This is a genomic window from Metabacillus niabensis, from assembly GCF_020524345.1.
Taxonomy (GTDB): domain Bacteria; phylum Bacillota; class Bacilli; order Bacillales; family Bacillaceae; genus Metabacillus; species Metabacillus niabensis_B.
This window is the reverse complement of the sequence record NZ_JAIVLH010000007.1, coordinates 1-57,671: the sequence shown is the minus strand read 5'-3', so window position 1 is coordinate 57,671 and position 57,671 is coordinate 1. Positions and strand designations below refer to the sequence as shown.

Here is a 57,671-nt window from a genome sequence, read left to right as displayed (position 1 = left end):
ACTTCCGGGTTTACCGTATGAATAATGTTTGCCAGGCCAATCGCAAGATAGTTGATGGCTTCGTCAACAATTTCCTGTGCTTGCTGGTTCCCTTGCTCTGCAAGGTGAAATACACCTTGTGCACCGTTTGTGATGTTTAGTCGTTCTTTTCCGATTCGACCGATCGCGGTTCCGGATGCCAATCCTTCCAGTGCGCCTTTGTTTAACCCCGGACCATGGTAAGCATCAGGACTTGGATTCACGATCATGTTGCCGATTTCCCCACAGTTTCCCTGCGCACCTGAGACAAGCTGGCCGCCTAAAACATAGCCTCCTCCGATTCCTGTGCTGACGGTGACAAAGAAGACACTGCTTGCGCCCTTGCCCGCTCCAAGTGTAGCTTCAGCAAGAGCTGCTGCGTTGGCGTCGTTTTCTAACTTGACTGTCAGTCCTATTTTCTCCTCCAATATGTCCACGATTGGGACGTTTACCCAGCCTGGGAGATTTGGCGGCTCAATGATGATACCTGTGTTCGGGAATAATGGGCCGGGTGAGCCGATCCCCACTGCTTTGATGTCGTATTGCGTTTTAAGATCATTGATGGCTTCTGCCATGTTGTTGATGGTGTATTCCGGGCCTTTTTCCGCTTCTGTTGGACGGCTTTGTTCGTTGATGATTTCTCCTTTTTCGTTGAACAAGCCGATGCGCAGGTTTGTCCCTCCTAAGTCAATGCCGATTGTGTACATGTTTTCACTCTCCTAAACTTTTACCATAGTTATAGTTTACCAAGTTGGAGCGATAATGAAAGCGTATTTTTTATTTTTGATTCTTAGGTTCTTCATTAAATGAGAAGAGATCCTCGAAGTCAAATTCATCATCATCTTCGTCTATTTCATAATCGTCGAAGAAAATATTCTCCTCGTCCTCATCTTCCATTTGTTCCATAAAGTCATATAGTTTATCCAGCTCATCTTCTAATCCCTTTTCAAGATGCTTATAAGCTTTTGCTAGTGAGCCCTTACTTACTTCATACATTTCTGCAACATCTGCTTGTGTAAGGAAGTTGAGAATTGGCAGCTTATGATCGATATAATAATGAAGTGCTGCCGCATAGTTTTTAAATTTTCGAATTGTTGGTTGTTCTTTTTTACAGAAGATATACCATAGAGTTACACCCAGATCTTGAATTTGCTCTGGAAGATCGAAATGTTCGATATGTTGCTTATAAACCTGTGCAACCGCATGATAGATGGGGTTCTCCCAATCTAATTGATCTACATCAAGCCTCTCATCAAATCCTTCTGTCAACATGCTTACCATGATGCTAGGAAAGTTCACTCTCATCAATATGGAGGAATCTTTTACATCACTTGCATCATACATTGCTTGAAATTCATTTTTTAAGATTACTGCTTCATTCTCTGGAAAGTCGAGATACATTGTGTAATAGGAATCATAGGATCCATATGGAAGTAAAAATCCTACTAACCCGACACCTTCTTGTATCCCTGGGTCTTCTTCCTGAAGCTTGACGATTTTCTTTTCTTCTGTGAAGATGTCCTCTACTTCGATATGCAGATCTTCCATGATCTTAGTGACGATAGTAAAGGATGCAGTAGCACCTATCCATTTTTCTAACTGCTCAAGGGTTGAGGCACGAAGTTTATTTTCTTTCTTTTTTTTATTTATAAACTGCTCAACAATTGTTTGATCGGTATCGTCTAAAATGCTAAAGAGGGACCAGGTAGTAAAGAGGAATAAAACCAATTCTTCCTCATCTTCATCAAGGTCAATTTCCTGAATAAATTCTTCATAACTTACTGCTAATAGTTCTTCATGCTGAGTCAATGCATATGTGAGTAACTCACCTTGAAGCTCTGTTAATTCTCTGTCACGAATGGAGTGGAGGGAGATAACTGTATCGTTCATACAACATTTTTTGTGTTTTTTTCCACTGCCGCACGGACATGGATCATTTCTGGAAATATCCATGCTTTCACCACTTTCTTGTCATTATCCTCATGCTCATTTATCTAATTGCAAGGGACGATCTCTATTCACAGAGGGGAATGTGACGGTAATCGTCGTCCCTTCATTTTGATCACTTTTTATATCAAGAGTACCATTCATCATTTGGATGGTTCGAATAGCGACCATTGAACCGAGTCCAGTTCCTTTTTCTTTACTACTGTAATATGGTTCACCAAAACGGTTGATTTGCTCCTTGGTCATTCCTACACCGTTATCACTTATTTTAATCAGCATTTTTCCCTTGTCAGCCTGCATGAGAATGTTAAGCTCTCCACCGTTAGGCATTGCCTCTACTCCATTTTTCATCAAGTTTAAAAAGCATTGCTTAAAGTACTGAGAATTTCCACGAATTGTCGCTGGTTCAATTGATTCTGATATCTCAACTGAGCTCATGCTCGCTAATGGCTTGATCATCTCAATGATACTTCTTATTTCGCGATCGACAAAGATGTCCTCAACTTTTTCTATTGCCGGCTTTGCAAAGGCTAAATAATCACTAATAATCGTCTCGGCACGATCAAGCTCACTAGTGACATGCTGAAAATATCCATTCCTTACTCCCTGAGATAGGTTGGGGTCTTTTAACAAGTGGATAAATCCTTTTACAACGGTTAATGGATTTCTCACTTCATGTGATATGCTCGCTGCAAGCTGACTAACCACCTCCATCTTTTCCAGCTTGATAATTTTTGTCTTTAAATGAATAGCATCTCTTAATACCTCGATAATATAGACAGCAAAAAACATAATAAAGGGAGGAATCAACATAAAATAAAAAACATATGCCTCCGTGACTCTAAAAGAGTCTGACATCAATAGAGCGATCGCAGTTGACATACCCCCAAGTAAAATAGAAAAAAGCGCAGCACTTCCTAATTTATACTTTCTATTAAACTTATTGAATTTTTTTGAAAAGAGGGCTGCTGTAATAAAAAGGAAAAGATAAATAACTAGCGTGATTAGGTTAAAGCCATATATAGCAAATCTGGCCATTAATAAAATGAACAGAAGAGCTGCACCAACAGGCCACCCCCCATAAAGAATCCCAAGAAGAAAAGGGATTTGCCTTAAATCATGAATACAATAATCATCAATATAAATCGGAAACTTCATACACAAAATAATTGGCACACTAGCACATGCGGTAAGAAGCGTTTTTTTATATAATCTGAGCACATTCATATTTTCGTATAAAACAAAAAAGATAAGTAGACTAACTAGTATATAAAATAAATTATCTAGTACATGTTGATTGAAATAAATAAAGTTCATTGTTTTGCTCCTATACTATACAGGGACCGGCTCCACTTTTACCGTGTTCTCCCTATTACTTTGAAACTCCATCAGAATAAGTCGCCATTTACTCCATGAGTTCTATCCCGGATTAATTAAAATGATAGCACATTGCTCTTCATCCGGCATTTCACACCGCTATGTCTAACACTATTGCAGTTTAACTGATAATAGAGGGGAAGAAAAGAGTTGAAAGGAGGACTGTTCCCACTAAGAAATGATATGATAGATGTTATGTGAAAAAAGCCTCTTGAACTGAATCGACAGAAGGACCTACTTTTCTCTTCCATATACTGACAGACTTTTTTTGTCCTTTTGTCTAATCTAGTTATATAGAGTACGAGAATGATGGAGGTCTTGTTGATGAAACTTGAAAGAATTATTCTAGTGATACTAGTTATCCTAGTATTAGTAGGATTTACATATGGAGGTCATTCCTCCAGGTATGAGATTGCAGCGTCGATCAAAAATTATGGTGATGGGTGGAAAGTTGTTGAGGATGATCGACATGCTCCTCTGAATGTTGAGAAAGTCGTCACTGAACAAACGAGAGTTCTAATTTATTATAAAAGCTGCACAGAGAAGATTCACTCCTTTATTGTCACTCCAGATGAAACAATGATCGCTAGTGGATATCGAGTAGGAGTATCTGCTGCAAATGGGGTGGCTTCTATTTATATTTATGATAAAGATGGAAATCCAATAAACCCACAAGAGTATGTCTCTGATAAAGGGAATATTTGGGTCTATGGTGTGTTTAGTTTGAATTAAGGATTTTAAATAGCGATTTTCTTCTATAGCAACAGGCAGTCTCCTTCTCGGAGACTGCCTACACTCTTACCCTTTCACAGATCCAGCCAACAACCCTTTTACAAAATACTTCCCTAATAGAATATAAACTAATAATGTAGGCAATGCCGCTAATAGTGCCCCAGCCATCTGCACATTCCAATGCACAATTTGACTTCCAGATAAGTTCTGCAGCGCCACCATAATCGGCTGTTGATCAGATGTTGTGATCGTGACGGCGAACAAAAATTCATTCCAAATGTTCGTAAACTGCCAGATCGCTACAACAACAAAGCTTGTAATCGAAAGTGGAATCATAATATGGCGAAAGATTCCGATGAAGCCTGCACCGTCAATCTGTGCTGACTCGATCATTTCATCCGGGATATTCGCGTAGAAGTTACGGAACATGAGTGTTGTGATCGGTAAGCCGTACACAACGTGAACGAAGACAAGGCCCGGGATTGTGTTGTAAAGACCGATTTCTCTTAGAAATTGAATTAACGGAATTAAAATACTTTGGTATGGAATAAACATTCCGAACAGGATGATTGTAAATAAGATATCTGCACCTTTGAATTTCCATTTGGCTAATACATAGCCGTTCATGGCACCTAGTAATGCTGATAGAAGTGTGGCCGGGATCACAAGGTAGAATGAATTCAATAAGTTTGGTGCCAGCTTTTCAAATGCTTCTGAATAACCACTGAAGTCCAATGTCTTCGGCAGCTCCCACATCGTTGCAAGTGTAACTTGGTCAAACGGTTTTAAGCTTGTAATCAACATGACGTAGACCGGCATGAGGAAGAAGAGGCTCATGGCGATTAGGATAAGATAGATTATCGGTTTGCTGATTCGTTGTAGCACCATGTTATGCTTCCGCCTTTCTGCTGTGGATTAGGTATGGCACGATGAAGATCGCCACTGAGACAAGCATGATGATCGCAATCGCCGCCCCGTTTGCGTAGTAGTTGCCACGGAATGTGGTTTCAAACATGTACACACCTGGTACGTCTGTGACGAAGTTTGCGCCGGGACCTGTCATGGCATAGATTAAGTCAAAGATTTTCAGTGAGATGTGAGCCATGATGATGATGACACTCACGGTGATTGGACGCAATAATGGTAGAATGATTTTTCGATAGATTAAGAATTCTGATGCACCGTCCATACGTGCCGCTTCTCTGACTTCATCAGGAATACCGCGTAACCCCGCTAAATACATCGCGAGTGAGAATCCTGTCATTTGCCAAACGGCTGCGATAACGACGGCCAGAAGTGCTGCCGGAATTCCAAATTCAATTTTTCCCCATTGAAAGCCTGCGAGAATATTTGTGTCTGTGTACCATTTTGGATTTAGACCTAGTTTATTTAAAAACAAGTTCACACCTGTTGATGGGTTTAGAAGCCATTGCCACACAACACCTGTGACAACGAATGATAATGCCATCGGGAAAAAGAACAGGTTTCGGAAGATCGGTTCTCCTTTGATTTTTTGATCTAGTAGTATGGCAAGTCCCATTCCGCTTATGATGACAAAGCCGATGAATAGAACCGTGAAAAAGATTGTGTTCCGCAGGTCAGCTTGGAAGCGGAAGTCTTGGAACAGGTAGATATAGTTTTTTAAGCCTGCGAATGAAAAGTCTGGGACGAGTGAGTTCCAGTTACTGAATGAGACATATCCGGTCCAGCCGATAAAGCCATATACAAAAATTAAGATAAGAATGAATGATGGCAGGATAAAGCCGATTGCCATGAGATGATCACTTGATAGTTTTTTCTTTTTTGGCAGGGATGTGACCATCCGTTCTGCTGCATGTGTTGGTTTGACTGTTTCCATCTGCGTTTCTCCTCCTTTATGAGAGGTCATTCAGGAATCGTTCCCCTATTATGGTGGACGTTTCCTGAATGACCTCTTTTAGAGGGATACTTTACTAAAAATTGGAGCTATAGTATTTAAGACAGGTTACGTAAGAACAAGACCGTTCCATTACGCTGCAGACACAAGATTCGCCGGGGAGGAAGCTAAGCCTCCTCAGCTTCGCTTGCGGGGTCTTAGCCTTTCCTCTATCTCCCGCAGGAGTCAAGTGTCTTCCGCTCCATTCCACTATTGTGTTTTATAAATAGTATTTAATAGCAAGAATTCATACGAAAACAGTCTTCAAGCTATAACTATTTAGGGTGATTGGAGCGGAAGGTGCGAGACTCCTGTGGGAGTAGCGTTGCAGGTGAGACCCCACAGACGCAGAGCGGCGAGGAGGCTCACCGCACGCCCCACGGAAAGCGAGCATCCTGGAGCGGAAATCGCCCAGCTCTAATACTCATTACATAGCACCAAAGTTTGAGAAAAAGTATCCATTTTCTAATCGTTTTAAAAAAGGGGAAGAGACAATGCTCATCCCCTTGATCATTACTTGAGTTCTGCAGCTGCAGCAACTAAGGAATCTGTGAATTGACCTACATCTTGTTGTGTAACGAAGATGTTCACGTTTTGATTTACTTTTGTTAAGAAGCCTTCAGATGCAGCTGAGCCGTGTGCTAAGCTTGGTGCAAGTGTTGCTTCTTTGAAGTCTTCGATTGTGTCTTTTCCGTATTGGTCATATTTTTCCACGTCTGCATCAATACGTGCCGGGATGGATCCTTTTAGCGGGTTGAATGCGTCCTGCCCTTCAACAGATGCTAATACACTTAAGAATTGTTTCACACCTTCCGGATTTTCAACACCTGTTGGTAAACCAAATGTATCGGTAATAACCATGAATTGACCGTCTGTACCTGGTGTTGGCACATAGCCAAAGTCTTCGTTCACAGCTTGTTTTAAGTCATTGACAAGATATCCTTTTGCCCAGTCACCCATCACATTCATTGCCGCTTCACCGTTTGCTACTAATTGTGTGGCATCCTGCCAGTTGCGTGATGCATGGTCTTCGTTTACATAGGAAAGCATCTTTTTAAAGATTTCTGCTGCTTTGGTTACCTTTGGATCGTCAAATGATAGTTCACCAGTCCAAAGCTTGCCATAGTCCTCTGTTCCTAATACCCCTAGTAGAACCGTTTCATAAAGATGTGTTGCAGTCCAAGGCTCTTTGTCACCAAGTGCTAACGGTGTGATGCCTTTTGCTTTTAATGCATCTGCTACTTCAAAAAACTCATCAAATGTTGTTGGTGCTTGTAAGCCATTTTCATCGAGTAATTTTTTGTTGTACCAAAGAACATTTCCGCGGTGGATGTTCACCGGTACAGAGTAGATGTTGCCATCTTTACTTACCATGTCAATTAAATCTTGTGGGAATTTATCGCTTAAGCCTTCTTCTTGGTAAAAGTCATTAAGTGGTTCCATTTTTCCAGCTGCTACCCAGCCTTCGTTTAGCTCAGCCCCACCATGAACCTGGAATGTTGCCGGAGGATCGTCCCCTTGCATACGGCTTGCCAGCACAGCTTTTGCATTTGTTCCTGCTCCACCTGCTACCGCTGCGTTTTCGATCGGAATATCCGGGTGTTTTTCTTCAAATAGTGCGAGAAGTGCTTTTAAGCCATCTTCTTCACCAGCGCCAGTCCACCAGCTGAAAATATCTAATGGTGCGGATGTGTCACCGCCACCTTCACTGCTGCCACCTTCTGATGATGCTTCATCTGATGAGCCGCCAGAGCTACACGCTGAAACAATCAATGAGAAGACTAAAAATAAAGATAGTAAGAACGTCTTTTTCATTTGCTACATCCCCCTTGTTTCTGTTGTTGTAATCGCTTACTAACATTAGTATAAAGGAGGATGGAAGCGTTTCACTCATCCATCTTCTGCACTATTTTATTTATTTCTGTATTATTTTAAGGTCGATCTAAATTGTTTTGGTGATATATTTGTCCACTTTTTAAAGACTCGGCTGTAGTAGTTAGGATCTTTGTAGCCAACTTCATAGGCAATTTCCTTTAAGCTGAGATTTGTTTGGCGCAGCAGCTCCTTTGATTTTTCGATCCGGTAGTCTGTGACATAGTCAATGAAGGTTTGCTGTGTTTGATCTTTGAATAACTTTGTGAAATAGGTCGGTGTTAGTTCGACGTAGTCAGCAACATCTTCAAGGCTGAAGGATTCTCTGTAGTGATCATGGATATAGGTTTTTGCCTTTGAGATTGGATCATTTCCTTCGCCTTGGAGAATTATTTTTTCGGTAAAATAGCGGATGAGTTCGAGAAAATCAGTCTTCGTTTCTGCTTCCAGCACATTTGTTTCACGAAGGCTCACTCCCTTATCTTCTAATGCATGCTTTACTTGGAGTGCCCATTCTCTTAAATTTCGTACTGTTTTTTCTTGTTTTGTGAGATGCTCGTAATACAGGGTGAAATAATCTGTTGCCTGTTCAATTCGTCCATTTGTAATTGCCTCAAGTATCGCCTTTTCTAGCTTTCGGACAGTGTTATCTTCATGTTCCTGTAATAACGGAAAGCCGTATGATACCCTTCCTTCCGCTGTTAACTGTGTTGAAGCAAGGAGTGCCTGTTGATAAGAGATCGAGAGCTTCGTTAATTCAGAGTTTGGTAGGCCGATCCCGATTGTTGCTTCTGGCTGGGATTGACATAGGTATCTCGCAAGCGTGAGTGCATCGGCTTTTACATGGTGCAGGGATTTTTTGTCTGATAGAAGCATGACAATGAGCTTGTCTCCCTGTTCTTTTGCGAGATAAGTTTTCTCTGCCAATAAATCTGATATTGTTTTATGATCACTGCCTGTTATGACGAAAAAGTAAGCTGTTTGTGCATCGCGGAATAACTTTTGGTACATAGCTTTGATGTCCGCGGTGACTTCATTTTGCAAGATGGCAGTTAGAATTTGCTGTTTGGCGAGTTTTTCTGTTTGTTCGACCTGCATTCTCTCCTTCGTAATTTCTTTTTCCAGTCTTAGCAAAGATTCGAGTGTTTCCTGCTTATTGCTAGGTTTTAGGATGTATTCTTTGACTCCTTGCTTCATCGCTTGTTTGGCGTATTCAAAAGAATCATAGGCTGATACCATGATGAATTTGGTTTGCGGAAGCTCGGCTGAGATGTGTCGGATCGCTTCAAGGCCGTCGATGCCAGGCATATGGATATCCATGAACATGATGTCCGGCTGATGCTTTTTTGCTTCTTCGATGGCGATTCTTCCGTTTGCCGCTTCTGCGACGACTTCTATATGGGTGAAGCTGTCTGAAATCAATTTTCTCATCGCTTTACGTTCAATGATTTCATCATCTACAATGATTACCTTCATTGTTGTTCCTCCTCTTGCATTGGAAGCTGAATTTTGATCGTTGTTCCTTTGTTTTTATGTGATGTGATTGTTAATATGTTCGGCTGTTTGTAAACGAGTTCTAGTCGTTTAATCACATTTCGAAGTCCAATTCCGGTTGAATGACCGCTGTGCTCTTCATGCAGGTCTATTTGTTCTCTTGAGAAAATTTTCTGCTTTGTTTCTTCATCCATTCCTTTGCCATTGTCGGTGACTTCGATCATTACTTGATTGGTATTTTGATAGATATTGAGACTGATGATGCCGCCTTCTTCCAACCCTTCGACACCGTGTATAAAGGCATTTTCCACTAATGGCTGGAGGGTAAGAACAGGAATTTTCACATCTAAGCATGAATCATCGATACTTGTTTGAAATGTAATTCGTTCTGCAAATCTTGTTTTTTGGATGTAAAAATACTCTTTGACAACGTGCACTTCTTCTCTTAATGTGACGGTTTTATTAATGTCTCCAAGGCTTGATCGTAGCAAGGTTGATACGGATTCAATCAGTCTTGACGTGACAGCTGCATCCTCGAGATAGGCCATTCGTGAAATTGTGTTTAATGTATTAAATAGAAAATGCGGATTGATTTGGTTTTGCAAATGCTTTAGTTCAAGCTCTTTTAAGAGTTGATCCAGTTCTGATTTTTCTTTTATCTCTTCGATTAATTGCTTGATGTTGCCACGCATTTGTTGAAAAGAATCACTTAGTACTTTTACTTCGTCATTTGTTTTCACCTTAATTGGCGGACCATCAAAGTTACCTTCTGACACTTCTTTTGCCGCTTTTGATAGGCTTCTAAGTGGATTTGTTAGCCCTCTTGAAAACCAAACGGCTGCGATGAGCGCAAAAATGAGCGTGGAGGCGAATAGATTGATTGAAAACCACTTGAATGCGTGGTTGCGATTTTCCATCTCCTGATAAAACATCTGATATTCCGCTAGCTCAAGATTCAGAAGCTGCAGTGTTGATTCTAATATATAGGAAGAAATATTTCGGACTTCCTTTGCATGTGTTGTGTATTGATCAACATTGTCATAGCCGACTGCTGCGATCGTGACATCACTTTCAAACAGAAGGTTTTTTATCATCCGCCGGTATTTTTCAAGTTCTTCTTTATTCATCCCTGTGATCGCATCTTCCTCGAGTCTGACGTTGTTTTCCAGAAGACGCTTTTTAACATCTTGATATTCGTTTAAATACGCTTCATCCTTTTCCACGACATATGCGTTGATTTTTTCATATATTTGTGTGGACTGCTGGGTGATTTCATTAAAAAGCAGAAACCGCTCAAAGCTGCCATGGTACTCGGACACGATTTGGGAGCTGCTTAAATAGATCGAATAGGACACAATATTAAATAGAAACACAAACGCTAGAAAATAAACTAACAGCTTGGTTCGGATGCTTGTCATGGCTGCATTCCTCCGTTCATTGCAGCTGGTGAAATCGGTAGATCTTCCTTGTGAATCACCTTTGTATCGGTATGTTGAAGTGGCTCAAGCTTTTCTCCATTGTTCAGAAGAATCAGCTTTTCCACGGCTTCATAGCCCATTTGATACGGAAATTGCACAACCGTTGCTTCAATTGTCCCTTCTTCTATGTATTGCAGGGTTTCAGGTAAGATATCGAAACCGATAATGTACAGATCTTCCTCTGCTTTTTGATTTTTGACAACCTTCGCAATGCCGATGCCATCGAGGGCACTTGTTCCGTAAAAAGCAGTAAGCTTTGGGTGCTGCTGTAAAAGTTGATGGGCAGCCTCGACTGCTCCGATTTCGGTGATGTTGGATTCTTCCACCGCGACAATTTCAATGCGTTCTTCCGTTGCGACTGCGTCCTTGAATCCTTGCACACGGAGTTTTTGATGTGGTGCTTCATGACGGCCTGTGATGATGGCCACCTTTTGCTCACCCTTTGTATCGTTGAGCAGTGCTTTTCCTGCTAGAAAGCCAGAATAGTAGTTATCTGTGCCCACATAGGCGGCCCGATCACTTTCAGGCGCATCGGTATCGATCGTCACAATCGGGATGAGCTTTTCCTTTGCTTTTGTGATGAGCGTGTTAAATTCAGGATCTGCTACACCCTGTGTGATCACTCCATCCACAAGTCCCGCGATGGCCATATCAATTGTTTTCAGGTGTTCATCATTGTTGGCCTGCTTTGGTCCAAGATATTCGAGGTAAACATTATGAAACTTCGCCGCATCTCTTGCTCCTTGCTCGACAAGGCGCCAATAGTCATTATCGAGTTCTTCGGGAATGAGGACGAAGTGAAGCTTTTGTTCGGTTTTTGTGGTTTGCGCGTCAGTAGATTCTTCCGGTTCGAAGTGGAAGGTTTCTTTTCCATAATAGAGTGTGAGCGTGCCTGTTAGAAGGAATAGGAAAAAGGTCATGATGTATAGGGATAATTTGATGTAGCGCATGTTGTGGACCCACCTTTAGTAGTAAGCGTTTTCTTACTATTTTAGATGATCACCGATATTTATGGTATAACTAAATTTATAGATTAGGGTAAAAACTCCTTCTATCCAACGACCTAATAATGTGTAATACTACTTATCATCTATATAAATTAGGAGAAGGTTATGAAAAAAAGAAACCTCTTATTGTCATTCATCATCCTCATTCTTTTATTCTTCATTGGGAAAGGAATATTTAATATGCTTTGGTATGGTCCAATCTATAACATGAAATCATTTAGTATTTTTTACGGAAAACCTGATCAAGAAAAACTAGACAAGCTCGCTGATTATGATGCTGTTATTATTGAACCAACTGCATTTACAACTGAGCAGGTCAACCTCTTAAAGGCATCAGATGTAAAAGTTTTTGGTTATGTCAGTCTTATGCAATTGGAAAATTGGAATATTGAATTAAAGGAGCATATCGCGGCTTCAGATTATGCAACATTAAACGGGAAAAAAATTTATATAAAAGAATGGGACACCTATGTGATGGACCTTCGGGAATCCCATTATCGCGAGGCATTAATGTGGAAGATCAACCATTATATTGCAGACAAAGGACTTGATGGCATCTTCTTTGATACTGTAGACGATCTTGACTACTATTTTCATGATGATATCGACATCCAAACGTATATGAGGGAAGGGTATGTCCAGTTGCTGAAGGACATAAAGTCAGACTATCCAAATATGCTCATTATTCAAAACCGTGGCTTCGATACCATTAAAACAGCCTCTCATACCTATATAGACGGGATGCTGTGGGAAGGATTTGAAGCAAAAGATATAACGGAAAGTGAGTGGGCAAAAAACTGGTTAACTTATTTTAAAAAGGAGCAACGATGGGGACGTATCCAGGTGTGGACTGTTGTGACAGATGAAGAAAGTCTTGCGTTAAGTAAGAAGCACCGTTTCCCGGCTTTTATGCGAGTGGGAGATACTTATCAGGAATGAAGAATAGTAGTGAAACTTCGTGAATTTTCACAGTCTTGTTTTCTATTTATCATAATGTCCCGCTTAAAAAGGAAGATTTATTTACGATTTTTGATTTGATATTTTCGATTTTGATAACTTATTTTCGATTATAGAAATTTATTTACGATTTTTAGCAACATATTTACTATTAGACAATTTCCGCCAAATTTCTTCCTTCTCTCCTCCCCTATCCACAATTATAAATTGAAACAACGCATCCTGTCGTAAAGACTGCATATGCACATCCATTGATTCGGAGAGTACATCAACTTTCATATCTTATAATATAAAAAGGCACGTAAAATACTTATCTTACGCGCCTTCTCTATTTAATCTATACCGCATAGTCTCCATTATATTGTACTAAGGATACGTCCTGTACACCTTCTAAATCACCCAATCGATTCATAAATGCTGTGTTATCAATTTTTAAACGGATTTCAGCCGTTAATTCTGTGAGTTGTTTTCGTACAACCTTTGATTTCAAGGTGTAATCTAATTTTTGCAGCTCCCGTTTTACTTCATCATTTGCTTGCTCTGTAAAATGGATGACAAGCAAGTACATGGTGTCTGTATGCTTTTTCCGCGATAGGATGACAATGACCGCACCGATAATAATGGCACCAATAAGGGTTAAGAAATATAGTCCTGCACCGCTCGATATTCCTGCTGCGATCGCCCAGAACATAAATACCACATCCAGTGGATCTTTAATAGCAGTCCGAAAACGCACAATACTTAGAGCACCGACCATCCCTAAAGAAAGAACAACATTCGTGCTGATTGTCATAATGACTAAAGCTGTAATCATTGTCATGACAAGCAGGGTCATATTGAAACTGGGACTGTAGAGTACTCCCTTGTACGTGTATCGATACACCCCATAAATGAAAGCTCCTGCCATAAAGGCTGTTAATAAACCTAGTAAAATATCAATTGCAGATAAACTTCCAAACATCGACTGATTAAGAAAACTATTTTTTATAATATCGTTAAAATTTGTTACTTCGTTTCCCATTGAGTTCTCCTCTTTATAGACCGTGATATTCAATTGATTTCATTCGGCATAATACATACTTTGAAATGGCTGACCTATTATGTGCGTCAAGCTGAAGCAATACGCGAATATATTCAGGTAAAAATTCATCGTATTTTACTTCCAAAATCATTTTTGGATGTTCAATCACTTCCTGTGAACTGTTGTTAGGATCAAATAAATTAAGTGAATTTGTTACAACACTTAGTTCTTTATCAAAGGTGATCCGCACATTGCTAATGTGACCAATATAAGCTTCCCGGACATAGTCAACAATCACACGCGGCCTCATATAATCACTATTCAGGTAATGGTAAAACTCTTTATAGAGGGGATTTTCTTTCCCCTTTTCTTTTAAAAACTGATAATCCCACTCTAACAGCTTTTCATATTCATCCTTTGTGATGCTGGCTGATGTCTTTAAAATGTATTCACCCTGTCTGCTTTTCTTTTCAAGCTTGATCACTTGATCTGAGTGGTTATAAATTCGGATTCGGAATTTTTTCCGGCGAAGAATTCCATTGTTTTTATGAATTAAATCATGATCATGGACATTATCAAAGTAAAGGCTTCTGATCAAATATCCTTTTTCATTTATCGAGTTTTGATCCTGCTTTAACACAAGTCCAATTCGATGACGCAGTGCAAAATAATCTTTTTCAGATATATAGTATTTTAATTCATGACGGAATTTTTTCATTTTTTTGCCCCTTTTGGAACGATGATTTCCTGTACACCCCAGTGGACAATTTTAGAAGGGTCTTTATAATAATCAAATGGAATCTGAGTATAGCCTTTTTCATCCTTTACAAGGACTCGCCAATAATATCGTCCTGGTGATAATTTATCGGTTTCATAAGTGAATTTTTTTGCATCTTTGATCGATATTATCGATGATTGAAAGGTTGGATCTGTGCCTAATTGAAAATGATAGGTCAGCTTTTCCTCCTGTAAATCATGTGAAGTTTCCCATTTGAAAATATCCTGATTTCCCTTTCGTTCATGATTCAAAAAGATTGGCATTGGGTATTCAAGAGATTCTTCGTATAACTTTTTATACCTCGTTGTTACGGTCTCAAGGTTGTTATAATAGTGATCAAATTCGGATGCTTCTATGCTTAAAAAGCGAAGATCCGGATTTCTTACAGCAAACGGTTTAACAATCGGGTAATAGGAATCGATCTTTTCCTTTGTTGCTTCCTCATTAATGATGTCAGAAAGCTCCTCTATTTTTGCATTTAATTTTTCAATATTTTTCGGATCTCTTAGATAACGTTTATGAATGACAGTTCCCCAGTACCGTTGAATACCATTTTGCCAATCTGGAAAGGCATCGGTTCTTTCAGCATCCCGCCCTAATGCTTTATCAAAATCCCAAGGAATGAAATACCATTTTTCCGAGTTAAGCGGGCTATAAAGATAATAGTTTGTTGACATTGTGTCATAGTTACCGAACAGGATATTTGTAGCTAGCCATGTTAGGTAATTATCTTCTTGGAAGTATTTCGTAAATACCTCATCAAAGGGTTTTGAAAAGTCATTAACATCATCCAGCATCGTTAGCAGCTCTTCATGATTTTCGCTGCCGTTTATTTTCAAGACCGATTCAAATATTTTTTTATCATAGTCCGGATCATTTGAAAGCTTAAGTTTGTCTGGATAACGATAAAATTCAAAGTTTTCCGCTTTGTATAAATGTCCATCTGGGTTAAGTCCTCTTGCAGCTAATGCTTCCTCATTTAACTGCTCGATGTGTGTATATAAGCCGTAATCCTCAAATGTGCCATCGTTTTTAGGGTCTGTGAGATCCTTAACATGCAGTTGAACGAAATCTGTTCTTAAGCTTATAAGATCAGGGATTTCTTCAAAATAATCGAAGGCAAGCTTATTTCTTACTCTTGTTTTATCATCTGCATGTTTATTGAGATTGAGTACAGATTGCCCGAACCATAAACCACCGTTGTCATTCAATCGGACCTTATACGATTTTTGTGCTTCAAGTCGACTAGATCTCCCCCTCAGTTCAATGGTTGCATTTGCCGACTGATCTGTTTTAAGAAACCCATTTTTCTCTGGCCCCTCTGCCGTTCCTGTCTGAAATAAAATCTGAAGTTTTGGACCATCATCTAAGTTGCTATATTCCTTATAGGATTCATTTAATTCGTAAAACGTTAGATCATTATCAGGCACAGCCTTTTGATCAAAAACCGTTACATACACATGCTTCACTTGATTTCCATCATGTCCTTCATATACTCGCTTATCCTCTACAAGAGGTTCATCTCCTGCATTTCTCTCTACCTGAATCTCCTCTGTTGGCTCAACGACTTGTACGTTCCCGGTTGAGATAGACAGATTTTTCAAGAGTATCAAAATAAAGAAGACAGCCAATAAAATGAGAGTTGTTTTTACGTATGGAATTTTTTTCATTTGGAAATCTCCTCTTCCTCATGAACACCCAATTTTTTTAATAGCTTTTCTATTTTTGTCACAGTTTCCTTATAAATAATAGGCTGAGAGCAAAAGGTTGTATAATCAATATCATTTAATCTTGACATGAGAATTCGACAGCCGTAGATTAAACTGATCAAGGCAGCAAGAAACATTCCGGCTCCATATTGACCAAACAGCTTCATGCTAATAAATGTTAAGGTAAAGCTAAGCACCGTATAGCTTCCGATCAGCATGCAAGCCGCTTTCTGTTCATCAAAGTATAGGAGAATCAAAAAGAATGTAATTAGTAATCCTAAAAACCATGTTCCTAAAACGACAATCATAAAGATATCAATTTGATCCTGTGTCATTCCTAAAAATGGAAGAAAACGCACTCCTAAAAATAGGAAGGCAAAGCAAACAAGGAGTTGTACCTGTGACATAAAAAGGATTTCATGCTTTAGAACTCTATACATCTCCTGTTTCGCATTTTCAATGTCCTGAATTGGAAAGCCATTAAGAATGCGCCCATAATATTTTTTATACGTTTCATAGAAAGTAGTCTCTAATGTCACCATAAACAAAATGAGTGCTGGCAAGATGCTCAAATATGCATAAAACACTGGTGTATCATAATAAGGTGCCATCACATATGTGTCTTCTACTACTATTTTCCTTTCTCCTAACCAAACTGCCAGATTATGACCATATAGACCGACATAATAAAGGATTCCTATGATGAACAAATAGGGATGCTTTTCGAAATAAATCAGAAACTGAAAATATTGCTTATTATTAATCTGAAAGTATTTGGCTATATCATGTAATAACTTCGCTAAAATATAGAAAAATCCAATCACAAGTCCAATAAAAACAGCAGTTGCTGTTAAGATGTGAAATACATAAGTAAAGACCCAAATTAAAACTGCTGAGATCAGCACACCAACTATATAGCTTTTCACGATCTTTTTATAATCCTTAAGCGCCGAAACATACATAGATAGAACCCAAATAATGCTTAGCTCTGTAAAAAAGAGGTATGTGACGAGTTTAAAGGAAAAAGGCAAAGGTGATGTCCAATAAAAGAAAACTGTACTCATAAACCCTAAGAACACAACAATTCCGATTGCCCCATACATCGAGGATAATACATTCTCTTCCTTCTCAATAAACGTTTGATCAGCAACATACCGAGAGATCACGAAGACAAATCCGCCTGTGATGAGCTGTGAGAACACAAATGCATATTCGATAGCAGCCATAAACAGGTGAACTTCTCTTGCAGAGGTCTGTAAAAACAACAGCCACTCTCTTGAGCAAGTAATTAATATTACGGTTAACAGCATAGGGCCTACTGCTGTAACGGCTGAATAACCATAGGCACGAATCTGATTAAAAAAATTCGATTGATCATATAAGGCTTTAAGCTGAAATCCAATTCCCGCCATTTAGCTTCCCCACCTTTCATAGCAAGCATTATATCTCTCTATCATAAGGGGAAGGGAATAATATTCTCTTACTCTTTTCATGCCATTTTGACCATATTCCCATCGTTTATCTTGATCCATGAGTAATGCAATAATTTCTTGTGCTAAAAGGTGAAAATGCATAACAGGAACAATACTGCCGGCATGTCCAAATGAGTCATTTGGTCCATATAATAATTCCGAGCAACTTCCGACGTCTGTTGTGACATACGGGATTCCCATTGCCAGACCTTCGAGTATGACTAGAGGCTGCCCTTCACTTATACTTGATAACACAAGGAGATCCAAAAATGCCAAATACTCCTTCACATTCACTTCCCCGGTAAATACAACATTTTTCAATTCCAAGCTTTCAAGGAGATCTATACATTCCTCGTAATAATCTGCATCTTCATCAGTTGGACCTATGATATAAAAATACGCATTCGGCAACGTCTCCTGAACAATAGCAAAGCTTTGCAGCATCGTTTTAATATCTTTTATTGGCACAATCCTTACAACGGCTCCGACATGAAGTCCTTCTTTTTTCCTTCGACTTGCCACATCAAAACGTGTCAAATCAATACCATTGGAAATCACAGATGTTTTTGACTGTTGACAGCCCAGCTCCATCTGAATTTCGCGGTTTTTTTCAAAAAGAGATGTTACTTCATTTGCATACTCGTAGGCACAATTTGATAAATTGTAGAAGTAATCTATCCATATATCTTTAAAATAGCCTTTAATCCAATCTGCCTTAATAATTTCCTCTTCACGCTCACGTGTATAAATACCATGCTCTGTCAGGATGTATGGCTTATTGTATTGATGCTTTGCTAATGCACCCAACACACCTGCATAACCTGTTGAAACACTATGATAAAGGTCAGCTATAGGCAGCTTTTGATTCAAACAAATAAACAAAGGCAGTACCATTGAGCGAAGCGCCCAAAACATGTCTGTAAACGGAACATGCATAAACCTTTCTTTACACAGCTGATAAACAATATCAAAGAAGTCCTTGCTGGCCAGGAAATTGATGATGCTATCAATTCGATCGCTAACAAGCAAATCAAATAAGACCGGCCAATTGATGTCTTTTCCACCAATTAACGAGAAAAAAGCTTGCTTTTCCTCATCTGAAATAAGGTATCGCTTCCCCTGCACGATATCCTCGGTAATGAGTGTATCGAGGTAAATATCATATATGGCTAATAGGTTGGAAGGAGAGCTATAACGCCTTACTAACGTATTTTCCTTTTTTGCAGAGATAGAGATGATCAAAAACTCGTGTTGCGGCATCTGTGTCATGAGTGATTGAATCCAACTTGAGACTCCCCCTGTTACATATGGATAAGATCCTTCTGTAATTAAACAAATTTTCATAGACTACCCTTCCCATCCTATATGAAACGTTAATTCATTTGCTTCAATTAAATAAAGATTTGGCCCAATTGATGTGACCTTGCAATTTTCATAAGAGCTCACAGGACGGTCAGATGCGAAGAAAAAATAAGCTGGTGCCCGGAGCTTATTCACCTGAAAGTTAACCCCCTCTTTTGTCCGTTCTTCATACACAATCATTTCCTCATAATTTTGAACACTGCTCCAAGTATCAGACAATGTTTTCCTTCTTAGCCACGGGGCATCTGCTTTTAATTGCTGCTGATAGGATACCAGATCCTGTAACGCAGTTTCAGCATTCATTTGATGCAGTAACGCCTGTGGTTCTAAAGATTGTGAGATAAATCCAGTTGAAAACAGTCCGTTAAAAGCGATCCATTCCGCATAATCATCCATCGGGAAATCTATGATCTGCTGAGGTAAAACAGCAATCCCTTCCTCATCTATAAAAGGCTGCTCAACCATCGCTAAAACAGCTTGAAGATCAGGGAAAACCTCCTTAACTGTTTTTAAATTGGATAAAGCATTCTCTTGACTCGCAGGAATATAGGATCGTATTTGATAACCAGGCAAAGCCCGTTCCATTAATGAGTAAGTCGATTCAAACATTGACTGTACGTCTGTTTTATTCATCCCGCTTGTCGGTAGCTGGTTATAGCCTCTCAAGCCGAAATCTCCACCCATACGAAGGAGCTCCCGCCCATAAATGACTGCATTTTCCTGTGTTTTAGCAAGATCTAAAGAAGTTGATTGTACACTATCTTCTCCTGAGGTCATGACGAATGAGGTTGTATAATTCAGGTCATATTTCGCCTCAATCCGCTGTAGCTCAGCCCAAATCACATGTCGTAAATAGTTTTCATTCGTCATAGTTGAATCCTTAACCTTCCCCTCTTGAACCGGGGAAGGAAATCCTTCTAACGCTGTTACCTTTGCATTAATTACAGGGAAAATATAAGAGGGCACCGCTAGCTGAATCCCTTTAGTCAAAAGGCCATTTTGCGAAGGATTGGCTAATATCGTTCCGTTAAAAAAGACAAAGCTTCCTTCACCATATGTTGTCTCCCATAACAACGGCGTTCCATCAGTTGATTTTGCATACAAAGATGCTCCCTTTCCAAGTCTGACTGAAAGAGAGGAATTACGAATATCTTCAGATTCGAATATCTTATTGTGGGGAGCCTTTAAAAAGGGTTGTGTCAATTCAATACCACTTGTCTCAATAAATGTGCCAATCTCAACAATCCCCAGCTGCTGATAAATAGAAGATAAACCAACACTCGGTGAAGGTCTTGTCGCAAAAAAAATGCTGCCTCCCGTTTCTACATAAGTCAGCAATGGCTGAATATCTGGGAGATCATCAAGTTGTTCAGTTGTTACTATTACTCCTTCATATTCACTTGTTGATGGAAAGTTTTGATTGATCGACCTCCTGTCAACAACTTTCCCCTGCTGCTTAAACTGACTAGCAACTGTTTCCGCAAGTTCAGGCTGATCCTCTCCTTCAAGAATTAAAAAAGAGGGTTGCATATAGTGTTCATTTATCTTTTCTTTCTCTTGTTTTACTACTGGCACATTCTGAACGTCATTAAAGTTTTGAAAACCCAAAAGAAAGTCAGACCTGATCAGCAGAAAAAACAAACCAATCAAGGAAACCAAACCCATCATGATATAAACACTTTTTTCGATTTTAAAATTATTTTTCATATTCTTCACCTTGTAACCAGAAACGGAGTAGATTTAGCTTATTGGGAGATAGCTTAATATCAGTTGAGCGAAGCTGATCAATCATTCTCTGAAACTCGGTCTTGTTTTTCATCTTATAATGAACATTCATTAACGCAAAATAAGCCTCTTCTTCTCCAGGAAATAAAGTAAGAAATTGTTCAGCGGTCTCTAATGCCAAGTGATATTCAGCAAGATAAAGGGCTGCTTCAATTTTTTCCAAGTAGTTTGCAGCATCGCTTGAAGGTGCATGTTCAAGTAATCGATCAATCGTTTGAATGTATTTATGAGTATATCTTCTACGTGTTCGTTCATCTAAAAACTCAATTTTAGTATAATCCTTAATAAGATCGCGATAGGATTCCAGTAACGCTAAATCATTCTTACTGGCCAGCATTCCCTCTATTCTGCGCATATTTTTCAATAAATCACTTTTCGCCTGCTGTACTGCAGTAGCTGCGTAATGAGATGTTTCAGAATCATCACTTTGAAGGGCAAGTTCAAGAGCATCAACACGCTGTAAAAACTCACCCTTCAGTAAGTCAATCAGCATTTTCCTTTTTGTTTTATTATCATTAAGGATGAGGGCATCATTGAACGGGATAATATTCGTTTCCTCTTCTATATCAGGAGTTTTTAGCACCATATCATCATATTGCTCACGACGAAGCAACCAGTCAGGCAGCTCATCTTTTGAATATACCTTCTTTTGCATAGCATAAATAAGAAAGAGGCCTATAAATGGACATGATAGTAAAATTAATAAACGCAAAACTGTGCCTTTTCTTCTTAGAAAAAGGTGGATGATGACATAGATAGCAGCTACTACATAGTAAGCAATAAACATGCTAACTAACATGGAGAGCTTCCTCCTTCTCATCAAGGGCGACCATTATTCCGTTCTTTTGAAGACGTTCCATTGCAAATTTCGCTTCTTCAATGGTTGCATTTGAGAGAAGTATAAATAATTGACCTTTTTCATCAAATCCTAAGTGGTCGTTTATTCTTAATAAAGAGCCGATGAATTGTAAGTTCTCTATTGAATGATCAAGTGTTAAAACCTCAAGTTTCACTGTTGGAATATTGAGCTCTTGAAAAATCTTATGTTTATTTTCTAAGATCCGCTGGAAATAGTGTGGTCTTAATACATTTGTTCCTTCGATAAATCGCTCCGTATTAATTTCATTTATATATTCATAAGCACGCGCAAGTGAAGTACTGATCAGTCGCGTCACCACATCAACCATATTTTTGTAGGATAAAGTTAATCTGTTAAACGGAACATCGTGACAAAGAATGACCGCTATTGCTTCTTGATGCTGAATAATTGGTGCCGCAAAGATTGGTTCATTTTCTGTAAGGTTCGTATTGTAATAGATTTTTTTATTTGAGATGGCTTTATCGATTATTGTGCCTTGCTCTTGTTTAATCGAGGCAGTCGGCTGGTACAAGCTATCTGATGACTTTACCGCAAGTCTCATATAGCCACTTGAATGAACTAGGTAAATAGCAAAATGACGAGCTTTCAATGTCCGCTCTAGAACATGGATGGCTCCGTTGAGTAATGCTTCCGGCTCCAAATTATCCAGCTCTTTTACAGAGTCATAGATTGTTCCAATTCCATCTTCCATCCGCAAAATTTGTTCCTTCATTTCATCCTTTACTTGTAATGTATCTTCATATATAGAGGTTAAAAACGAATATTTCGACTGTGAAGATGTTAGCTCATCCTTTGTAAATTGAAGCTCAATTCTCCCTCTTTCTACCTTATAACTTACGATTAATCCCACTAACAAGTAGATTGTGAAGGTTGCCAGTAAGGTGTTGTCCACAAATAACGAGGTCCAAATCCGTCCTTGAGATGCCATTAAGTATGCTTGTACACCTATTGCCAGAAAGGCAGAAACAACCACTTGTGTTTTTTCAAATAATATGGCCGCTAGTAAAATATAAATAAGCCATATATCAACTACATCAACTATCGGCGTGAGCAAAAATGACATTCCAAAAAAGATGACAAACAAAGATATATTTTCTAAGAATGAGAGAAACGGTATTCTTTTCGCCTTTTTTTCCTTTTTTGGCTTTACGACCGTTGGTATTGGTCCTTCTTCTTTATCTTTATAATAATCAAAAACTTTCTTCAATCCTTCATCAAGACTGTACTTTGGAACCCAATCAAGGTCTCGTTTGAGTTTGGTATTATCTAAGACCGATCGTTTGATATCCCCCTGTCGGCTATCAACCTGCTTTATATCTGACACTGGATGAATCATACTCATTTCATCGACTAACTGATTAATGGCCACATCGGTTCCGGTTGATAAGTTATATACTCCCGATAGCTGACTAATTACTCCTCGATAAATAGCTTCAGCAACATCCCCTACATAGATAAAATCCCTTGTTTGTTCTCCATCGCCATAAATGGTAACAGGTCTCTTTTCAAGAATTAGATTTGTAAAGGAGGTAATCACACTACTTTCCTCACTAACATGCTGCCGTGGACCATATACATTTGAAAAACGATAAATAAGAGTTGAAATCCTGTACATTTCCTCCCACTTTTGGCAGTAAAGCTCACCGGTCCATTTATTTAGCCCATATGGTGAAATAGGGTTACCTGCTTCTACTTCCGTTAGAGGTAACTGTTGGTTATTTCCGTAAATCGCCGCGGAAGAACAAAAAACAAACTTCTTCACATTGTATTTATGAGAGAGATTCAACATATTGATTAATCCTAAAATATTTGTCGAAGAATCTTCAACTGGATCTATAATCGACCTACTCACATGTGTCTGTGCTGCACAATGAATGACTACATCGATACTGTGCGATTTAAAAAATGCTTCACACTGCGTGTCCTTTATATCAGCAATTAATGCTTTATGCCGAAAGGAAATATGTTCTTTTCTCCCAACCGATAGATTATCAATAATGAAGATGGAGTGATTCTCCTTGTAAAACCTCTCTGCCACAAAGGAACCAATAAATCCATATCCTCCTGTAATTAAAATGTTCATTTATCCTCGCCTCAATTATGTTCTGAAGGTCAACAACATCAATATAGTACTATCTCACTAATATCCCGAAGATATAGCGATCACAATTTACCTGATTTCTGCTTGTAACCGATAAAACATGACTATTTTCCTTTATTTTATCAGGTACTTTCTAATTAATATATGGTAAAATTCGATAGTTTTCGACACAACTGAAAAATTTCTATTTTGTTATAATTTCAAATTTATCCCATAAATATATATTTTTGTTAAAAATACGTTTAAAACAATCATTCCACTCCTTATCATTCTATCTAATTTACTTTTTCAAAATAACGTTATTGCACAAAAAAATACGAGCACTCGAGGCACTCGCTTTCTTATGATGCATATATTTTTCGAGAAATTATTTGTGCGATGTCTGTTTTTGCTTCGACTATATCATAGGCACTTAGGAGAATTTGTAACTACCTGCATTCAGGTTAGTACAAAAATAAATATTACAATATCACATACTATTTTCAACAAAATGGAATACCTTTATGAATGGCACGATGTTGACCTCTTTATTTATAGTAAGCATTCTCTATTTTTTCAGCTGAAGTGAGGAAGTTTGGGTATCATAAGATTGGAGGAAAGCTAATTAGGAGTTTTGATCTTTGTATTGTTGTTTTTCAAGGACAATTTTCCTATCCTGAATAAAGCCGTTCATTAATGTTTCGATTTGTGCCAGTTTCTCAAGTGAGTCTACATCTTGAATGATGTATCTTAATGTCTTTTTCACAGATTTTGGCATATCAGCAAATGGATTAGGATTATTAAAACCTTTCATTTTAAGTCTCCTTTCAGCAGTGTTGTTTGTTCTATTTATTTTATAGGACTTAAAAACGAGCACTCGAGGCGCTCGCTTTTCTTATGATGTCTTATGATGCATATACTTTTTTTATTTGAGAGATTATGTCTTCGATCATTTCATTTGTTGTGATGTCTGTTCTTGCTTCGCCTTTATCATAGGCACTTAGGAGAATTTGTAACAGCTCTTCTTGTTTCAGCTGATTATCTTTCATATTCAAAAAGTTTCCTTTCTTTTTTTTACAATTTCAGACAATATGGGACTATTATACTTGGAAGCTTATATATAGACAAGCTTTTTTTGTGCAGAAAATTGACATTTAAATCCCAATTTATCAGAATTAGTCACATTTTAGTCACAATACATCCTTCGGAACCATCTCCCTTTTTATGTCCCCCGATAGAATCTCGTCCTAAACCTTTTTGTACGATTTGAAATGAGGTATAATAGAAGAATTAGGGTTTATTTCATGATTTGAATTATTCTTACTTTATATATATTTTTGCTTTTCATTGAAAGGAGTCCATTCATTATGCTTGGTCGGGAACTTAGTAAAGAACTTGTACTTGGTGCCGCTGAACAGATTAAACAGTTGCTTTCACATCAGGAAGAAGAGAATCGAAATGTTGTGAAAAAGGGACTCATTTTGTATCGTCAAGGCAGTATTTATAATGTGAGCACAACAAGTCATTCTGTGTCTGCCAAAGTACAGGATGTCACAAGTGTTCAGGTTGAGCTTGATTTAGATGATTTTTCAATGAGTACATGCACTTGTCCTTCAGATTCGATTTGTCGACATCAGCTTGCAACGTTTCTATATGTATATGCAAGTGTTGACCGAGTCGGCACGTTTGTTGACCTATGGAAGGAAGAAAAGCCGATTGACGATGTGTTAAAGCATGTAAAGAAGGCAAGTTCGCTTTTAAAGCCTGAAAAAGATTATGAAGATACTCTTGGCAGCTGGATTGCTTTTTTTGATCGGGAGTTTGAGCGCTGGTATGAGCAGGTTTCTTCTCCTAATCAGCTGTTTCAAAGTCTTTTTCATCATTATTATTCAGCTTTAAAAAAGAAGGCGCCTAAGTCTCCTGAGATGAAGCAATTTTTTATTGTTCAGGCATCTGTTACGGTGTTTTTGAAAATTTTGCAGCTCATTAATGAGACGAAGCCAACCGACTATATGTTACAGCATATTATTTATCCTTATCTTGATCAGCTCATAGATAATGTTGAGGTGGCGATTTCTGAAATGAAGCGCTATGCTCTGCCGTTTGCTCTTGATCCTTATTTAGTTGATAGTGTGGAACGTTTCCGTGAGCTGCTGTTTACGAGTAAGGAGTATCAATATGAGCGGACAAATCTCTACAAGCTATTATGGATTGAGCTGCTTCGACGTGATAAATTCATTTCAATCGAGCGCGAATGGCTGGAGGAGCATCTTGAGGAAGAAAAGAAGCAGGATCCGTCCTTTGCGATTGAGTTCGAAATGGCACTTATGCATATGAACTTCCTTCAATCACGTGATGAGGAAATTTTTGATGTCATGCGCACAAAGCTTACACCATCTGCCCTCCCATATATATTTCCTTGGGTTGAGGATATTTTCAAAAAGAAAAATTGGAAGCGGCTGTCAAATTGGATTTCTTATTTATTGCATGGTACCAACGAATATATTAATAGTCCTTTACCATTTGATGAAAAACGGCAAACGATCCGCTATTTATTGAGATTTATCTCCCAGTACGCACGTGCAACGAATGATGATGTGCTGTATGAGCGCGCATGTAAAATGATGCTGCCGTTAAGCTATGCCGAGTATCACGATTTACTTTTAGATAAAGAGCAGTACAAAACATGGATTGAGCTGCAAACACTGTTAGGGTTTTCGCTCGATGAAATGGATACATATGTCTTAAAGGAAATTGAAAAAAGCGAACCAGGTGTGCTGCTGCCTCTTTATGTTCAGTCTGTTCAACATGAAATTCGGATGAAAACACGGGAGAATTACAAAATGGCTGTGCGCTATTTGAAGAGAATTAAAGCTCAGTACAAGAAGCTGAAGCGTGAAGAAGTTTGGGAAAACTATATTTTACAGCTGGCAGAAGAGCATAAACGATTACGTGCTTTTAAAGAAGAGTTAAAGAAAGGAAAGCTCATTCATGATTAATACCATTGAAATTGTGTTGCATGCAGAGCAAATTGAAAACAATGATTTTTATGTGTATTGCACATCTGCACACGATGAACATCATTTGGAAATAGAAGAATTTGCCCGCTATCTTTTCACCTGGCATGAGTCGTCCTTCTTTGGCACAAAATTAGAAGATATTAGTTATATCGGCATTCCTGCTGTTCAGCTGTCACCTTGGATGATGGTCGAACTCATTGGAAAAGAAACGTATAATTCGCTTGCGAATATTGAGCTTTCAGATGATGTGCAAAGGTTAGCCGATATTGCCCATGACATTTATGAGCTCATTTCAAACGGAGAGTACCTGCCTGATTTTGAAGGGTGGAAAAATGGTGTGCTGAGATTTAAGGATGCCGGGAACGAGCTGGAGGGATTTGCTCTTGAATGGTTTTCTCATGCGATCACGGACATGATTGCACAAGATCGGCTTTTGCATGAGGCTTGGGAGGACATTCTGCATTCATACCCGGTACTCACGACGTTTCAAGGTCATTTTATCGATGAAACGGACTTTCTTGAAAAGATCGGCTGGCATAAAGATGAAACTCCTTTCACTGTTGGACTGCGCCTGAATGAGCCGGAAACTGACACAGACGAGTGGCAAATGGAAATTATGTTACGAAGCAAGGCAAATCTTGATGAACTGGTACACTATCAAGGCAAAAGTGATCTGCCTAAAAAGTGGCATCCACATCTGGATAAGATTGAACGAGAGCAGGAGCGCTTTGCCGAGATTGTGCCATGGTTAAGCTTTGAAACGGGTACAACATATGTAACTGAGGATGAAGCATGGTTGTTTTTAACAGATGCGAGTGAAACATTGATTAATATGGGCGTTGAGATTTTGCTTCCATCATGGTGGCAGGTTGTCAAAGATTCACAGCTTATGTTGAAGGCAAAGGTTTCTTCCACTCCACGTGGTCAGTCATTTGTTGGCATGAATTCATTGATCGATTTCAACTGGCGTTTTGCGACAAACGGAGTGGAAATGAGTGAAGAAGAATTTCTTAAGCTTGTTTCCGAGCAGCGTCGCTTAGTGAATTTTAAAGGACAGTGGATCAAGCTTGATCCTGCTTTTATTAAGCAAGTTCAGGCCATTTTGAAGCAAGCGGATAAAGAAGGCCTGCATTTATCTGATATTCTCCATCAGGAGCTGAATGCTAGGGATCTTGATGAAGATACAGATGAGATTATGGATACGCGTGCGTTTGCGAATATTCAAATCGAGCTGAACCAGCAAATGAAGGGCATGCTTCGTAAGCTTACTGATACAAATGAGCTGCCGACACATGAGGTACCGGCTGATTTTCTCGGCACCCTTCGTCCTTATCAGCAGAACGGTGTTGACTGGTTGTTGTTTTTACGAAGTGTATCGTTCGGCGCCTGCCTGGCCGATGATATGGGGTTAGGAAAAACGATTCAAATGATTGCTTATTTTTCTTATGTAAAAGAAGTAGAAAAGCCTGAGCAGCCTGCACTGATTGTGGCTCCAACATCTGTGCTTGGAAACTGGCAGAAGGAATTTGAGAAGTTCGCACCACATCTGCGTGTGAAGCTTCACTATGGTCCGAATCGACCGAAGGAAGAGAAATTTGCGGCGTCCATTGAGAATTATGATGTTGTCATCACCTCCTACGGCTTGTCACATGCTGACTATGAGGAAATCTCCTCGATTCAGTGGAGCACGATTTGCCTTGATGAGGCGCAAAATATTAAAAACGCCCATACAAAACAATCGAAAGCGATTCGTAAGCTGCGCGGACAACATCATATTGCCTTAACCGGTACACCGATGGAAAACCGCTTAACAGAACTTTGGTCGATTTATGATTTCCTCAACCACGGTTATTTAGGAAGCCTGCATAGCTTTCATAAGCGTTATGTGTTGCCAATTGAAAAGGACCGGAATATGGAGCAAATTGAACAGCTCCAACGTTATATTAAGCCGTTTTTATTAAGAAGAACAAAACGGGATGAACAGGTTGCCTTAAATCTACCTGAAAAGCAGGAGCAGAAAGAGTATATTCCGTTATCTATTGAACAGGCGTCATTATATGAACAACTTGTCAAAGATACGTTTGAACAGGTGAATTCTTTGGCAGGCATGCAGCGTAAGGCATTGATTTTGAAAATGTTAGGAAAACTGAAGCAAATTTGTAATCACCCTGCCCTTTATTTGAAAGAACAGCAACCGAAAGAATTGGTAACTCGTTCACATAAAATAGAAAAATTATTAGAATTAACAACTTCAATTCGTGAGCAGCAGGAAAGTTGTTTGATTTTCACTCAATATATCGGAATGGGTGAAATGATGAAGAAGCTGCTTGAGAAGGAATTCGGTGAAAAGGTACTTTTCTTAAACGGAAGCGTGATGAAAGCAGAGCGTGACCGCATGGTGGAATCCTTTCAGCGCAAGGAGTTTCCGTTCTTGATCTTATCCTTAAAAGCTGGTGGAACCGGATTAAATTTAACAGCAGCAAACCATGTTATCCACTATGACCGCTGGTGGAATCCCGCTGTTGAAAATCAAGCAACAGACAGAGCCTACCGTATCGGCCAGGATCGTTTTGTTCATGTTCATAAACTCATCACAACTGGAACAATTGAAGAAAAAATCGATGATATGCTCGAGAAAAAGCAATCATTAAACGACGAAATCATCCAAAGTGAAAACTGGATCACAGAGCTTTCATCTGATGAGCTTGAAGAGCTCTTTACCTTGTCCATGAGTTAGAAAGGGAGTTTTAGATTGTGGCAACAAAACAAAAGAGTAAGAAAACGGCAGAAAAAAAAGCCCCTCAGTGGGAGAAGTTAGTGAAGTTAATCGAGAAGAAGGTTTCTAAGTAAGAGCGACAGTTTCGGCTGTCGTTTTTTTTCGCTTAAATCTTGAGTCTTTCTTCCATAACCTTGATTCTTGTATCATGGATTCCTATATGTGAGCTCAAATGGTTGACACCTGATTTTAAATCATTGACATTCAATTCGTATACTTTAAAAGCACCACGTTGTTGTTCAAGTTCAGTCTCGATTTTTACAAAGTGACTTCTGAATTCTGTGGTCATGTTGTCTACTTTTGTCTCTAGGTTATCCATTCGTGTTTCTAAATGTTCCATTCTTCCTTCTAAACGAACAACTTTATCCTTTACATCATGAACATCTTTAGATATATGGTCTAATTTTTTTTCGATACTGACCATAAATTGCAAAACTTTTTCCACTTTATTCACCTCCTTTTGCACCTATTATACCACCTCTGTCAGAAAAAATTGGCTGATCACAAATTTCCACTCGTGATCAGCCTTCCAGTTTGGGGACATAAGGGGATACCATTGATTTTCTCTCATGAAGAGAAGTCGGAGACATATTAACTTTCCTGCTCAACTAATTCACGCGGCTTACCGCTCATAAAGCGGACTGAATCTGCCACTACTTCTGTTACATACACACGATTTCGTTCAGCATTTTCATAGCTGCGCGTTTGGATACGGCCTGTCACACCTACGACTGATCCTTTTCGGCAATAATTTGCCGTATTCTCAGCTGTTCGTCGCCAAACCGTGCAATTGACGAAATCTGTTTCAATTTCTCCAGCTGCATTTTTAAAATTTCGGCTTACGGCGAGAGTAATGTTGGCGACCGGGGCACCTTCCGCTGTATACCGAATTTCCGGATCCTTCGTCAGACGACCGACCAGAATGATTTGATTAATCACCTCAAACCTCCTTTCCTTTCATGTACACCCGTATTGTAAACGATGAATCACAATTGGAAAAATGAGTAAAATATTATTTTATTTAACTGATAGCTCATGAAACTCGATTTTCATAGAAGCAAAAATAGCGTTTCCTTTTAAAACTTCAGATGTTTGGACATTTTTTTTAAACAGTTGTAGATACTCATTGCAGGGAATTTTCAAGATATGAGAGTACTCACTTTTCATTTTATTGTAGCTACTTGATCTTTTCATTGAATAAAAGTTTACTCGCAACAAAAAATAACAGTATGTTAATGATCAGGAGGAAAATGATGAGAAATATGATAAAGAAGAAATATCTATTTATTCTTTTAATCATTCTTTTATGTGGAACGATTTTAACACTCCAGGAAAGCAGCACTGATGCATTTACAAATCAAGTTATTCAAAGAGGGTCAACTGGGGATGATGTCATTGAGTTGCAATCTCGTTTAAAGTATATTGGCTTTTACAAAGGGGAAATTGATGGTGCTTTTGGCTGGGGAACATATTGGGCGCTTCGTAATTTTCAATCTGAATTCGGACTCCCTGTCGATGGGCTAGCAGGTTTAAAAACGAGGCAAAAGCTTGTTAGTGTAACAAAATATGAGTACACGAAGGGAGCTGAACCAGCTAAAAAAGCAACAGCTATTAATGTTCCAGCTGGTTTTTCTCAAAATGATATTCAACTCATGGCTAATGCTGTTCATGGAGAAGCACGTGGTGAACCTTATATTGGACAAGTTGCCGTCGCAGCTGTTATTTTAAACCGAGTGGAGAGCCCAACATTTCCTAATACAGTATCAGGTGTTATCTTTGAACCATTGGCTTTTACTGCGGTAGCTGACGGACAAATTTGGCTGACTCCTAATGAAACATCAAAAAAGGCTGTTCTTGATGCTATTAATGGCTGGGATCCTACAGAAAATGCGAATTATTATTTTAATCCTGATACAGCAACAAGTAGCTGGATATGGGGCAGACCACAAATAAAAAAAATTGGGAAACATATTTTTTGTAAATAGAATCCTGGATGAATATCGTTACAGGTTGTCCAGGTGTTTTTCCCCTATTAAGGGTTCACCTCAGATCATATACGTGTTACCAGTTCCATTAGTTTAGGTGTTTGGGGCATATTGTTCTACATTTTTGTCATAGCTGCATTCAAAAAAACGCAATCTTATATAGAATTGCGTTTTTCTTTATTTATTTATTCTTTGCATTCTTTTGACCTTATACTGTTCAAAATCCCACTTAGATAAAAATTCTTTTGTTGAAGTATAGCCTGATTTATAGAGAAAATCGATTTCATCCTCAGTCAGTTCATAATCAGTTGTGTTGATGTCTCTAGTCGGAATTTGAATTGTGCGTTCAAGCGTTTCTTCGTTTAAATGTCGCAAATCATGGGCTTGAAGCATCGTTTTATAAATATTTTTAATAAGGTGGATTGGCGTAGGTATAACTGGATCTATGTTCACTTCATCTTTTACAAAACGGAAGCCGAACGTTGGAAACCGAGGATTTTCAGTATCAAATAACCATATTGGAAAGTTACTTAGTAAACCGCCATCTAAAATGTAGGATTTTTTACGGTCTTTTGTTTTCCATATAACCGGACGGTAGAAAAATGGCAAAGATGCACTCATCATAACCGCAGTTGAAATATTTAAATCAGCAGGAGTCATCCTGTAGCGATTCAAATCATCTGGCAAAATAAGCATTTGCCCATTCGAAATATCAGAAGCAATAATCTTCAACTTCCCATCTGGCAGATCCGCAAATGTCTTAATGCCTTTTTCTAGAAGAAGTGAATCCACCCACGATTCCAAATAATCGTTTTTATAAAGTCCAAGATGAATCATAAATTCTAAAAGAATGCCGAAAACGGGAATTCGATGCAAAGTTGTCTTACCGCGGAGCTTTGAAAAATCGAGTACACTTAGACGATCTCTAATTTCATAGCTTGTGTAACCGCTTGCCAAAAGAGAAGCAATTAATGCTCCCGCTGATGTTCCAGCCAATCGTTCCCATTCTACTTTTTCCTCTTCCATTGCTTGAATCGCTCCAATAAAAGCCATTCCCCTAGCCCCGCCACCTTCAAAAACGGCATCTGCCTTCAAATTGCCACCACCTCACTATAAAAGTTAATCATTAAACTGCCAGGATCGTTCATTGACAATGATTTGGAATAAAGTTAAATATTCAGTCTCCTATTCTACATGCTACAGCATACTTAAAACTTCAAGATACCTAATCTAAATTCCTTCCTTATTTCAATATATAGCCTCATACAAAAAGATGTGCCACTAGATTAACCTGCCTGCTTGTTGAAGTCATCTATTTATCATTAAAATTAAATCACTTCAGTAAGAATTTTATCCCACTCTTAACGGGCAGTAGTGATCCACACTTAAATCCGCTCCAACTTAGTAGCTTTCCTTAGACAATTAACAATTGAAAGGCCTGGGATTAAGTGATTTTTTCAAAGAAAAAAGGAACGGAAATGGTATGAGAATTTCCGCTCCTTTTTACTCTTATCGTGACATAGTTACCTGAAAACTGGGACAAGGAACCTGTCCCCCTGACCCATCATAAAACAATGAAAAACGTTACTGGTAATGTTGCCAAACTAAGCATTGTACTAACAAGTGTTGCGCTTGATACAAATTCTGGTTCTGTGTTAAATTGCAGAGCATACATGGTTGTATTTGCGGCTGTCGGCATAGCTGCCATGATAATCATAATTTGCTTGATCGTTTCATCTACCGGCAGGAACAATGTAATCAAATAAGCAATGACTGGTGATATTGCAAGTTTTGTTACAAGTGACAGAGACACCTTTTCTTTCTCAAAGCTTTTGATTGAAATTTTTGCAAGTTGCATGCCTAGTACAATCATCACTGTTGGAATCGCAGCATTTGCCACCATGTCAATGGCCTGTGTCATGGAATTTCCTAAAGGAATATGAAGGATTTGAAGGAGATAGCCCAACATTGCTCCATAAACCATTGGCATACGTTTCACTGCCCGAATAGCTGAGCGAACTCCGTCACCTTCTGCACTTCCTTTTGCTGCATAGTAAACACCAACCGTGCACATCACAAGCTGTTGAATGACCATTAAAACAATGGCATAATCGAGACCTGCTGCCCCAAATAGTAGGAGAACAACAGGTGTCCCGTAGTTACCATTATTCATAAAAGAGGATGCCAAGATCATCCCGCACTTTTCCTTAACAGAGTATTTTCGTATAAAAGCGATGAGATAGACGACTAAAATTAAGGAAAAGCAAAGAGCAAATGTATATAAGGTCATATAGACATAGGTCATATTAAATGTTGTTGTATAAAAGGTTCGAAACACTAAAACAGGTGACATTAAATATAAAGCCATCGTTGAGATCGTTTTTGTTTCGAAACCGATTTTTTTCTGTCCTATAAAACCGAGTGCAAAAATACTGAAGATCGGAATAAGGATTAGGAAGAAATCCACTCATTCACCTTCATTCCTATGAATATAGTTATTTCTCATTCTATAAGTTTAAAACAATAATACGTTCCTCTGTCATTTCTTCAATCGCATATTTTGGACCTTCCTTGCCATTGCCGCTGTTTTTCACTCCGCCATATGGCATGTGGTCGACACGATAGGCAGAAGCATCATTTATAATAAGACCGCCCACTTCAATTTCCCGTGCCGCCTTCATCGCAAACTGTAAATCATTTGTGAAAAGACCTGCTTGTAAGCCGTAATCTGAATCATTTACTTTCGCGATCACTTCATCTATCTCTTTATACGTTGCAATAGAAACAACCGGACCAAATACTTCTTGTCGACATACTTTCATATCATCATTCACATTTGTTAGAATCGTTGGCTCGTATAAGGCACCATCACGCTTTCCGCCTAATGCCATCACAGCCCCCTGCTCAACCGCTTCGTTTACCCAGTTTTCTACACGCTCCGCTTCACGAAGTCGGATCATCGGTCCAATGTCTGTTGATTCATCCGTAGGATCGCCAACAACCAGTGTTTCTGTTTTTTCCTTTAAAACTTGTAAAAAGCTTTCAAACGCTTCTTCATGAACATAAACCCGCTGAACAGAAATACAAACCTGCCCGGCATTGTTAAAGCTTTTTTGGGCAATGAGTGATGCTGCTTGCTCTACATTTGCATCATGGTGAACAACGGTTGCTGAATTGTTTCCTAATTCTAGTGCCACTTTACGTAATCCAGCCTTTGAGCGGATATATTCCCCAACACGGGGGCTTCCTGTAAAGGTAAACATGTTCACATCCTTGTTTTCTAGTAACCATTCACCGATTTGCGCACCGTCTCCTGTTAACAGCTGCAAACGACCTTTTGGCAGACCAGCTTCCTCCATTAATTCTGCTAACATAAGTGCACAAATCGGTGTTACCTCCGCCGGCTTTAAGACAACACTATTTCCGGCAGCAATAGCTGGCCCTATTTTATGACAAACTAAATTGACCGGTACATTAAATGGTGTAATCGCTGCAACAACACCAACTGGAACTCGTACTGTAAAAGCCATTCTATTTTCAGAACCAGGTGCAGACTCTACAGGAACACCTTCTCCATGGATTCGTTTCGCTTCTTCAGCTGAAATCACTAACGTTTGGGCGGCACGCTCGATTTCACCTCGAGATTCGCGAATTGGTTTCCCTACTTCTAATGCAAGCACTTGAGCAAATTGGTCACGACGTTCAACCAATAGTTCAGCAGCTTTCATTAGCACTTCATAGCGTTCATATGGTGAAAATGGTGTCTTTAGTGCTTCCTTTGCACCTTGTACAGCTGCATCGACATGTTTTTTTTCAGCTACGGATATGGTTGCTGTTACCTCTTGATTGTATTTATTTAACACGTCCATAACGTCCATTGTTTTTTCCCATTGTCCATTAATATATAATCCATATTGTTCTGTTGTGATTGTTGTCACTAGTCCCACTCCTTCTTCTATCTCATAAGGTCAATATGATATGTGTATTTTTCACTGCTGAACTTTGTTGTGGTAAATTCAATTGGTTGATCTTCATTACCGAAGCTGAGTCTTTCCATTTTCAGCATGGCCTGACCTCCTCGTATCCCAAGTAAGTCCGCCTCAACTAATGTTGCATTTACTGCTGAAACTTTTTCTTTTGCATGTTTTAAGAAAATATGGTTTGCCTCTAATATTTCATAAAAGGTTGAGTCGTTTAAATCCTGGCATACTAATAATTCTCCGATTTTCTTGGGCCAAAAAGAGCGCTCAATCGCTATTGGTGCCTGGTTTGCAAAGCGCAGGCGTTCAATGACTAAGATCTCCTCATCCATCGGCACCTGAAGGACCGACTTTTCATAAGGAAAATCTCTACTCATTGTGACTAACAGCAATTTTGAGCTTGGCACCACTCCCTTTTCTCTTGCTTCCTCTGCAAAACCTTTTAGCTTTGATAAGCTTCCGACAAATAATTGCGGTTTTACGATGGTTCCTTTTCCCTGCTGTCTTTCTAAGATGCCCTCTTGTACGAGAATGGAAATCGCCTGCCGTATCGTTGTTCGGCTGACATCAAACTCTTTCATCAGTTCAGTTTCCGTTGGGATCATAGCATTTGGTTTCCATTTCTTTTCTTGAATCTGTTGAATAATTGTGTCTTTCACTCGAATATAAAGTGAAATGCTTTTCACAGGTTTACTTCTACTTTCCACTGGAAAAACTCCCTTCAAGTATGAAAGATAAAAGGGAAGTTTTAGATAAATACATCTGTGTTTAACTGAAGCAAACGACCAAGCTCAATTAGTTGTTTTGTTACATCGCCATATACTAACGCAAAATGTGGCTCATACCCTGAGTTCATGAGATCATAAAGGGTATTCGTAACATCTGTTGCTAAAGCTACCTCGACTGAAGTTCCAGTAAAAGGTTGTTCAACATCGAGTGCCTCCCCTTTCATGACGAGCAGTCGGTATCCATCAGGTGTATGGCTGACTCGGAAAATCGTCACTTCTCCAGCTTTTAACCCAAAGTCCATTGCAAATCCAATTTTTCGATTAGGATGTACGCCGGCTGTTGCGCCTGTAGATGGATGTGCAAGTGAATAGGCACCAGCCCCGCAATGCCAAAAAACAACGGAGTTTTTCTCCTCATTTACATGGACTAAATCCCCTAAATACGGTGCTCCTCCTCTAGTTAATTCTTGTAAAATATACATAGAGATCGATCCGTGAATATCAGACTCACATGAAGAGACCATTCCATCTTCCGTCAACTGTGATAGAACGGAACACGGTGCTGCACCTAAATCATTAAAAAAGTCTGGCCAACATCTCATTGCGATTGACTTTATGTTTTCTTTCTCAATTTGTTTTTTTACGTATGTTGAGAACTGAGCGAACTTTTTAACGGTTTCATCCTCACGATTTAAGCCGATAACCTGTTGTTCTGCACGGTCGATTTCCCCAATCCATTCCTCCTCAGGAAGCTCCACACATTTCTTAAATGCTTCCTGCAGATCCATTTTATGAAGAGTTACACCTAGAGCGTCCTTTAACTCATCTTCATTTGCATCTGAGAAAAAGAATCCTGGTGGGTAGTCGCCAACAACACCCATTTTTAATTGATTCAACGATTTCAAAACACGCATCACATCAAATTTTTGATTCAATTCTGTTTGTAACTTTTCCTCATCCGGATTTCCAAAAGCAAACGTAAATGGATGGCGATGGTTGCGTAGAACATTGCTTGTGCTATTGCCGCCTGTTAACGAATTTAATCGTAACCGTCCACCTACACTTGGTTCCCGAACAGACCAGACAATCACAGGTTCCCTAACATACTCAAGCGTTTTTACCATGAACTCTCCATCTGCAAATGTAACACTTTGATAAAGGATCATATCAAATTCAGAGGAAGCGTTTGTTTGCAAAAATTGTTCAAGCTCTTCTACTGAAGTAAGAATTTCACTTGGCGCCACAATTTTGTGGCCACTTTCTTCCAACCATTTCATACTTTGCTTGCGATACGTCTCTGCTGCTTGTAAATCGAATGTCTTTCTCCCAATAGGAAGATATAAAACAACTGCATGTGACATCAACTATTCTCCTTTTCTTTTCAAGCTTCACGACATCAATTGATCGTTATAAATTTAAATAGATCACTATCTTTAAAACTACAATTCTTTATTTTCCCAAATGGTAACTCCAATTTCCTTCAAACTATTCATAGTTACCTTTCGTATAAAAGTAGGTATCTTTAGTTCTATAATATGTAAACGTCTACAATATTTCAAGTGTTTTTTCTTATTTCTTTAATCTTTCAAGAAAAAACAGACAATGACTTGCTCACTGTCTGCCTTTTTATCTAGTAAGTTCAATATTATAGTGGTATTTATCACTGCGAAACTTCACTTTAGAGAATTCAATGGCTCGATCATCTAGACCATAGCTGATTTTTTCGGTTTCTAACAGTGCTTCACCGCCTCGAATCCCTAATAAGTCTGCTTCATATAATGTGGCATTAATTGCTGAGATCTTCTCCTTAGCTCGCTTTAAGATAATTCCATTTTCCTCTAAGATTTCATAGAATTTCGCACGATCTAAATCCTGATTTTCAAATAACTTCCCAATATGTGAAGGCCAGCATGTCCGTTCTATAGCAATTGGTTCTGAATCAGCAAAACGTATCCGTTCAATGACTAAAACTTCCTCATTTTCAGGGATATCTAACAGTGATTTTTCATGATACAGATCCTTTTTACATTCGATTCGGAGTAATTTTGATTTTGGGGTCAAGCCTTTCTCAATTGCTTCCTCAGCAAACCCCTTTAATCGTCCGTTTCCGGTTAATTGCTGTGATTTTACAATCGTTCCTTTTCCTTGTTTTTTTTCTAATAAACCTTCCTGTACAAGAATTGTTATCGCCTGACGTAATGTTGTTCGGCTCACATTAAACTCTTCCATTAATTCTTGTTCTGTGGGAATCAATGAATTAGGCGCCCATATTTTTTCTTGTATGCGCTTAATTAAAATATCCTTAACTTGAAGGTATAGAGCGATATTTTTATTGGGATCTACTTTGGTTTCCAATTCCACTGCTAACATTCCTTTCCGCTGTCACTTTTCGGACTTCATCTATTCTCATTTAGGTTAGGTATTAACGAATCATCATGACTATTATATCATACATACCTACCTTAATTTTATGTGTGAGTGTTACAAAAATTTGAAGGAATGCTATACCAAAAAGGCTGTTGAATATCCTCAACAACCTTCTCGTCTCTTACATATTAGCTATCTTTCGAAATGTTTCAATCCACTCGGAATGTTTACGATAAAATACGGGTGGTTTTCCGATTGGAGCTGCTACTGTCACATCTCCGCCTTTATATTCCTGCCCGGTCCAGAGGTGAACCCATTCATCTTCCGGTAAATAGACATTCCACTCATTTTGATTTTCTTGATGGACTGGAGCAACAAGTAAGTCCCTGCCATATAAATATTGATATTGAATATGGTAGGCTTCTTCATCTTGTTCATAGTGCATAAATAGCGGGCGTTGTACAGGAATCCCGCGTTCTGCGTTTTCCTTCACAAGTGATCTTGTATAGAGTGATAATGCCACATAAATTTGAGTCATTCTTGCTAAATGTTCTAGAGACTCGTCATCATCATCATATTGGAAGCAATCATCCGGACGATTTCCTTCATGTGTTCTCATGACTGGTGTGAAGGCGCCCATCTCAGCCCATCTCATCAGTAATTGCTTTGAACGCTTATTGCCGTGTAAGCTGGTATAACCGCCGATATCACTATGATGTAAGCCACAGCCGATCATCCCGGAAGACAATGCAGCAGGTATGACTGATGCTAAGCCATCATCTATTGAAAAGTCTACACTTTGGTCTCCGCCCCAAAGAAGTGTGCAATATTTTTGTATCCCTGTATAGCCTGCGCGCATAAAGTACACAGCTTCACCTAATTTGTTTGCTTCTTTAACTGCCTCATAATTAACTTTTGCCCACAGAGCAGGCCAAGCATTATGCATGATTTTGGCATCCACTCCATTATGAAGCACAACATCTGTTGGTAAATACTCGCCAAAGTCGGCCATCCAACCGTCAATACCGAAATCAATCATATTTTCTTTTATAACGTTTTTATACCATTCAAAGGCTTCAGGATTTGTAAAGTCCACAACTCCGCAATAAAACTCCCCAAAGTCTACAAGGTATGTTTCACCTTGTTGATTTAATGCTAAATACCCCTTTTCATTTGCGTTTTGATAAAGATCACCCTCAATTGCTACATAAGGATTAATATAGCCTAAGAATCGGATCCCTTTTTCTTTCCACTCATGAATTTTCTTATCAAGATTAGGGTATTCCTCCGGATTCCATTTCCAGTTCCACATTAATCGTTTACCGAAGGAGGTGATCCGCTTACCTTGCCAATCCTGACACCAAACTCCTCCAACCTTCACTCCCTTAGCAAGAGCCTTCTCCAGTTTTGCTTCTACAACATCTGTTCCGCCTTGAATTCCTAGCCAAATTCCTTCATAGGTCCATTCTGGTAATTCCGGCTGACGTCCAAAGCGCGCTGTGATCTTTTCTACTAAGCTAAGAAAGGAGGATGATCCTTCAAAGATAATTTCCTTTGGTACTTCCCAAACTTGTAATTCATGAAATTCAGCTTGGCGAAAATCGAAATCAGCATATGCTGTTGTGTCAACATGACAATAATACTTATTGCTTGAAACATAGGTTGGCTGCGGGAAATTTGTGTTGTAATAATCTCCGCCGGCTTTATCCTTCACATCAGCTTGCCATGTAACATAGGTATTCTTGTTTCTGCCAACACCTGGTTCTGATGTCCAAAGTGGAAAGTTTTTTCCTCTCATATTAAAATGAGACAGCTGTTCACCACACCCATATACTTTTTCATGTTGATCCGCTTCAACACGAATCCAAAACCGGTTAACACGTTCTTGGGTTTCGACCACGCTTAATACCGCTTGACTACCTTCCACTTTTAATGAGAATGTTACTGTCGGATCTTCTCCTTTAAATCTACTAAGAGATAGGAAAGCTGTTCCATCCTCATTTACAAGTGTTTTTGCATATCGGAGGGCTGTCCTCTCAATGACATAATCACGGATATCAAAATTCCCGCGATACATATCCATTTTTTCTTCTCCATATCCTACATAAACAAAAGGTTTTGTGGATGAATGCTTTACTAATGTTTCACCATTCCACACTAATTCAAAACCGTCTTCACGTACTTCTAATTCCATTCCTGTTTTTGAATGAATGTCGATCATCTTCAATCCTCTCGCCTTCTTTCAACCTAGTTTCATAGAAGAGAGTCTGACAACCTGGACAGACTCAACTTCTATTACGCAAGTTTTTTATCTTTATTTTCACTTTCTGGTTGTTGATTCGTTAGATAGCTGGAGTATTTTTTCATCCAACTTTTCACTGAAAAAATACCTAAAACAACGGCAACGGCTGTTACCAATATCATAACCGGCCAAAATAGTGGAGAAACGATTTCATCACCATAAGCCAGCCCTATAGGTGAGAACACGACATATGTCATGACGATTAACGTTAATAACACAACGGTAACAAGTAGCGAATATTTCCAAGGAACAAGACTAACTTGAGCATTTGACTTAAAGATATACGGAACTTTCATCGGCTTCATTTTTCCAATGACCATCATAATCGCAACTTCAACGCAGAATAAGATTGCATAAACATAGATAAAGTTAATCGATACCTGGAACCCAAATAATTGGTCTAATCCCCAAACAAGCATATAATACGTGATTACGTGGAATACGATCACGACCTTTGCAGCAAGTGCCGGAATACGCTTAGAAAGCAAGCCTACTAGAACAATTGTAATAATCGGGATGTTGAAAAATCCTGTAAAGCGGCGAATTAAATCCCATAATCCGTCAGGTGCATTCATAAGCAATGGAGAGATGAAAAAAGATACTAACGCAATGATCGTTCCAAAAATTTTACTAACACGAATTAATTCCTGATCTGTTGCACTTTCTTTTAAAGGTTTGTAAATATCTAATGCAAACATGGTAGCAGCTGAATTTAATAATGAGTTGAACGAGCTTAAAACCGCTCCAAGCAAGACAGCTAAAAAGAATCCTGACATATACAATGGTAATACATCTGCTACTAGTGCAGGGTAAGCTAAATCAACCGGGTTCATTCCTTCACCATAAAGTTGGTAAGCAATTAAACCTGGAACCATCATAAAAAACGGAATAGCCAACTTAAAAAACCCTGAGTAAAGGACACCTTTTTGCCCCTCTGCTAAACTAGCTGCCCCTAGCGTCCGCTGAATAACATATTGGTTTGTTCCCCAATAGAATAGATTCGCTAAAATCATTCCAGTAAAAATCGTTCCAAAAGGTACCGAATCCGTACTAGAACCAATTGCATTTAGTTTCTCCGGGTTAGCCTTAACAACTGTTTTCACACCTTCTGCAAAGCTTCCGTCTCCAAGAGTAATAAATCCTAAAACCGGAACAAGAACACCGATAATTAATAATCCAATCCCATTAATCGTATCGGACACGGCAACCGCTTTCAATCCACCGAAAATAGCATAAACGGCTCCGATAATTCCAACGACCCAAACGATTAACCAAATGGACTCCTCATATGAAATATTGAACATAGCTGGTACATCAAAAAGCTGTAATATCGCTAAAGCACCGGAATATAAAACAGATGGCACTGTTACTAAAATATAACCAAGCATAAACAATAACACAGAAAGACGACGAACCCCTTCATCATAACGTGAACTTAAAAACCCGGGCAACGTTGTAAAAGCACCACCTAAGTACTTCGGAAGTAAATAGAGTGCCATTATGACAACAGCGAATCCAGCTGTTACTTCCCATGCCATATTCGATAAGTTCGCTCGATACGCCTGCCCATTAAGACCAATTAACTGTTCTGCCGATAAATTCGTTAACAATAAAGATCCGGCAATAAAGGTACCTGTTAAGCCGCGGCCAGCCAAAAAGTAACCGGTGGAATCGCTTACATCACCCTTTGTTTTTAAATATGAGATCCAACCTACTAAGCCCATAAAGAAAATGCACGATAAAAGCGTGAACCAAATATTTGACATCTCCATCATTTATATACTCCCTTATTTTTTTATCATAATCTGTCTTAGTAATAAATTTGTATGTTTTCTCCCTTTATTCCTGGATATGCACCACGATTAATCAGTACTTCTCGATCCGGGTGTGCCAACAACCATTTATTCTTCATAAATAATAACGAATCTTCCTCTGTCCTTTTGTGAGTCTCCTTATTCAACGGCTGATTCGTTCCATCAGGTAAAATCACAACAACTTTAAATCCTTTATCACTTATTTTACATGGTGCAAAGTGAAGCGTTGTCCCGTAGAGCTCTACTGCTGTTCCTTTTGGAATAAAAAAGGCTTCAATTTCACTTGAATCATACTGATTATTTTTCACAGATTGTAATTGTCCTAGTAAAAGGACAATATCTGTCAAAGCGTAATTAATCTCACTGCCCTTATGATATTCTAGACCATTTAGAGTTGAATTAACACCATTACAATAACCGATTTGTATCGGTAGTTGACCATAAAATTGACTCTGAATTTGTTCTTTAACTGCTGTCTCTTCCATTTCTGCAACAGATGGGACATAAACATTTCCTTCTTTAGGAATTCCTGTCATTTCCATGTAAGGATTTAATTCTTCAAACTTGTAATTGTCTATTATTTTTCCATATGAAGTAAAAGCAGGGTCATTCACATGATAAAAAGGGATATGCTGATTTCGTTTTTTTAGGTTTTCAAATTTATTCAATGGAATTTACCTCCATGCAACTTGTGGGTTTAAGGCCCCTCAAAGAATAAAGATAGGTATCTTTGAGGGATCTTAATAGCCTTTTTATTTTAAAACAATTTCTTCTTGTACAGTGTTGTCCCAAGCCTTACGGAATACATCCAAACCGTAATCCGTAAATGCATGATAAAAGCTGTTTTTGTATACATCAAATCCACATGTTACAATGTGTGCTCCCGCTTTCGCCGCATCTACAATTTGTTTTCCGTTGCGTAGTGCCGCAACAATGATTTCTGTTTCATAGTTATATCCTTTATAGATATCAACAATATCTTTAATATATTGATTTGTATCTTCCCCGCTATTTTCCTTCCAACCTACAAATGGCGAAACAAATTTTGCTCCAATTCTTGCTGGCTGTAAAGCCTGAGAAGGAGAAAATACAAGCGTAATATTCGTACGAACTCCCTCTTTTTCTAGTTCTCTAGCAGCGATTAGCCCTGGCTCTGTACAAGGTATTTTAATAATAAAGTTTGATGAAAGAGCAGCAATTTTTTTGCCTTCCTGAACCATTTCTTTTGCATCATCCAAATGCGGATTGATCTCAGCTGAAATTGGAAAATTTTCTACCCCTTTAAATTCACTTCCTACTTCATCTAAAACAGTTAAGAATGACTTTCCGCTCGTCATAATATGACGCGGGTTTGTTGTAACGCCATCAATACCCCAATTTTCATATGCATATTTAATTTCCTCAATTTTGGCACTGTCTAAAAAATATTTCATTTTATTTCCCTCCGTAATAAGTAGTTATATTCATAGTGACCTTTTATTAAAAGTAGTTACCTTTGTTATTATCATATGAAAACGCATTCTGAATTTCAAGTGTTTTTTTATTTTTTATTTATGCTTTGTATGAGCTTGCCTTACAATAATAGGGTTAATATGTTGATGCAAATGGGTTATAACGTCTAGTAAAGACTGAAAAAGAGAAGTGCACACAACACTTCTCTTTTCACTTTAGGTTATTAAGTTAATATTTTGGTATGTTTAAAAAGGTTGATCCTTCAATCGTTGAATAGGGTTAACAAGGTATGAAAAATGATTTTTTCCTGAGAAGTTTATACTCTGAAGAATGCGTTGAAAGGCTATTGATTGAATGAGTTCATCATTAAGAGGTGTGTCTATGTAGTGCTGTTCATCTTTATCCCGTGTAAAATACTGAATAGACAGATTACGTTGATCTTGCTGAAAGATTAATCTAAGGATGCTTTTTTGGTCAGTGGCTTCATACCGAATATCGACTGTCGCATGAACAGGTACCCGGAAATGATGATAGTTATTTGTTCCTACTTCACGATCCCCTACTCGGAGAATGACTAGGTCCTGTGTATCACTTTCCTTTACTTGTAGTGGTTTGTTGGCATTTTGTTTTAGATAGATTGACTTCAGCCTATATTTTTTCATCTTTTACCCTCATTTCTCTTTTTTATCTGTAGGTCCCACTGTAAGTATATTCCATATTAACTGATTGCAACATTCAATTTGTATTGATATATTGCGAAAAATGACGATATTCACGGAAAAAGTGTGGCTTGTCTCCATCTTTCTTCATATTTTTTGACTTCCCTCAAAATAGGTCTAAATATCTATATATGTCCGTAATATGAACATTTACTACATTGTCTTAGATTCGAACATTCCCTCTTTCTTTTCTCCTTTACGATAACAGTAAGCTTGGAGAAGGGAATTGTTGGTTCAATGAGAGAGTTAGAAAAATTCCAAATGAATCTTAAATTTTATCGAGAGCAAAACGGATGGTCACAGGAGCAATTAGCGGAAAAAATTAATGTTTCCAGACCTGTCATCACAAGACTTGAAACAGGTGAGCAGGAACCGGATTTGTCCTATTTATTAGCATTAAGCGATGCCTTTCATGTAAGCATTGATCATTTGATTGGACGAGATGAACAAACAAATGATTATTTATATGAAGTTTACGGGAAGTATCAAGCTGATGGCTCTGTCTCTCAAGTCGTTGACTATTTAATTAAAAATCCAAAAATGCCCCAAAGCTTACAACAGCTTTTACACGTAAAAACAAAGCATCGTAAGCTTATTGAAGATACAATTATTCGTGTAGTTGAGAATTCATCAAGGATTTCCGAATAATCCCATCCCCCTATTCCGGATTCTTAGTGGTCTTGTGGTATACTAGAGAAAAGCGCAAGCACCTTGATTACCCTAGGGGCTAGGCGTTGGAGCTAGACACTAACACTAAGTACATAATCTTATGATTTCTGATTATATAAAATAAGGTAGCGGGGATGATTATGATGAAAACGTTCAAGCTTGTCGGATTAAAAATTGATGAACAAACAGCTGAAGCAAAAAACATTCCTTTACTTGACGGTCTTGTCATTAACAAAGAAGATGGCGAAAATTCATGGTTAATTGAGGCGCTGATTTCAAAGGAATACTTATCTTTTTTTGAGGAACAAAAAGAAGCTGATCGTACATTTAAAATGTTTGTGACGATCTCAAAAGTAAGCAATGCACCCGCGAAGATCTCAGCAAGCGTTAACACGATTACGGTGCTCGATGAATCTGTCTCCGTTCTTTTTGACGGCCGATTATTAACATCAAGACCTCAGTATCGACCTGAAGAACTCTTGGAGTCATTAATAGATCAGGGATTGTCCGGTAATGCTTTAATGGATGCTTTTAAGGAAACCGTTCAACAACGGGGATATTCAACAAAGTTGTAAGGGTCTGCATTTTTTGTGGGACCTTTTTTCATGCGTAAAAAGAGGACAAACAAAAAGGCTAACCCGAGTAAGAAGCTTGTTGGGGTAGCCTTTCTGCAGAAAGACATGATTAACGATTACTCGTTTTTGTCCTTGTTGTTATCGTCAACATTTCCTTCTTCCATCATTTGATCCGTTTCTTCAGCGCCCTCTTCCAGCATGTTTTCGCCTTCTTCAGCGCCTTCCTCAAGCATGTTCTCGCCCTCGTTCACGCCTTCTTCTACTGCATCTCCGCCTTCATTAAGGCCTTCTTCCACATTCTCTTCTACTGTATCGTTTTCAGTTGTATCCTCTGGTGGTGCTGGATCTTCGTCATCAGCCGCACAACCTGTCACAAGCATTGCTGCAAGAAGAGAACCTGATAAAGTTAATAGCCAATTTTTTTTCATGATAAATGCCCCTTTCATCTTGACCTAATTTTTAACCCGGTCTTTGATTATTTTTCCCGACACCTTTGTTTTCATTCTTATTTTTTCGATTTTTTCTGTTGATATGCATTATTTAGACAGGTTTTCTTAACCTGAAACCTTTTTGAGGGAAAAAGGGGCGAATGGCCTAGGTAGGTTGTGGACGGAGGACATTTTTTAAGGGTTTGTGGGGTGGTTTTGTCTTTCATCAAGGAGATGAAGGACTTTTTTCTCCTTTGCTGTTTGGTTTTGTCTTTCATCAAGGGGATGAAGGACTTTTCTTCTCTTTTGCTGTTTGGTTTTGTCTTTCATCAAGGAGATGAAGGACTTTTCTTCTCTTTTGCTGTTTGATTTTGTCCTTCATTAGTGCTATGAAAGACTTTTCTCCCCTCTTCACAGCTTATTTTGTCCTCACATCTTCTAAAAACCTAAAAAGCCCTTCATGGAAACCCATGAAGGACAATCTTAAAGATCTTATGCTTCTTTCTTTTCACCTAGTGCAAACATGATTTCTGTTTCACATGCGACTTCGCCGTCAACGGTTGCGATGGCTTTTCCTTTTCCAAGTGAGCCTCTTAGGCGGATGATTTCAACCTCAAGGCGTAGTTGGTCACCTGGTTTTACTTGTCTTTTGAAACGGCAGTTATCGATTCCTGCGAAGAATGCTAGTCTTCCGCGGTTTTCTTCTTTTTTCAAGATAGCAACTGCGCCAACTTGCGCTAATGCTTCAACGATTAGTACCCCTGGCATAACTGGGTAGTCCGGGAAGTGCCCATTGAAAAATTCTTCGTTGGCAGAAACGTTTTTAATGCCGATTGCTTTTAATCCTTCTTCTACTTCTAAGATGCGATCTACTAATAAAAATGGATAACGGTGTGGGATAATGTCTTTGATTTCGTTACTATCTAACATATGTAGGAATCTCCTTTAAACTTATTTTCGCGCTTCTTTACTATGTACGACAAAAGGAAGGTTTTCACCTTCCTTTAGCAAAGTATATATGGAATATTACTCTTTTTCAACTAAGTCAATAATATGCTGCCATGTCGATTTATCAAGGGCATCCTCTGGATTTCCATTGCCGATTACTCCGTATCCGACGATTAGTCCAACGATTAAGCTAATGGCCATAAATAGGATCACGAGGATGACTCGCAGCCAAATTGGGATAAGTCGGATGCGTAACTTTACTTTTGAGGCTTCTTGTTTATTGCTTTTTTCTTCTTGTTTTTTCTTAGCTTTTTTTATTTCTTCTCGACTGACCGCTTTTGTCGTTTCTTTTGCTACCAATAGACTAAACTCCTATCTTACGCCGTTAATTAATCCCAGCATTTGGTCGCCAAGTGTGATGGACTTTGCGTTCATTTGGTATGAGCGCTGTGAGATCATTAAATCGGTCATTTCCTTTGTTAAATCAACATTGGACATTTCCAGTGCACCTTGCTGTAAGGAGACACCAGCACCATCTAAGTAGGTTAATACGTCTTCGATTTGCATGTCACCGAGATCTTTTAATCCGTACAGATTATTTCCTAACTGACTCAGCATTTGCGAACGATCTACTTGAACAACACCCAACTGAAATTCCTGTGGTTGCTCATTTTCATTTCTCGGTACTGCTGTGATCGTACCATCTTTTGATATCACAAGCTCTTTAAAAGAATCATTTAACCTGATTGGATTTTGATTTTCATCCAAAACAAGGTTACCCGATGCTGTTGATAGTAAAAGTTGATTGCTGCCGTCTGTTGCTGGTGATAAATAGAGAGCACCATCTCGTGTATAATTAATTTGCCCATTTACATCAATTTGTAAAAACTGATCTGGTGAGGTAAAAGCAATATCAAGTGATCTGCCTGTTTGTTTGATGCTGCCTTGTGTAAACACAACGCTTTTATTCAGTTTAGCACCTGTTCCCTGTCTAATCCCAAGCTCAGTGCCGAATCGTTCTTCTTCTCTTTCTTCTAGCGCATTTCCTTGATTGTTAAATTGCTGACGTACTAATTCTGAAAAGGATGTTTCCGTTCTTTTATAGCTTTGTGTATCAACATTTGCTAGGTTGTGGCCAATTTGATCAAGCTGCTTTTGGAGCTGGCCCATTGTATTAGTCGCTGTAATCATTGAGCGTAACATCTGTTATTTCCCCCTGTTATTAGAAAAGCGCAAGCGCCTTGGTCAGCCCCGACATGCATAAGAAAGTTTGGAATAAATTAACTTATGGCCTCGAGGGGCTAGGCGCTGGAGCTAGACACCTAAACTAAGTAAAAGAGTTTATGTTTTCTAATCTTATGATAGACGGCCAATTTCATTTGCGGCCTTTTCCATACTTTTATCATATGCTTGCAACACCTTTTGATTTGCTTCAAATGAACGGTAAGCTGTCATCATATCTGTATATGTTCGTCCGATATCAACGGTTGAGTTTTCTAAATATTTTTGTTTTAAATTGTATTGAATGTCACCATTGTCAATTGCTGTTGGAAGTACTTGTCCGTCAGATGTGCGGTAAATGCCGTTTCCTTCTTTGACAAGATTACGTACGTCTGCTGCGAAGCGAACGTCGATTTGAGCGACAGGTTGTCCGTTTACCAGTACGTCACCAGCTTCAGTTACGCTGAATTCTCCGGATTGAATGGAGATTGGTTGTCCTGTTGTTGAAAGTACTGGATTACCGTCAGAAAGTAAAAGACCGTTTTCATCAAGTGTAAAGTGTCCATTACGAGTATAACGTTCTTCACCAGCTTGATTTTGAACAGCGAAGAATAACGAACCTTTTACATTGGTTTCTGCATTTAACGGAACATTTTCTTCTACTAACGCAACATCTGTGACCAACCCTGTTTCCTTTAGCTCACCTTGAATATCTCTGCTTTTTATTTCCTGTAAATAAACTCCCGAATTTAGAGAGCCGATTGTTTGCATTGCTGGTACATTCATTCCATTACCAGTTGGAAGTGTTTTATTTTCCATTCGTTGCAATAGCATTTCCGGAAAAGCGCGGATTGTTGATTGATCTGCTTTATATCCTGCTGTATTGGCATTTGCCATATTATTCGATAACATTTCAGTTCGGCGCTGCTGTGTTAGCATACCGGCAGTTGCTGTATATAAACCTCTTAGCAAGAGTTCCCCCACCTTAAATGTGTTTTTCCGTTCAATTGAATTCTTTTCGACAGAATTCCCTAATTTCCATTATAAAGGAGAACGACTGTTTTCTCATCACATTTTTTCATATTTCCTTTGTTAGTTTTTAGGAAAAAATATTTTTATTTCCTTTTAAGATGCTTGTCTATATAATAAAGGAAATCTGATAAAGGCAAACTTGTCGAAAGGCAAGGACGCAAAGCTATGGGCCTACCCAATGTTTACATTGCACGGTCGCCAAGTTGCCAGGCTCCTTTTTGAGCCATGGGCTAAAAAAAGGAGCAGAATGAGATGAAAAAACGTATTTTGATGTTTGCTTTTATTTTGTTTGTGGCAGGAGTTGCAGGTGTGAACAACAAGGCAAATGCCAGCGCGAATACAGAGTACTCGACTTGGCTCTGGGATACGAATCAAATCGTGACAAATCGAGCAGCAACGTTACAATTTTTAGAGGAAAAACAAGTTTCCCATGTGTATTTACAAATTAACCGATCAATTAAAGTTGACCAATATAAGCAATTTATTAAAGAAGCTACAATTCGTGGAATAAAGGTTTATGCGCTTGACGGGGCACCTGAGTGGGGGCCTTCTTCAAAACCTTTTCTTAATTTTTTGAACTGGGTGACGACATATCAAACGGGTGCAGCTGAGGATGAAACGTTTTCCGGCATTCACCTTGACGTTGAGCCATACCTCACTTCACAGTGGACAACAAATTACAATGGAGCTGTGCTTAAATACCAAAATGTGATTTTAACTGCAGCTAATACTGCGAATTCACTTGGCATTCCATTTGCTGCTGATATTCCCTTCTGGTTTGATGACATGAATGTGAAAAACAAATATGGAAAAGGCAATCTCGCTGAATGGGTGATCAACAATACAAGTGAAGTCACGATTATGGCGTATCGGGATAAGGCTGTTGGTCCTAACGGAATAATTGAATTGACTAAATATGAAATGAACCTCGCAGCATCACTTAATAAGGATGTTACGATTGCAGTTGAAACGATGAACTTAGGCAGCAGCGACGGCTTCCTAACGTTTTATGAAGAAGGACAAACCGTGATGGCCCAAGAACTTGCACTTGTTTCTGATGCCTATAAGGAGTATTCAAGTTTTAAAGGAATTGCCGTACATCATGTAGGTAGTTGGATGGACTTGAAATAAAGAGAGTGAGGGGGTCGGGGGGACAGGTTCCTTGACCCACTTTTTTTCAATTTTGGGATTATATTTATGTTTTTTGAATATTTATTTACGTTTTTCACAAGTTTATTTTCGATTATTTGATTTTATTTACGATTAGACAAATTTTGTCATGATTCGACGTCGACTGTATACCCTACACTCTAAATTATGCTATACAAAGTTGGATCGTTCCACTCGTATCTTCGATTATTGAGTGTTTACCTTCGATTTTGGAGTTTTATCTTCGATTATTCTACTTGTACCTTCGATTAGACGATTTCGGTCAGAATTCGACAACCACCCTCGTACCCACACTCTATATTATTCTTCACCCTGCACAACTCGGGACAAGGAACCTGTCCCCCCGGACCACCAAAAAAAGAACCTGCCCCAGGCAGGTTCTTACCAAGTATTAACCAAATTTTTTGCGTGGTAGTTTGTCCATGTTGTCCAGCATGATTCCTGTTCCGATTGCGACGCAGTCCATTGGTGCTTCGGCTACTAGTACTGGTACTTTTAGTTCTTCGGCTAAAAGTTGGTCTAAGCCGTTGAGTAGAGCTCCGCCGCCTGTTAAGATGACGCCGCGGTCAATGATGTCTGCTGAAAGTTCTGGAGGAGTTCTTTCTAGGACACTTTTAGCAGCTTGTACAATGGCAGAAATTGGTTCACGAAGTGCTAATTCAACTTCTGTGGAGTTAACTGTAATTGTGCGAGGTAATCCTGTTACCATGTCACGACCACGAATACTAATTTCTTCATTACGTGCGCCTGGGAATACCGTTGCTACATTGACTTTAATGTCTTCTGCAGTACGCTCACCAATTAAGAGCTTGTACTCTTTTTTGATGTAATTTAAAATTTCCGCGTCAAACTTGTCCCCAGCCATTTTAATGGAAGAGGCGGTGACAATATCGCCCATTGATAGCACAGCGACATCTGTAGTTCCACCGCCAATATCAACAACCATGTTTCCGTAAGGTTGGAAGATGTCCATGCCGGCACCAATCGCTGCTACCTTTGGCTCTTCCTCAAGGAATACATTTTTTCCGCCGCTTTTTTCAGCAGCTTCTTTAATTGCTTTTTGCTCAACTGATGTAATATTCGTTGGGCAGCAAATCAGCATGCGCGGTTTTGAAAGTAATCCTTTTACATTCAACTTATTTATAAAGTGTTTTAACATTGCCTCTGTTACTTCAAAGTCTGCAATAACACCGTCTTTTAATGGGCGAATCGCGACAATATTCCCAGGAGTACGTCCTACCATACGTCTTGCTTCTTCACCAACGGCAAGTACCTTACCAGTATTTTTGTCCAGGGCAACAACGGAAGGCTCGTTTAACACAATTCCCTTCCCTTTCACATGAATAAGTACGTTAGCCGTACCAAGATCTATACCAATATCCCTCGCAAACATTCTATCTATATCCTCCTTGCAAATCTTCATATCCGAAATACTGACCTAATTACCTATTTTATCACAAATTCGCAAAAATAGTATGATTTTGTAAAAAAATTTCAGGTAAGTATGTAGGGAATTGTCGATTTACTTAAAGTTGATAGAATATCTTTATTTCACTGGTTCTTCTTCTAAAATCTCGTCCTTCTTGTACTTTAGCTTTGTTGCTTCTCCACCACGCAAATGTCTGATTGATTTATGGTAATCAAGTATTTCCTTTACTTCATTCGCAAGATCAGGGTTAATTTCAGGTAACCTTTCCGTTAAATCCTTATGAACGGTACTTTTGGAAACACCAAACTCCTTCGCAATAACGCGAACTGTTTTCTTTGTCTCCACGATATACTTCCCAATCTTGATTGTGCGTTCTTTGATGTAATCGTGCACACCACTCGACCTCCCTAATATGGATGTGAGAAGTGTGAAATGAGACTCGCATACCAAGACACTTTGGCTGAATTTCTCTTAGATGATCGTATGTTGCCTCTTTTACAGCGATTAAAAATTACACTCACGATCCCTCACCTCAAACACTCTCTTTGATAGGTTTGTAACATTTTATTAGCTTGGATTAAGATATATGCTAGAAAAGTCAGGAGGGACAAGGGTTTTCTTTAATTTTTTTCATTTTAATGAGGTTTGAACAAGGAAATCGGGGTTTTTTTATTTTTTTCAGTACTTTATTTTCAGTTCATTGTGAGATTTATTTCCCGAGAAATTTGTCGACAGGTGGAGTGATGAGTTGAAGGCATACCTTTTATTATATTTTGGAAGATGGACGATATGATGAAGTATTAAAATATTTTTCAACAGAAGGTAATATATGTAAAATAAAAAAGAGTAGTCAGTCCACTCCTTTTTATTTTTGGCTAAATGCGATTTTCAACCCTATAAGTGTAAACAGGGCACCTTGAATTAAATTAATCTTTTTTGAAAATGATGCATCTTTACGTAGAAAGTAACCGACTTTTCCAGCAAATAAACTTATTAACGTGAAGATGATTAAAGCTTGGGTTAAAAATAGAATGCCGTAGATCAGCATTTGCATGGATACATTTCCATTTTCATATTGAATAAATTGCGGGAAAAATGCCAGGAAAAATAAAGAGACCTTTGGGTTTAAAAGATTCATGATGACACCTTTTTTGTATAACGCTTTGTAGTCTAAAGAGTCCTCATTGTTTAGATTAAAGCTCGAGCTCTTTTCTCTAAAGGACTTATATGCCAAGAACAACAGATATGCTGCTCCTGCATATTTTACGACAGTGAAGGCCAGGGCTGATTGATAAATAACAGCTGATATACCGATGGTCGCAGCAGCAATATGAACGACTAATCCTGTGCAAAGTCCAAGCGTCGTGAAGATCCCTGCATTTTTTCCTTTTGCTATTGCTTGTGCCAAAGTAAACAAGTTATCTGGTCCCGGCATGAGAGTCAGAACGATTGCTGCCCCTAAAAAAGAAAGTATTGATAGTAATTCCACGTTTATCCCCCCGCTTTTTTTATGTGAATTTTACCATAACAACGTGAAAAAGCTCAAAATCAAAAGATCTGAGCTTTTAGCATGTTTTATTTAGTTCTCTCATAGTCAATCTCGAATTCTGTTGCCAGCTTTTCCATTTCTTCATGATATTCGTTAAGAGCATTCATATATTCTTCACCTTTTGCATTTGACTGCTCAATTAATTCCTGATCTGTTTTTTCTAATGCTTCTTTTTCGAGCAACAGAGCGTCATAATAAATGCCTAATGCTTCTTCCAATTTGTCTTTAATTGGTTCAAGCTCTTCTACATTTACTTCCAGTGATTCTGCTGTTTCAATGGCTTTTTCGAATTCAGGAATAACTTCACTTGTTAAAACGCTATGTAGCTCTTCATCGTTTTTGAAATTTTCACCTGATACGGTTGCCAATGCTTCATTCGCTTTTGTTTCATAGCTGGCTATTTCGTTCATGTCTTCGTTGATAAAATCAACAATTTCTTTTTGTTTTTCTTCGTATGATAGCTCATTTTCTGTAGACTTTTCTGCATCAGGTTGTTTTTCTGAAGAAGTGTCATTGCTACAGGCTACGAGCATGAACATCATCGCGAGGATGAAACTGAGTTTTTTCACCTGAACCTATCCTTTCTACTGCTTAAGATTTGATGATTGTCGGGTCATTTTTAATAAAAGCATCACGACGTTTCAAATATCTTTTCTCTTGTGTTACTTTGATTAAACTCATCATAATCAGACCAACGATGATGCCTGACAGAGCATACCAACCCACTACAAAAAGAAGGCCGATATACACAAAAAAGGCACCGAAAAACAATGTGTACACCGCAAGTAAGAGAATGTTAAACAATTGCAGCTGGAAAATTCTCATCTTTTCTTCTTTTGAGGTTGTGTCTTGATTTTTCAGATCTGAAAAAAGCTGTAATTCTGACCGTACTGTTTTATATGGGGCAATAAACCAATTAATGATCGCCTTCATGATGTGTCCCTTGTTTTAATGAAAGTAGTTTTTCCTTCATGAGTTTTTCACCTTCAGATTCGAAACCCTTGAAAATAACTTGTTTAATTTGTTCATGATTAAAAAACACATTTGTTTCATCTGAAATATGTCCTTGCGGGTATGGACATGCGACATACTCCCATACTTTTTCCTCTTGATCTGCCTGCTGTTGCATTCTTCCATATATCATAATTGGTTGAACAATTGCTTCTATTAACACAACCGTCCCAATTGGTAGTAACTCTGTTCCTTTGTCGATGTTAATCGAATTTATTTCATTTCTCATTTTCACGTTGCTCCTTTCGTTAAGAAAGACTATTCTGCTTTTTCGACACTGAATCCTAGTTTAACTCCAAGTATAAATCGCAGATCAAGCATTGTTTCTTTTCCGATTTTTGCTTCGCCTCCGACACCAAATGCTGAACCGCCAATTGTACCCTTAATGTTGTAGTCAATAAAAGGAAGTGGTAATATTCCTGAAACCTCTCCCTCAGCTACTGATGCCTTAGCGGCGATACCGACTGAGGCATTGTCAACTCCGGCGTAGGCATTCGCCTTTAGGACCTCTCCTTTGGCTTGTAAGCCTGTACGACCGACATAGTCAATTTCTTCATCAAGCTGTGTCTTGATTTCCGCCGCATAGACAGTCCCACCCGCTTTGACTAAAGGAAGAACACTTTCTCCTCCAACACTTGCTTGTGCCTCTGCAGCTCCAATTTGCAGATCAAAGCTAGAATCCATCACACCTGTATCATGTTTTACACCTGTGTGAATGCCGCTCAACTTACTACTTCCGCCTAGCTGACCATCTCCGTCACCATATCCTGACCAATCATTCTCTACTTTTCCTGCACCGGCTTCAAAAGTAAAATCACCTTTTTCAACTGTGTCTCCCACTAGGTATGGAGATGTTTTTTCCACTTCTTTCTCAGATGTTTTGCTTGTTGTCGGGGTGAAATTTAACCCTAACCATTGATATGGTGTCATTGAATAAGAATTGTAGGCATAAATAGATTGTGTCGAACGATTTGCTGCGAGTGAACCGTTTGTCATGAGATGCATTGGTGTTGAACGAATGCTTCCCATTAACAGGGCATGTGTCGGATTCAAAAGTGCCTGTAATGGATGGAAGTGTTCGAGACTACGAGGGTTCACAGCTGCTTTTGTGCCCATTTCTTCTAAGTATGCTGTTAATATTGCTAAGTCAGCAGATAATTCTTCTAATGAAGATGTGCTTTCTCCATCGAAGTCTTCTAAATCTGTTAGTGTGTCAGTGATTGATTTTTTTGCTTGTTCCACCTGCTGATTGACTTCACCATCGTCCAACAGATCGACTGACACAATATCTGACACATTCGAGATGTATTGGTTCGCATCCGCTGTTACATCATTTGTGTAGTTTTGAACAGCTGTCAGCTTATTTGTTAGCTCACCTTGTAAAAATTCCTTGTTGATATATCCTGTCTGATCCGGTTCAAATCCGTCCATTTGGCTTTTGCAGCTTGTTAGCTTTGTTTTATAGGAAGTTAGCATTTGTTTCAGCTTGAATAAAAAGGGCTGATGACAAGATTGGTAGTAACTTTTAATCGCTGTTGCCCCTTTTCCTGTAAACGCACCCTCCAAATTAATCAGCTCAGCAATCGATTTCTCGATGGCTTCCAATCCTTCTATTTTTTCAGTAACTGCTTGAATTGTATCATCAAGTGATGCATGTAAGTCAGATACATCTAATACTTTCATTTCTCTACCTCCGCAACACCTTGTAGCAGCATGGATGTTTTTAACGATTCGTCCGTTGATTTCATCGCCTCAACAGAGGATGTGACCATTGCTTCATTTTGTGCTAAAAGCTGTTGATAATTGGTCATGATCTGTTCTAGTGACTTATTAATCGCTTCTATTTTCTTGGTGACATCCAGTTGATTATTTTTCGCAACATCCTTTGGCAATGAGGGATCCAGAGAGGTTGAAGCTCCCGTCATCCCCTTTACTACACGCTCTATATCATGATATTGAAGTTTGATTTCTCCCATTATGATCTCTACCTTACTTTTTATTTTGGTTGTTATTCATCTTCCAGCATCTCTAATTCAAGAGAATGAATGGTTTGCTTTAGTGATAGGATTTCGCTTTTTAAACTACTCATTTTGCTGTTAATGGTTGAAAAAGTATTGGAGAGTTGAGTAGATTCAAGATTCTGGTAGGAACCAAGAATTCCTTCCGTTCGAATATCCTCAAATTTGTCGGCAAGAGATCCTTGCCACGTAGTAGATGTTAGCTCAGGGGTGGTAACCGATTGGTTATAATTCAAATACTCCTGCTTAATGCCTTGCAGCTGGCTTTGGCAGTCTTGCAGTCGTTGTAGCTGTTCTTGTTTCTTCCTTAAAAGCCCATAATAATAAAATAAAGACAACGTAATCTCCCTCTTTACTTTTACTGACTTATCTATGTATGGTTCAGTTCAAATTGTTAAAACACTTTTATATACCCTAAACCGGGATCAATCAAACCCAATTACATTCAAAATTTCCCAATCTTTTCAACTATAACATAGTTAAAAACTGTAAGAATGGTGAGAATGGTGGATTTTTCCGGGATGGTTGTGTAGGTGATTTTTCCTAGTTGGGTGGGGGGTGAGATCGGAAGAGCACACGTCTGAACTCCAGTCC

Annotated in this window: 55 protein-coding genes and 1 riboswitch (1 of these 56 running past the window's edge); of the genes, 8 read left to right on the top strand and 47 right to left on the bottom strand. The window is 38.7% G+C overall.

The genetic code is table 11. The features are described from left to right. The 3 genes from LC095_RS09835 to LC095_RS09825 all read right to left on the bottom strand — a co-directional run. A protein-coding gene (locus LC095_RS09835) for an ROK family protein (protein ID WP_226528026.1) crosses the window boundary here: on the bottom strand, positions 1-725 show its 5' portion. It extends 172 nt beyond the left edge of the window; only the first 725 of its 897 coding nucleotides appear in the window; it begins with the start codon at positions 723-725; the stop codon falls past the left edge of the window. Positions 726-795: 70 nt separating this feature from the next. Further along, the gene (locus tag LC095_RS09830) at positions 796-1,971 is read right to left on the bottom strand and encodes an SEC-C domain-containing protein (protein ID WP_226528025.1); all 1,176 of its coding nucleotides are present in this window, start codon (positions 1,969-1,971) and stop codon (positions 796-798) included. Between the two features lie 33 nt (positions 1,972-2,004). Then, entirely contained in the window at positions 2,005-3,282 is a 1,278-nt protein-coding gene (locus tag LC095_RS09825; RefSeq protein ID WP_226528024.1) for a sensor histidine kinase, read from the bottom strand. Positions 3,283-3,666: 384 nt separating this feature from the next. Between LC095_RS09825 and LC095_RS09820 the strand changes: the two genes are divergently transcribed. Next, entirely contained in the window at positions 3,667-4,074 is a 408-nt protein-coding gene (locus tag LC095_RS09820; RefSeq protein WP_226528023.1) for a hypothetical protein, read from the top strand. 66 nt (positions 4,075-4,140) lie between these two features. On the opposite strand, the gene LC095_RS09815 is transcribed toward LC095_RS09820, so the two are convergent. The 6 genes from LC095_RS09815 to LC095_RS09790 form a co-directional block, all read right to left on the bottom strand. Next, a complete protein-coding gene (locus LC095_RS09815; RefSeq protein WP_226528022.1) occupies positions 4,141-4,962 on the bottom strand; it encodes a carbohydrate ABC transporter permease in 822 nt (273 codons plus the stop codon). 1 nt (position 4,963) lies between these two features. After that, a complete protein-coding gene (locus LC095_RS09810) occupies positions 4,964-5,932 on the bottom strand; it encodes a carbohydrate ABC transporter permease (protein ID WP_226528021.1) in 969 nt (322 codons plus the stop codon). 570 nt (positions 5,933-6,502) lie between these two features. Then, entirely contained in the window at positions 6,503-7,804 is a 1,302-nt protein-coding gene (locus LC095_RS09805; RefSeq protein ID WP_226528020.1) for an ABC transporter substrate-binding protein, read from the bottom strand. A gap of 111 nt (positions 7,805-7,915) precedes the next feature. Next, the gene (locus tag LC095_RS09800; protein WP_226528019.1) at positions 7,916-9,337 is read right to left on the bottom strand and encodes a response regulator; all 1,422 of its coding nucleotides are present in this window, start codon (positions 9,335-9,337) and stop codon (positions 7,916-7,918) included. Next, the gene (locus LC095_RS09795) at positions 9,334-10,773 is read right to left on the bottom strand and encodes a sensor histidine kinase (RefSeq protein WP_226528018.1); all 1,440 of its coding nucleotides are present in this window, start codon (positions 10,771-10,773) and stop codon (positions 9,334-9,336) included. Before LC095_RS09795 ends, LC095_RS09800 begins: the two co-directional genes overlap by 4 nt. Further along, positions 10,770-11,783: a sugar-binding protein gene (locus tag LC095_RS09790; protein WP_264195989.1), complete on the bottom strand. Its 1,014-nt coding sequence runs from the start codon at positions 11,781-11,783 to the stop codon at positions 10,770-10,772. Before LC095_RS09790 ends, LC095_RS09795 begins: the two co-directional genes overlap by 4 nt. A gap of 162 nt (positions 11,784-11,945) precedes the next feature. On the opposite strand from LC095_RS09790, the gene LC095_RS09785 reads away from it, so the two are divergent. Further along, complete coding sequence (locus tag LC095_RS09785) at positions 11,946-12,779, top strand: endo alpha-1,4 polygalactosaminidase (RefSeq protein WP_226528017.1); 834 nt, start codon at positions 11,946-11,948, stop codon at positions 12,777-12,779. Positions 12,780-13,134: 355 nt separating this feature from the next. Here the strand turns inward: LC095_RS09785 and LC095_RS09780 are convergent, their stop codons facing one another. The 10 genes from LC095_RS09780 to LC095_RS09735 all read right to left on the bottom strand — a co-directional run bounded on the left by LC095_RS09780 (position 13,135) and on the right by LC095_RS09735 (position 24,933). Then, complete coding sequence (locus LC095_RS09780; protein ID WP_226528016.1) at positions 13,135-13,818, bottom strand: DUF4956 domain-containing protein; 684 nt, start codon at positions 13,816-13,818, stop codon at positions 13,135-13,137. A 13-nt stretch (positions 13,819-13,831) separates the two neighbouring features. After that, on the bottom strand, positions 13,832-14,536 hold the full coding sequence (locus LC095_RS09775) for a polyphosphate polymerase domain-containing protein (protein ID WP_226528015.1): 705 nt from the start codon (positions 14,534-14,536) through the stop codon (positions 13,832-13,834). Then, on the bottom strand, positions 14,533-16,266 hold the full coding sequence (locus LC095_RS09770; protein WP_226528014.1) for a CotH kinase family protein: 1,734 nt from the start codon (positions 16,264-16,266) through the stop codon (positions 14,533-14,535). Before LC095_RS09770 ends, LC095_RS09775 begins: the two co-directional genes overlap by 4 nt. After that, entirely contained in the window at positions 16,263-17,717 is a 1,455-nt protein-coding gene (gene pelG, locus LC095_RS09765) for an exopolysaccharide Pel transporter PelG (protein ID WP_226528013.1), read from the bottom strand. The genes LC095_RS09770 and pelG overlap by 4 nt, the downstream gene beginning before the upstream one ends. Then, positions 17,718-19,121, bottom strand: a complete 1,404-nt coding sequence (gene pelF, locus LC095_RS09760; RefSeq protein WP_226528012.1) for a GT4 family glycosyltransferase PelF — start codon at positions 19,119-19,121, stop codon at positions 17,718-17,720. Positions 19,122-19,124: 3 nt separating this feature from the next. Next, entirely contained in the window at positions 19,125-20,846 is a 1,722-nt protein-coding gene (locus LC095_RS09755) for a DUF2194 domain-containing protein (RefSeq protein ID WP_226528011.1), read from the bottom strand. After that, positions 20,836-21,723 (bottom strand): tetratricopeptide repeat protein, encoded by an 888-nt coding sequence (locus tag LC095_RS09750; RefSeq protein ID WP_226528010.1) that lies wholly within the window; start codon positions 21,721-21,723, stop codon positions 20,836-20,838. The genes LC095_RS09755 and LC095_RS09750 overlap by 11 nt, the downstream gene beginning before the upstream one ends. Further along, complete coding sequence (locus LC095_RS09745; RefSeq protein WP_226528009.1) at positions 21,713-23,887, bottom strand: NAD-dependent epimerase/dehydratase family protein; 2,175 nt, start codon at positions 23,885-23,887, stop codon at positions 21,713-21,715. The genes LC095_RS09750 and LC095_RS09745 overlap by 11 nt, the downstream gene beginning before the upstream one ends. A gap of 622 nt (positions 23,888-24,509) precedes the next feature. After that, a complete protein-coding gene (locus LC095_RS09740; RefSeq protein ID WP_226528008.1) occupies positions 24,510-24,698 on the bottom strand; it encodes a LytR family transcriptional regulator in 189 nt (62 codons plus the stop codon). A 91-nt stretch (positions 24,699-24,789) separates the two neighbouring features. Then, positions 24,790-24,933 (bottom strand): hypothetical protein, encoded by a 144-nt coding sequence (locus tag LC095_RS09735; RefSeq protein WP_226528007.1) that lies wholly within the window; start codon positions 24,931-24,933, stop codon positions 24,790-24,792. Between the two features lie 318 nt (positions 24,934-25,251). Here LC095_RS09735 and LC095_RS09730 point away from each other — a divergent pair, with 318 nt between their 5' ends. Next, on the top strand, positions 25,252-26,883 hold the full coding sequence (locus tag LC095_RS09730; RefSeq protein ID WP_226528006.1) for an SWIM zinc finger family protein: 1,632 nt from the start codon (positions 25,252-25,254) through the stop codon (positions 26,881-26,883). Next, complete coding sequence (locus LC095_RS09725) at positions 26,876-29,641, top strand: DEAD/DEAH box helicase (protein ID WP_226528005.1); 2,766 nt, start codon at positions 26,876-26,878, stop codon at positions 29,639-29,641. The genes LC095_RS09730 and LC095_RS09725 overlap by 8 nt, the downstream gene beginning before the upstream one ends. A gap of 145 nt (positions 29,642-29,786) precedes the next feature. Here LC095_RS09725 and LC095_RS09720 read toward each other — a convergent pair whose 3' ends face one another. After that, positions 29,787-30,125 carry a hypothetical protein gene (locus LC095_RS09720; RefSeq protein WP_226528004.1) on the bottom strand — a complete coding sequence of 113 codons (339 nt, stop codon included), beginning with the start codon at positions 30,123-30,125 and terminating at the stop codon, positions 29,787-29,789. 146 nt (positions 30,126-30,271) lie between these two features. Beyond that, positions 30,272-30,619, bottom strand: a complete 348-nt coding sequence (gene ssb, locus LC095_RS09715; RefSeq protein WP_226528003.1) for a single-stranded DNA-binding protein — start codon at positions 30,617-30,619, stop codon at positions 30,272-30,274. A 314-nt stretch (positions 30,620-30,933) separates the two neighbouring features. On the opposite strand from ssb, the gene sleB reads away from it, so the two are divergent. After that, a complete protein-coding gene (gene sleB / locus LC095_RS09710) occupies positions 30,934-31,665 on the top strand; it encodes a spore cortex-lytic enzyme (RefSeq protein ID WP_413467476.1) in 732 nt (243 codons plus the stop codon). A gap of 177 nt (positions 31,666-31,842) precedes the next feature. Here the strand turns inward: sleB and LC095_RS09705 are convergent, their stop codons facing one another. From LC095_RS09705 to LC095_RS09655, 11 genes are all read right to left on the bottom strand, one after another. Beyond that, on the bottom strand, positions 31,843-32,760 hold the full coding sequence (locus LC095_RS09705; protein ID WP_226528002.1) for a patatin-like phospholipase family protein: 918 nt from the start codon (positions 32,758-32,760) through the stop codon (positions 31,843-31,845). Positions 32,761-33,229: 469 nt separating this feature from the next. Further along, positions 33,230-34,132 (bottom strand): AEC family transporter, encoded by a 903-nt coding sequence (locus LC095_RS09700; protein WP_226528001.1) that lies wholly within the window; start codon positions 34,130-34,132, stop codon positions 33,230-33,232. 40 nt (positions 34,133-34,172) lie between these two features. Continuing rightward, positions 34,173-35,543, bottom strand: coding sequence for an aldehyde dehydrogenase family protein (locus LC095_RS09695; RefSeq protein WP_264195993.1), 1,371 nt, complete (start codon positions 35,541-35,543; stop codon positions 34,173-34,175). Positions 35,544-35,620: 77 nt separating this feature from the next. Further along, positions 35,621-36,352, bottom strand: a complete 732-nt coding sequence (locus tag LC095_RS09690) for a GntR family transcriptional regulator (protein WP_226527999.1) — start codon at positions 36,350-36,352, stop codon at positions 35,621-35,623. A 41-nt stretch (positions 36,353-36,393) separates the two neighbouring features. Then, positions 36,394-37,734 (bottom strand): L-fucose/L-arabinose isomerase family protein, encoded by a 1,341-nt coding sequence (locus LC095_RS09685; protein ID WP_226527998.1) that lies wholly within the window; start codon positions 37,732-37,734, stop codon positions 36,394-36,396. A 265-nt stretch (positions 37,735-37,999) separates the two neighbouring features. Next, complete coding sequence (locus tag LC095_RS09680; RefSeq protein WP_226527997.1) at positions 38,000-38,743, bottom strand: GntR family transcriptional regulator; 744 nt, start codon at positions 38,741-38,743, stop codon at positions 38,000-38,002. A gap of 178 nt (positions 38,744-38,921) precedes the next feature. Further along, the gene (locus tag LC095_RS09675) at positions 38,922-40,961 is read right to left on the bottom strand and encodes an alpha-glucosidase (RefSeq protein WP_226527996.1); all 2,040 of its coding nucleotides are present in this window, start codon (positions 40,959-40,961) and stop codon (positions 38,922-38,924) included. A 74-nt stretch (positions 40,962-41,035) separates the two neighbouring features. After that, positions 41,036-42,814: a solute:sodium symporter family transporter gene (locus LC095_RS09670; protein ID WP_226527995.1), complete on the bottom strand. Its 1,779-nt coding sequence runs from the start codon at positions 42,812-42,814 to the stop codon at positions 41,036-41,038. Between the two features lie 38 nt (positions 42,815-42,852). Then, positions 42,853-43,524, bottom strand: coding sequence for a DUF4867 family protein (locus LC095_RS09665; RefSeq protein WP_226527994.1), 672 nt, complete (start codon positions 43,522-43,524; stop codon positions 42,853-42,855). Between the two features lie 84 nt (positions 43,525-43,608). Further along, positions 43,609-44,289, bottom strand: a complete 681-nt coding sequence (locus LC095_RS09660) for a transaldolase family protein (protein ID WP_226527993.1) — start codon at positions 44,287-44,289, stop codon at positions 43,609-43,611. A gap of 264 nt (positions 44,290-44,553) precedes the next feature. Further along, positions 44,554-44,970, bottom strand: coding sequence for a hypothetical protein (locus LC095_RS09655; protein WP_226527992.1), 417 nt, complete (start codon positions 44,968-44,970; stop codon positions 44,554-44,556). A 294-nt stretch (positions 44,971-45,264) separates the two neighbouring features. Between LC095_RS09655 and LC095_RS09650 the strand changes: the two genes are divergently transcribed. Beyond that, positions 45,265-45,675 carry a helix-turn-helix domain-containing protein gene (locus tag LC095_RS09650; RefSeq protein WP_226527991.1) on the top strand — a complete coding sequence of 137 codons (411 nt, stop codon included), beginning with the start codon at positions 45,265-45,267 and terminating at the stop codon, positions 45,673-45,675. Between the two features lie 164 nt (positions 45,676-45,839). Further along, positions 45,840-46,271 carry a YwpF-like family protein gene (locus LC095_RS09645; RefSeq protein WP_226527990.1) on the top strand — a complete coding sequence of 144 codons (432 nt, stop codon included), beginning with the start codon at positions 45,840-45,842 and terminating at the stop codon, positions 46,269-46,271. A gap of 116 nt (positions 46,272-46,387) precedes the next feature. Here the strand turns inward: LC095_RS09645 and LC095_RS09640 are convergent, their stop codons facing one another. The 6 genes from LC095_RS09640 to LC095_RS09620 form a co-directional block, all read right to left on the bottom strand. Then, positions 46,388-46,699 (bottom strand): hypothetical protein, encoded by a 312-nt coding sequence (locus LC095_RS09640; protein WP_226527989.1) that lies wholly within the window; start codon positions 46,697-46,699, stop codon positions 46,388-46,390. 195 nt (positions 46,700-46,894) lie between these two features. Continuing rightward, complete coding sequence (locus LC095_RS26780; RefSeq protein ID WP_264195987.1) at positions 46,895-47,029, bottom strand: hypothetical protein; 135 nt, start codon at positions 47,027-47,029, stop codon at positions 46,895-46,897. Between the two features lie 162 nt (positions 47,030-47,191). Next, positions 47,192-47,629, bottom strand: a complete 438-nt coding sequence (gene fabZ / locus LC095_RS09635) for a 3-hydroxyacyl-ACP dehydratase FabZ (RefSeq protein WP_226527988.1) — start codon at positions 47,627-47,629, stop codon at positions 47,192-47,194. Positions 47,630-47,725: 96 nt separating this feature from the next. Further along, the gene (locus LC095_RS09630; RefSeq protein WP_226527987.1) at positions 47,726-48,007 is read right to left on the bottom strand and encodes a DNA-directed RNA polymerase subunit beta; all 282 of its coding nucleotides are present in this window, start codon (positions 48,005-48,007) and stop codon (positions 47,726-47,728) included. A 12-nt stretch (positions 48,008-48,019) separates the two neighbouring features. Further along, positions 48,020-48,850: a flagellar hook-basal body protein gene (locus LC095_RS09625; protein ID WP_226527986.1), complete on the bottom strand. Its 831-nt coding sequence runs from the start codon at positions 48,848-48,850 to the stop codon at positions 48,020-48,022. Between the two features lie 153 nt (positions 48,851-49,003). Then, positions 49,004-49,840: a flagellar hook-basal body protein gene (locus LC095_RS09620; protein ID WP_226527985.1), complete on the bottom strand. Its 837-nt coding sequence runs from the start codon at positions 49,838-49,840 to the stop codon at positions 49,004-49,006. 182 nt (positions 49,841-50,022) lie between these two features. Beyond that, positions 50,023-50,111, top strand: a riboswitch (cyclic di-GMP riboswitch). Between the two features lie 41 nt (positions 50,112-50,152). On the opposite strand from LC095_RS09620, the gene LC095_RS09615 reads away from it, so the two are divergent. After that, positions 50,153-51,031, top strand: coding sequence for an amidase (locus tag LC095_RS09615; RefSeq protein WP_226527984.1), 879 nt, complete (start codon positions 50,153-50,155; stop codon positions 51,029-51,031). Between the two features lie 430 nt (positions 51,032-51,461). Here LC095_RS09615 and LC095_RS09610 read toward each other — a convergent pair whose 3' ends face one another. From LC095_RS09610 to LC095_RS09570, 9 genes are all read right to left on the bottom strand, one after another. Further along, on the bottom strand, positions 51,462-52,463 hold the full coding sequence (locus LC095_RS09610; RefSeq protein ID WP_226527983.1) for a rod shape-determining protein: 1,002 nt from the start codon (positions 52,461-52,463) through the stop codon (positions 51,462-51,464). 153 nt (positions 52,464-52,616) lie between these two features. Next, on the bottom strand, positions 52,617-52,892 hold the full coding sequence (spoIIID, locus tag LC095_RS09605) for a sporulation transcriptional regulator SpoIIID (RefSeq protein ID WP_026563140.1): 276 nt from the start codon (positions 52,890-52,892) through the stop codon (positions 52,617-52,619). Positions 52,893-53,364: 472 nt separating this feature from the next. Continuing rightward, on the bottom strand, positions 53,365-53,988 hold the full coding sequence (locus LC095_RS09600; RefSeq protein ID WP_226527982.1) for a LysE family translocator: 624 nt from the start codon (positions 53,986-53,988) through the stop codon (positions 53,365-53,367). An 86-nt stretch (positions 53,989-54,074) separates the two neighbouring features. Continuing rightward, a complete protein-coding gene (locus LC095_RS09595) occupies positions 54,075-54,617 on the bottom strand; it encodes a hypothetical protein (protein WP_226527981.1) in 543 nt (180 codons plus the stop codon). A 22-nt stretch (positions 54,618-54,639) separates the two neighbouring features. Then, positions 54,640-54,981, bottom strand: coding sequence for a hypothetical protein (locus LC095_RS09590; RefSeq protein ID WP_226527980.1), 342 nt, complete (start codon positions 54,979-54,981; stop codon positions 54,640-54,642). Next, positions 54,965-55,288: a DUF4176 domain-containing protein gene (locus LC095_RS09585; protein ID WP_216775157.1), complete on the bottom strand. Its 324-nt coding sequence runs from the start codon at positions 55,286-55,288 to the stop codon at positions 54,965-54,967. The genes LC095_RS09590 and LC095_RS09585 overlap by 17 nt, the downstream gene beginning before the upstream one ends. Positions 55,289-55,317: 29 nt before the next feature. Then, the gene (locus LC095_RS09580; protein WP_226527979.1) at positions 55,318-56,742 is read right to left on the bottom strand and encodes an LXG domain-containing protein; all 1,425 of its coding nucleotides are present in this window, start codon (positions 56,740-56,742) and stop codon (positions 55,318-55,320) included. After that, positions 56,739-57,035, bottom strand: a complete 297-nt coding sequence (locus LC095_RS09575; protein WP_226527978.1) for a YwqI/YxiC family protein — start codon at positions 57,033-57,035, stop codon at positions 56,739-56,741. The genes LC095_RS09580 and LC095_RS09575 overlap by 4 nt, the downstream gene beginning before the upstream one ends. A 32-nt stretch (positions 57,036-57,067) precedes the next feature. Then, positions 57,068-57,415, bottom strand: a complete 348-nt coding sequence (locus LC095_RS09570; protein ID WP_226527977.1) for a DUF5082 family protein — start codon at positions 57,413-57,415, stop codon at positions 57,068-57,070. Between the last annotated feature and the right edge of the window lie 256 nt (positions 57,416-57,671).

What these genes read in the sequence shown, in the direction of transcription:
- LC095_RS09830 (WP_226528025.1), bottom strand. Translation starts at nt 1,971, where the DNA reads ATGGATATTTCCAGAAATGATCCATGTCCGTGCGGCAGTGGAAAAAAA.
- LC095_RS09825 (WP_226528024.1), bottom strand. Translation starts at nt 3,282, where the DNA reads ATGAACTTTATTTATTTCAATCAACATGTACTAGATAATTTATTTTAT.
- LC095_RS09820 (WP_226528023.1), top strand. Translation starts at nt 3,667, where the DNA reads ATGAAACTTGAAAGAATTATTCTAGTGATACTAGTTATCCTAGTATTA.
- LC095_RS09815 (WP_226528022.1), bottom strand. Translation starts at nt 4,962, where the DNA reads ATGGTGCTACAACGAATCAGCAAACCGATAATCTATCTTATCCTAATC.
- LC095_RS09810 (WP_226528021.1), bottom strand. Translation starts at nt 5,932, where the DNA reads ATGGAAACAGTCAAACCAACACATGCAGCAGAACGGATGGTCACATCC.
- LC095_RS09805 (WP_226528020.1), bottom strand. Translation starts at nt 7,804, where the DNA reads ATGAAAAAGACGTTCTTACTATCTTTATTTTTAGTCTTCTCATTGATT.
- LC095_RS09800 (WP_226528019.1), bottom strand. Translation starts at nt 9,337, where the DNA reads ATGAAGGTAATCATTGTAGATGATGAAATCATTGAACGTAAAGCGATG.
- LC095_RS09795 (WP_226528018.1), bottom strand. Translation starts at nt 10,773, where the DNA reads ATGACAAGCATCCGAACCAAGCTGTTAGTTTATTTTCTAGCGTTTGTG.
- LC095_RS09790 (WP_264195989.1), bottom strand. Translation starts at nt 11,783, where the DNA reads ATGCGCTACATCAAATTATCCCTATACATCATGACCTTTTTCCTATTC.
- LC095_RS09785 (WP_226528017.1), top strand. Translation starts at nt 11,946, where the DNA reads ATGAAAAAAAGAAACCTCTTATTGTCATTCATCATCCTCATTCTTTTA.
- LC095_RS09780 (WP_226528016.1), bottom strand. Translation starts at nt 13,818, where the DNA reads ATGGGAAACGAAGTAACAAATTTTAACGATATTATAAAAAATAGTTTT.
- LC095_RS09775 (WP_226528015.1), bottom strand. Translation starts at nt 14,536, where the DNA reads ATGAAAAAATTCCGTCATGAATTAAAATACTATATATCTGAAAAAGAT.
- LC095_RS09770 (WP_226528014.1), bottom strand. Translation starts at nt 16,266, where the DNA reads ATGAAAAAAATTCCATACGTAAAAACAACTCTCATTTTATTGGCTGTC.
- pelG (WP_226528013.1), bottom strand. Translation starts at nt 17,717, where the DNA reads ATGGCGGGAATTGGATTTCAGCTTAAAGCCTTATATGATCAATCGAAT.
- pelF (WP_226528012.1), bottom strand. Translation starts at nt 19,121, where the DNA reads ATGAAAATTTGTTTAATTACAGAAGGATCTTATCCATATGTAACAGGG.
- LC095_RS09755 (WP_226528011.1), bottom strand. Translation starts at nt 20,846, where the DNA reads ATGAAAAATAATTTTAAAATCGAAAAAAGTGTTTATATCATGATGGGT.
- LC095_RS09750 (WP_226528010.1), bottom strand. Translation starts at nt 21,723, where the DNA reads ATGTTAGTTAGCATGTTTATTGCTTACTATGTAGTAGCTGCTATCTAT.
- LC095_RS09745 (WP_226528009.1), bottom strand. Translation starts at nt 23,887, where the DNA reads ATGAACATTTTAATTACAGGAGGATATGGATTTATTGGTTCCTTTGTG.
- LC095_RS09740 (WP_226528008.1), bottom strand. Translation starts at nt 24,698, where the DNA reads ATGAAAGGTTTTAATAATCCTAATCCATTTGCTGATATGCCAAAATCT.
- LC095_RS09735 (WP_226528007.1), bottom strand. Translation starts at nt 24,933, where the DNA reads ATGAAAGATAATCAGCTGAAACAAGAAGAGCTGTTACAAATTCTCCTA.
- LC095_RS09730 (WP_226528006.1), top strand. Translation starts at nt 25,252, where the DNA reads ATGCTTGGTCGGGAACTTAGTAAAGAACTTGTACTTGGTGCCGCTGAA.
- LC095_RS09725 (WP_226528005.1), top strand. Translation starts at nt 26,876, where the DNA reads ATGATTAATACCATTGAAATTGTGTTGCATGCAGAGCAAATTGAAAAC.
- sleB (WP_413467476.1), top strand. Translation starts at nt 30,934, where the DNA reads ATGAGAAATATGATAAAGAAGAAATATCTATTTATTCTTTTAATCATT.
- LC095_RS09695 (WP_264195993.1), bottom strand. Translation starts at nt 35,543, where the DNA reads ATGGACGTTATGGACGTGTTAAATAAATACAATCAAGAGGTAACAGCA.
- LC095_RS09685 (WP_226527998.1), bottom strand. Translation starts at nt 37,734, where the DNA reads ATGTCACATGCAGTTGTTTTATATCTTCCTATTGGGAGAAAGACATTC.
- LC095_RS09680 (WP_226527997.1), bottom strand. Translation starts at nt 38,743, where the DNA reads ATGTTAGCAGTGGAATTGGAAACCAAAGTAGATCCCAATAAAAATATC.
- LC095_RS09675 (WP_226527996.1), bottom strand. Translation starts at nt 40,961, where the DNA reads ATGATCGACATTCATTCAAAAACAGGAATGGAATTAGAAGTACGTGAA.
- LC095_RS09670 (WP_226527995.1), bottom strand. Translation starts at nt 42,814, where the DNA reads ATGGAGATGTCAAATATTTGGTTCACGCTTTTATCGTGCATTTTCTTT.
- LC095_RS09660 (WP_226527993.1), bottom strand. Translation starts at nt 44,289, where the DNA reads ATGAAATATTTTTTAGACAGTGCCAAAATTGAGGAAATTAAATATGCA.
- LC095_RS09655 (WP_226527992.1), bottom strand. Translation starts at nt 44,970, where the DNA reads ATGAAAAAATATAGGCTGAAGTCAATCTATCTAAAACAAAATGCCAAC.
- LC095_RS09650 (WP_226527991.1), top strand. Translation starts at nt 45,265, where the DNA reads ATGAGAGAGTTAGAAAAATTCCAAATGAATCTTAAATTTTATCGAGAG.
- LC095_RS09645 (WP_226527990.1), top strand. Translation starts at nt 45,840, where the DNA reads ATGAAAACGTTCAAGCTTGTCGGATTAAAAATTGATGAACAAACAGCT.
- LC095_RS09640 (WP_226527989.1), bottom strand. Translation starts at nt 46,699, where the DNA reads ATGAAAAAAAATTGGCTATTAACTTTATCAGGTTCTCTTCTTGCAGCA.
- LC095_RS26780 (WP_264195987.1), bottom strand. Translation starts at nt 47,029, where the DNA reads ATGAAAGACAAAACCAAACAGCAAAAGAGAAGAAAAGTCCTTCATCCC.
- fabZ (WP_226527988.1), bottom strand. Translation starts at nt 47,629, where the DNA reads ATGTTAGATAGTAACGAAATCAAAGACATTATCCCACACCGTTATCCA.
- LC095_RS09625 (WP_226527986.1), bottom strand. Translation starts at nt 48,850, where the DNA reads ATGTTACGCTCAATGATTACAGCGACTAATACAATGGGCCAGCTCCAA.
- LC095_RS09615 (WP_226527984.1), top strand. Translation starts at nt 50,153, where the DNA reads ATGAAAAAACGTATTTTGATGTTTGCTTTTATTTTGTTTGTGGCAGGA.
- LC095_RS09610 (WP_226527983.1), bottom strand. Translation starts at nt 52,463, where the DNA reads ATGTTTGCGAGGGATATTGGTATAGATCTTGGTACGGCTAACGTACTT.
- LC095_RS09590 (WP_226527980.1), bottom strand. Translation starts at nt 54,981, where the DNA reads ATGAAGGCGATCATTAATTGGTTTATTGCCCCATATAAAACAGTACGG.
- LC095_RS09585 (WP_216775157.1), bottom strand. Translation starts at nt 55,288, where the DNA reads ATGAGAAATGAAATAAATTCGATTAACATCGACAAAGGAACAGAGTTA.
- LC095_RS09580 (WP_226527979.1), bottom strand. Translation starts at nt 56,742, where the DNA reads ATGAAAGTATTAGATGTATCTGACTTACATGCATCACTTGATGATACA.
- LC095_RS09575 (WP_226527978.1), bottom strand. Translation starts at nt 57,035, where the DNA reads ATGGGAGAAATCAAACTTCAATATCATGATATAGAGCGTGTAGTAAAG.